Annotated in this window: 49 protein-coding genes (2 of these 49 cut by a window edge); 33 read left to right on the top strand and 16 right to left on the bottom strand. The window is 44.7% G+C overall.

Translation table 11 applies throughout. The features are described from left to right. The 3 genes from ACDQ55_RS13720 to ACDQ55_RS13710 all read left to right on the top strand — a co-directional run. Positions 1–907 carry the 3' portion of a GMC oxidoreductase gene (locus ACDQ55_RS13720; RefSeq protein ID WP_420981969.1) on the top strand. The gene continues 791 nt to the left of window position 1, outside the view, so 907 of the gene's 1,698 nt are visible here — the last part of the coding sequence; its start codon lies beyond the left edge, outside the window; its stop codon occupies positions 905–907. Positions 908–977: 70 nt separating this feature from the next. Then, the gene (locus tag ACDQ55_RS13715) at positions 978–2,675 is read left to right on the top strand and encodes a GMC oxidoreductase (protein WP_420981968.1); all 1,698 of its coding nucleotides are present in this window, start codon (positions 978–980) and stop codon (positions 2,673–2,675) included. Between the two features lie 103 nt (positions 2,676–2,778). Beyond that, positions 2,779–4,596: a glycoside hydrolase family 35 protein gene (locus tag ACDQ55_RS13710; RefSeq protein WP_420981967.1), complete on the top strand. Its 1,818-nt coding sequence runs from the start codon at positions 2,779–2,781 to the stop codon at positions 4,594–4,596. Positions 4,597–4,639: 43 nt separating this feature from the next. Here ACDQ55_RS13710 and ACDQ55_RS13705 read toward each other — a convergent pair whose 3' ends face one another. The 4 genes from ACDQ55_RS13705 to ACDQ55_RS13690 all read right to left on the bottom strand — a co-directional run bounded on the left by ACDQ55_RS13705 (position 4,640) and on the right by ACDQ55_RS13690 (position 10,007). Beyond that, positions 4,640–5,281: a hypothetical protein gene (locus ACDQ55_RS13705; protein WP_420981966.1), complete on the bottom strand. Its 642-nt coding sequence runs from the start codon at positions 5,279–5,281 to the stop codon at positions 4,640–4,642. A 25-nt stretch (positions 5,282–5,306) separates the two neighbouring features. Next, positions 5,307–7,817 carry an outer membrane beta-barrel protein gene (locus ACDQ55_RS13700; RefSeq protein WP_420981965.1) on the bottom strand — a complete coding sequence of 837 codons (2,511 nt, stop codon included), beginning with the start codon at positions 7,815–7,817 and terminating at the stop codon, positions 5,307–5,309. A gap of 95 nt (positions 7,818–7,912) precedes the next feature. Beyond that, a complete protein-coding gene (locus ACDQ55_RS13695; RefSeq protein WP_420981964.1) occupies positions 7,913–8,605 on the bottom strand; it encodes a response regulator transcription factor in 693 nt (230 codons plus the stop codon). Beyond that, entirely contained in the window at positions 8,592–10,007 is a 1,416-nt protein-coding gene (locus tag ACDQ55_RS13690; RefSeq protein WP_420981963.1) for a sensor histidine kinase, read from the bottom strand. The genes ACDQ55_RS13695 and ACDQ55_RS13690 overlap by 14 nt, the downstream gene beginning before the upstream one ends. 255 nt (positions 10,008–10,262) lie before the next feature. On the opposite strand from ACDQ55_RS13690, the gene ACDQ55_RS13685 reads away from it, so the two are divergent. Beyond that, on the top strand, positions 10,263–10,706 hold the full coding sequence (locus ACDQ55_RS13685) for a CBS domain-containing protein (RefSeq protein ID WP_420981962.1): 444 nt from the start codon (positions 10,263–10,265) through the stop codon (positions 10,704–10,706). A gap of 11 nt (positions 10,707–10,717) precedes the next feature. Here ACDQ55_RS13685 and ACDQ55_RS13680 read toward each other — a convergent pair whose 3' ends face one another. From ACDQ55_RS13680 to ACDQ55_RS13670, 3 genes are all read right to left on the bottom strand, one after another. After that, on the bottom strand, positions 10,718–13,159 hold the full coding sequence (locus ACDQ55_RS13680) for an outer membrane beta-barrel protein (protein WP_420981961.1): 2,442 nt from the start codon (positions 13,157–13,159) through the stop codon (positions 10,718–10,720). 35 nt (positions 13,160–13,194) lie between these two features. After that, positions 13,195–13,491: a hypothetical protein gene (locus tag ACDQ55_RS13675; RefSeq protein WP_420981960.1), complete on the bottom strand. Its 297-nt coding sequence runs from the start codon at positions 13,489–13,491 to the stop codon at positions 13,195–13,197. Positions 13,492–13,564: 73 nt separating this feature from the next. Further along, positions 13,565–14,833 (bottom strand): aspartate kinase, encoded by a 1,269-nt coding sequence (locus ACDQ55_RS13670; protein ID WP_420981959.1) that lies wholly within the window; start codon positions 14,831–14,833, stop codon positions 13,565–13,567. Positions 14,834–14,972: 139 nt separating this feature from the next. Here ACDQ55_RS13670 and fbp point away from each other — a divergent pair, with 139 nt between their 5' ends. The 5 genes from fbp (at position 14,973) to ACDQ55_RS13645 (ending at position 18,582) form a co-directional block, all read left to right on the top strand. Further along, positions 14,973–15,983, top strand: a complete 1,011-nt coding sequence (gene fbp, locus ACDQ55_RS13665; protein WP_420981958.1) for a class 1 fructose-bisphosphatase — start codon at positions 14,973–14,975, stop codon at positions 15,981–15,983. A gap of 106 nt (positions 15,984–16,089) precedes the next feature. Beyond that, positions 16,090–16,566 (top strand): CAP domain-containing protein, encoded by a 477-nt coding sequence (locus ACDQ55_RS13660; RefSeq protein ID WP_420981957.1) that lies wholly within the window; start codon positions 16,090–16,092, stop codon positions 16,564–16,566. Between the two features lie 138 nt (positions 16,567–16,704). Next, complete coding sequence (locus tag ACDQ55_RS13655; RefSeq protein ID WP_420981956.1) at positions 16,705–17,469, top strand: ABC transporter ATP-binding protein; 765 nt, start codon at positions 16,705–16,707, stop codon at positions 17,467–17,469. Positions 17,470–17,481: 12 nt separating this feature from the next. Beyond that, entirely contained in the window at positions 17,482–18,009 is a 528-nt protein-coding gene (locus ACDQ55_RS13650) for a YfiT family bacillithiol transferase (protein WP_420981955.1), read from the top strand. Between the two features lie 18 nt (positions 18,010–18,027). Next, a complete protein-coding gene (locus ACDQ55_RS13645) occupies positions 18,028–18,582 on the top strand; it encodes an NUDIX hydrolase (protein ID WP_420981954.1) in 555 nt (184 codons plus the stop codon). A gap of 5 nt (positions 18,583–18,587) precedes the next feature. Here the strand turns inward: ACDQ55_RS13645 and ACDQ55_RS13640 are convergent, their stop codons facing one another. The 3 genes from ACDQ55_RS13640 to ACDQ55_RS13630 all read right to left on the bottom strand — a co-directional run bounded on the left by ACDQ55_RS13640 (position 18,588) and on the right by ACDQ55_RS13630 (position 22,407). Then, positions 18,588–19,877: a bifunctional folylpolyglutamate synthase/dihydrofolate synthase gene (locus tag ACDQ55_RS13640; protein ID WP_420981953.1), complete on the bottom strand. Its 1,290-nt coding sequence runs from the start codon at positions 19,875–19,877 to the stop codon at positions 18,588–18,590. Position 19,878: 1 nt separating this feature from the next. After that, a complete protein-coding gene (locus ACDQ55_RS13635) occupies positions 19,879–21,285 on the bottom strand; it encodes a DUF5723 family protein (RefSeq protein WP_420981952.1) in 1,407 nt (468 codons plus the stop codon). 222 nt (positions 21,286–21,507) lie between these two features. Next, positions 21,508–22,407, bottom strand: a complete 900-nt coding sequence (locus ACDQ55_RS13630; RefSeq protein WP_420981951.1) for a hypothetical protein — start codon at positions 22,405–22,407, stop codon at positions 21,508–21,510. A gap of 477 nt (positions 22,408–22,884) precedes the next feature. On the opposite strand from ACDQ55_RS13630, the gene ACDQ55_RS13625 reads away from it, so the two are divergent. Beyond that, positions 22,885–23,775 carry an AraC family transcriptional regulator gene (locus tag ACDQ55_RS13625; protein WP_420981950.1) on the top strand — a complete coding sequence of 297 codons (891 nt, stop codon included), beginning with the start codon at positions 22,885–22,887 and terminating at the stop codon, positions 23,773–23,775. Between the two features lie 93 nt (positions 23,776–23,868). Here ACDQ55_RS13625 and ACDQ55_RS13620 read toward each other — a convergent pair whose 3' ends face one another. The 3 genes from ACDQ55_RS13620 to ACDQ55_RS13610 are packed head-to-tail and all read right to left on the bottom strand — an operon-like array spanning position 23,869 to position 26,862. Continuing rightward, positions 23,869–25,164, bottom strand: a complete 1,296-nt coding sequence (locus ACDQ55_RS13620) for a radical SAM protein (protein ID WP_420981949.1) — start codon at positions 25,162–25,164, stop codon at positions 23,869–23,871. Positions 25,165–25,214: 50 nt separating this feature from the next. Next, complete coding sequence (locus ACDQ55_RS13615; protein ID WP_420981948.1) at positions 25,215–25,802, bottom strand: hypothetical protein; 588 nt, start codon at positions 25,800–25,802, stop codon at positions 25,215–25,217. A 16-nt stretch (positions 25,803–25,818) separates the two neighbouring features. Beyond that, a complete protein-coding gene (locus tag ACDQ55_RS13610; RefSeq protein WP_420981947.1) occupies positions 25,819–26,862 on the bottom strand; it encodes an agmatinase family protein in 1,044 nt (347 codons plus the stop codon). Positions 26,863–27,098: 236 nt separating this feature from the next. Between ACDQ55_RS13610 and ACDQ55_RS13605 the strand changes: the two genes are divergently transcribed. From ACDQ55_RS13605 to ACDQ55_RS13525, 17 genes are all read left to right on the top strand, one after another. Further along, positions 27,099–27,494, top strand: a complete 396-nt coding sequence (locus ACDQ55_RS13605) for a cytochrome c maturation protein CcmE (protein WP_420981946.1) — start codon at positions 27,099–27,101, stop codon at positions 27,492–27,494. 75 nt (positions 27,495–27,569) lie between these two features. After that, the gene (gene ccsA, locus ACDQ55_RS13600) at positions 27,570–30,050 is read left to right on the top strand and encodes a cytochrome c biogenesis protein CcsA (protein WP_420981945.1); all 2,481 of its coding nucleotides are present in this window, start codon (positions 27,570–27,572) and stop codon (positions 30,048–30,050) included. Between the two features lie 145 nt (positions 30,051–30,195). After that, positions 30,196–31,197 (top strand): alpha/beta hydrolase, encoded by a 1,002-nt coding sequence (locus tag ACDQ55_RS13595; protein ID WP_420981944.1) that lies wholly within the window; start codon positions 30,196–30,198, stop codon positions 31,195–31,197. Between the two features lie 105 nt (positions 31,198–31,302). Further along, positions 31,303–31,899, top strand: a complete 597-nt coding sequence (locus tag ACDQ55_RS13590; RefSeq protein ID WP_420981943.1) for a DUF4294 domain-containing protein — start codon at positions 31,303–31,305, stop codon at positions 31,897–31,899. Positions 31,900–31,953: 54 nt separating this feature from the next. Then, positions 31,954–32,451: a hypothetical protein gene (locus tag ACDQ55_RS13585; protein WP_420981942.1), complete on the top strand. Its 498-nt coding sequence runs from the start codon at positions 31,954–31,956 to the stop codon at positions 32,449–32,451. Between the two features lie 37 nt (positions 32,452–32,488). Next, positions 32,489–33,217, top strand: coding sequence for a bacillithiol biosynthesis deacetylase BshB1 (bshB1, locus tag ACDQ55_RS13580; protein WP_420981941.1), 729 nt, complete (start codon positions 32,489–32,491; stop codon positions 33,215–33,217). Between the two features lie 583 nt (positions 33,218–33,800). Next, positions 33,801–34,343, top strand: coding sequence for a peroxiredoxin (locus ACDQ55_RS13575; RefSeq protein ID WP_420982098.1), 543 nt, complete (start codon positions 33,801–33,803; stop codon positions 34,341–34,343). 69 nt (positions 34,344–34,412) lie between these two features. Beyond that, positions 34,413–35,000, top strand: a complete 588-nt coding sequence (locus ACDQ55_RS13570) for a carboxymuconolactone decarboxylase family protein (protein ID WP_420981940.1) — start codon at positions 34,413–34,415, stop codon at positions 34,998–35,000. Positions 35,001–35,191: 191 nt separating this feature from the next. Continuing rightward, entirely contained in the window at positions 35,192–35,428 is a 237-nt protein-coding gene (gene rpmB, locus ACDQ55_RS13565; protein ID WP_089759466.1) for a 50S ribosomal protein L28, read from the top strand. 30 nt (positions 35,429–35,458) lie between these two features. After that, positions 35,459–35,641 carry a 50S ribosomal protein L33 gene (rpmG, locus tag ACDQ55_RS13560; RefSeq protein ID WP_420981939.1) on the top strand — a complete coding sequence of 61 codons (183 nt, stop codon included), beginning with the start codon at positions 35,459–35,461 and terminating at the stop codon, positions 35,639–35,641. 72 nt (positions 35,642–35,713) lie between these two features. Then, positions 35,714–35,884, top strand: coding sequence for a DUF4295 domain-containing protein (locus ACDQ55_RS13555; protein ID WP_420981938.1), 171 nt, complete (start codon positions 35,714–35,716; stop codon positions 35,882–35,884). A gap of 315 nt (positions 35,885–36,199) precedes the next feature. Continuing rightward, entirely contained in the window at positions 36,200–37,162 is a 963-nt protein-coding gene (ftsY, locus tag ACDQ55_RS13550) for a signal recognition particle-docking protein FtsY (RefSeq protein WP_420981937.1), read from the top strand. A gap of 354 nt (positions 37,163–37,516) precedes the next feature. Further along, positions 37,517–38,404: a cupin-like domain-containing protein gene (locus ACDQ55_RS13545; protein WP_420981936.1), complete on the top strand. Its 888-nt coding sequence runs from the start codon at positions 37,517–37,519 to the stop codon at positions 38,402–38,404. Positions 38,405–38,617: 213 nt separating this feature from the next. Continuing rightward, complete coding sequence (gene rimO / locus ACDQ55_RS13540; RefSeq protein WP_420981935.1) at positions 38,618–39,925, top strand: 30S ribosomal protein S12 methylthiotransferase RimO; 1,308 nt, start codon at positions 38,618–38,620, stop codon at positions 39,923–39,925. A gap of 236 nt (positions 39,926–40,161) precedes the next feature. Next, a complete protein-coding gene (locus ACDQ55_RS13535) occupies positions 40,162–41,946 on the top strand; it encodes a DEAD/DEAH box helicase (RefSeq protein ID WP_420981934.1) in 1,785 nt (594 codons plus the stop codon). Positions 41,947–42,093: 147 nt separating this feature from the next. Then, a complete protein-coding gene (glgB, locus tag ACDQ55_RS13530; protein ID WP_420981933.1) occupies positions 42,094–44,034 on the top strand; it encodes a 1,4-alpha-glucan branching protein GlgB in 1,941 nt (646 codons plus the stop codon). Between the two features lie 276 nt (positions 44,035–44,310). Continuing rightward, the gene (locus ACDQ55_RS13525) at positions 44,311–44,955 is read left to right on the top strand and encodes a toxin-antitoxin system YwqK family antitoxin (protein ID WP_420981932.1); all 645 of its coding nucleotides are present in this window, start codon (positions 44,311–44,313) and stop codon (positions 44,953–44,955) included. Positions 44,956–45,636: 681 nt separating this feature from the next. Here ACDQ55_RS13525 and ACDQ55_RS13520 read toward each other — a convergent pair. After that, positions 45,637–48,033: a glycoside hydrolase family 31 protein gene (locus tag ACDQ55_RS13520; RefSeq protein WP_420981931.1), complete on the bottom strand. Its 2,397-nt coding sequence runs from the start codon at positions 48,031–48,033 to the stop codon at positions 45,637–45,639. Positions 48,034–48,294: 261 nt separating this feature from the next. Beyond that, positions 48,295–49,266: an oxidoreductase gene (locus ACDQ55_RS13515; RefSeq protein ID WP_420981930.1), complete on the bottom strand. Its 972-nt coding sequence runs from the start codon at positions 49,264–49,266 to the stop codon at positions 48,295–48,297. A gap of 305 nt (positions 49,267–49,571) precedes the next feature. Here ACDQ55_RS13515 and ACDQ55_RS13510 point away from each other — a divergent pair, with 305 nt between their 5' ends. Continuing rightward, the gene (locus ACDQ55_RS13510) at positions 49,572–52,631 is read left to right on the top strand and encodes a triple tyrosine motif-containing protein (protein ID WP_420981929.1); all 3,060 of its coding nucleotides are present in this window, start codon (positions 49,572–49,574) and stop codon (positions 52,629–52,631) included. 48 nt (positions 52,632–52,679) lie between these two features. Continuing rightward, positions 52,680–53,348, top strand: a complete 669-nt coding sequence (locus ACDQ55_RS13505) for a response regulator transcription factor (RefSeq protein WP_420981928.1) — start codon at positions 52,680–52,682, stop codon at positions 53,346–53,348. A 261-nt stretch (positions 53,349–53,609) separates the two neighbouring features. On the opposite strand, the gene ACDQ55_RS13500 is transcribed toward ACDQ55_RS13505, so the two are convergent. After that, entirely contained in the window at positions 53,610–53,759 is a 150-nt protein-coding gene (locus tag ACDQ55_RS13500; RefSeq protein WP_420981927.1) for a hypothetical protein, read from the bottom strand. Between the two features lie 332 nt (positions 53,760–54,091). On the opposite strand from ACDQ55_RS13500, the gene ACDQ55_RS13495 reads away from it, so the two are divergent. The 4 genes in view from ACDQ55_RS13495 to ACDQ55_RS13480 are tightly spaced (at most 17 nt apart) and all read left to right on the top strand, a layout consistent with a single transcriptional unit that may run on beyond the window. After that, entirely contained in the window at positions 54,092–55,999 is a 1,908-nt protein-coding gene (locus tag ACDQ55_RS13495) for a DNA topoisomerase IV subunit B (protein ID WP_420981926.1), read from the top strand. Between the two features lie 12 nt (positions 56,000–56,011). Further along, positions 56,012–56,896 (top strand): DUF1835 domain-containing protein, encoded by an 885-nt coding sequence (locus ACDQ55_RS13490; protein WP_420981925.1) that lies wholly within the window; start codon positions 56,012–56,014, stop codon positions 56,894–56,896. Then, positions 56,893–57,297 (top strand): hypothetical protein, encoded by a 405-nt coding sequence (locus ACDQ55_RS13485; protein WP_420981924.1) that lies wholly within the window; start codon positions 56,893–56,895, stop codon positions 57,295–57,297. The genes ACDQ55_RS13490 and ACDQ55_RS13485 overlap by 4 nt, the downstream gene beginning before the upstream one ends. A 17-nt stretch (positions 57,298–57,314) precedes the next feature. Next, positions 57,315–57,671, top strand: the start of a protein-coding gene (locus ACDQ55_RS13480) for a DNA gyrase/topoisomerase IV subunit A (protein ID WP_420981923.1). It continues 2,175 nt past the right edge of the window; only the first 357 of its 2,532 coding nucleotides appear in the window; the start codon lies at positions 57,315–57,317; its stop codon lies off the right edge, out of view.

Below are 57,671 nucleotides of genomic sequence, written 5' to 3'. Positions count from 1 at the left end.
GATCGTTAATTCCGTAATCTATGATGAGAAGAAGGGCAGGGCTACCGGTGTAAAGGTGATCGATAAACACACCAAAGAAGAAATAGAATATTATGCAAAGATCATTTTTATCAATGGTTCTACGCTAGGCTCTACTTTTGTGATGATGAACTCTGTTTCTTCCCGTTTCCCGAATGGATTGGGGAATGATAGCGGCGTACTGGGTAAATACCTGATGGATCACCATTTCCGTACAGGCGCTTCCGGTATTGCAGAAGGGTATGACGATAAATACTATTTCGGCCGCCGTGCCAATGGTATTTATGTGCCACGCTATCGTAACATTGGCAACGACAAACGGGACTATCTCCGCGGATTCGGTTACCAGGGAGGCGCGAGCCGCTCCGGATGGAACCGCGGTATTGCTGAAATGGGCGTAGGTAAGGATTTTAAAGATATGCTCTCTGAACCTGGTCAATGGACTATGGGGCTGGGCGGATTCGGGGAATGCCTTCCTTATGAAGAGAACCGCGTTACCCTCGATAATTCTGTGAAAGATGCATGGGGACAGCCAGTACTGAAATTCGATGCAGAGTTCAAGGAAAACGAGAAAAAGATGCGCGTAGACATGATGAACGATGCGGCAGAAATGCTGGAAGCCGCCGGCATCAAAAACGTGAAAACATACGATAACGGTTCCTATCCCGGTATGGCCATACACGAAATGGGTACGGCACGTATGGGCCGCGATCCTAAAACATCGATGCTCAACGGCTTTAATCAGATGCATGCCGTGAAAAACGTGTTTGTTACGGATGGTTCCTGCATGACTTCTACTTCTTGCGTAAACCCATCGCTGACTTACATGGCACTTACCGCGCGTGCAGTAGATTATGCGGTGAAAGAAATGAAAAAAGGAAATATCTAAACCATTGTTAAATATATAGGGATGCCGGAACAGGGGCTCCTGTTCCGGCATCCCTGTTATAAAGAAAGTTATGAACCTCAATATAAAAGCCAACAAGGAAAATAGCTATGATGCCATTGTAGTAGGTTCCGGTATCAGCGGCGGCTGGGCTGCTAAAGAATTGTGTGAGAAAGGGTTGAAAACACTGGTACTGGAAAGGGGCCGTAATGTAGAGCATATCAAGGACTATACGACTGCGATGAAAGCCCCCTGGGAATTTGATCACCACCTGCAAACGACTAACGCTATGCGGGAGAATCATCCTATCCAAAGCCGCTGCTACGCATTCGACGAAGCTACCCAACAGTATTGGGTAAACGATAAGGAAAATCCCTATAACGAAATCAAACCTTTTAACTGGTTGCGCGGCTATCACGTAGGCGGCCGCTCTCTTATGTGGGGCCGGCAGGTATACCGCTGGAGCGACCTGGATTTTGAAGCCAATGCTAAAGACGGGCACGGCGTAGATTGGCCTGTTCGTTATAAAGACATTGCTCCCTGGTACGAATATGTAGAAAAATATATTGGCGTAAGCGGACAAGCTGAAGGGCTGCCCCAATTGCCGGATGGCGCCTTTCTGCCTCCCATGGAAATGAACTGCCTCGAAAAACATGTGGCCGCCCGGGTAAAGGAACAATACCAGGACCGTATCATTACCATTGGTCGTGTAGCACATTTAACCAAAGGTCTCAAAGACCGAGGTCCATGTCAGTATAGAAACCTTTGCGCACGCGGATGCCCGTTCACAGGGTATTTTAGCAGTAACGGCGTTACTTTGCCAGCCGCCGCGGCTACCGGCAACATGACCCTTCGCCCCGATTCTATTGTATTGGAAGTATTGTATGACAAAGATAAAAGCAAGGCCACCGGCGTAAGGGTAATGGATGCTCATACTTTGCAAACAGTAGAATATTATGCCAATATTATTTTCCTGAATGCTTCTACCCTGGGCACCAGCTGGATTATGCTCAACTCCGTGTCTGACCGGTTCCCCAATGGTTTGGGCAACGACAGCGGACAATTGGGCCATAACCTGATGGATCACCATTACGGTGTAGGTGCCGGCGGGGATTTTGATGGGTTTGAAGACCAGTATTATAACAGTGGCCGCCGCCCGAATGGCATTTATATTCCCCGCTTCCGTAACACCAATGAAAAAACCAGGCAGCAAGGATATGTACGCGGCTTTGGTTACCAGGGCGGCGCCGGCAGAGGCCGGGGCAATAGTTGGGAAGGTATTGGGATACAGCTGAAAGAAGCACAGGGGATACCCGGCAAATGGAGCATGGGTATTGGCTCCTGGGGAGAGCACCTGCCTTATTTCGACAACAAAGTATCGCTTAATAAAGATAAAAAAGATAAATACGGCCTGCCCACGCTGGATATTGATTGCGAGTTTAAGGAAAATGAAATGGCCATGCGCAAAGATATGCAGGCCAGCGCCATTGAAATGCTGGAAGCAGCAGGACTCAAAAATGTACACGGTTATGATGACGCCCCGCCTCCTGGTCATTGTATTCACGAAATGGGTACTGCGCGTATGGGTAAAGACCCCAAAACTTCCGTGCTGAACGGTTTTAACCAGGTACATGCTGCAAAAAACGTATTTGTAACTGATGGCGCCTGTATGACTTCTTCTTCTTGCGTAAACCCTTCTATTACCTATATGGCACTTACAGCAAGGGCCTGCAACCATGCGGTGAGTGAATTGAAGAAGGGAAATATCTGATGTAGGTAGCCTGGGCTACAAATGTTTATATTAGCTGCCAGCTGCTGGCAGCTAATTGTTTTTTTTGATGTATTTTGTACGCTTATTTGCAACTTTTTGAACAATGAAAAAAGTATTCCTGAGCGGCATGCTCGCATTGTCTTGTTGGATGGGGCCTGTAGCCATGGCGCAAAACAAGCATTCTTTTGCACTGAGTAAAACGGAGTTCCTGCTGGATGGTAAGCCTTTCCAGATGATCAGCGGTGAAATGCATCCTGCCCGTATCCCACATGAATATTGGCGTCATCGTATACAAATGGCCAAAGCAATGGGCTGCAATACTATTGCAGCGTATGTATTTTGGAACTACCAGGAGCCGGTGAAGGGCCAATTCAATTTTAAGACAGGCAATCATAATATTGCTGAATTTATACGGATAGCGCAAGAGGAAGGCATGTGGGTATTATTGCGCCCTGGTCCTTATGTATGTGCAGAGTGGGAATTTGGAGGCTTGCCTTCCTACCTGCTGCAAATGCCTGATATAAAAGTACGGTGTATGGATCCCCGTTATATGCAGGCAGTGAGCAGTTATATTACCCATCTTGCTGCAGAAGTAAAACCCTTGCTGGTTACCCATGGCGGCCCGGTGCTCATGATGCAGATAGAGAATGAGTATGGCAGCTATGGTAATGACAAGGAGTATTTGTATGCCCTGAAAGACTTATGGGTAAAGAGTGGTATTGATATTCCCTTTTACACCGCAGATGGCCCAACGGCGTTTATGCTGGAGGCCGGCAGCGTAGAAGGTGCTGCTATCGGGCTAGATTCCGGTAGTTCGGAAGCTGACTTTGCTGCCGCTGCCAAACAAAACCCCAATGTACCTGCTTTCAGTAGCGAGTCTTATCCGGGGTGGCTTACCCACTGGGGCGAGCAATGGCAACGCCCAGGCATTGATGGCATTTCCAGGGAAGTAAAATTCCTGATGGACACCAAACGTTCTTTTAACCTGTATGTGATTCACGGAGGTACTAACTTCGGCTTTACTGCCGGCGCCAATTCCGGTGGCAAAGGAGGCTATGAACCAGATATAACCAGCTATGATTATGATGCGCCCATCAACGAACAGGGAAATGCAACACCTAAATATATGGCGCTGCGGCAATTGATCGGAGCTTATTTACCTAAGGGAAAAAAACTCCCGGCAATTCCCGCACCTATACCTGCGATTGGTATACCTGCATTTAATATGACGCCTTTTACGGCGGTATGGGACCATCTTCCACAGCCGGTACATTCTCCCCAGCCTATGTCATTTGAAGCCTATGGCCAGGATTATGGCTTTATGCTATATAAAACCACGCTAATAGGACATAAGAATGGAAAGCTCACTATTAAAGACCTGCACGATTACGCTACGGTATTTCTCAATGGGAAATATATAGGGAAAATAGACCGGCGCCTGGGAGAGCATACGATAGAATTGCCTCATAGCGACGTTAAAAATCCGGTACTTGAAATACTCGTGGAAGGTATGGGCCGTATTAATTTCGCTGATGCACTTATCGACAGGAAGGGAATTACAGATCGTGTAGTGCTGGAAGGTATGACACTCATGAATTGGGAAGTGTATTCCCTGCCCATGAATGAAAAATTTGTGGAAGGGCTCACCGCTTCTTCAGCTAATGCCGATAAGCCCGGACAGTTCTTTAAAGGTACTTTTCAACTGGATAAACCCGGTGATACTTATATTGATATGTCTGCCTGGAAAAAAGGGATAGTATGGGTAAACGGGCATAACCTGGGCCGTTATTGGGAAATAGGGCCACAGCACCGGCTGTATTGCCCGGCCCCCTGGCTGAAACAAGGTATCAATGAAATTGTAGTATTCGACTTGCACCAGGCCGTTCCGGCACCAGTGAAAGGAGCTACCAGCCTTTTATAAGCTACCAGCCATTAGTCGCTGGCAGCTTATAAAAGGCTGGCGGCTAATGGCCGGCTGGCGTCACCTCTTCTTCCTTCACGGGCTCGTAGCTGATCTCTGTAGCTACGTAACTTATTTTTTTGTGCTCCACTTCCAGTACAACGCCTTTATCGGTTAATACATTAAAAATAGATCCTGCTTTTAGTGGCAACTCGTTAGTATACCAAACTATAGTAGTGTCTTTTTTGTCGGCAATAGAGAGCAATTTATGGCATTCAAATCCGAGGATTTGCTTTGTTCCGTCTGCCGGAACAATACGGTCTTTTTTGACATCTAAAGGCGATTCTTTGAATTTGCCGTTTTTCTTGGACCATTGCAGGCCTTTATCTACATCCGCGTATAGGAATTCTCCGTTGCCGGAATTAATGTGGATAGCGGTGGATGACCCGCTGTTATCGTCATTCTTGATGGTATCCGTAGTAAGCCAGGTTTTAAACCGCTGCCCTTTATATAAAAGTACGGCTTCCTGGGTAGCTGTTTCCGGGATCAGGTCTTTAAATTGCTGTTGTTCTGGTTTCAGGCTCAGGTGCAGGTTCATCGTTACCAGGTATTTTATTCTTCCTGCTGATTTGTCCTGGGCGCTGGCTGTTAGGCCGGCGATGAGCAAAATAGACGCTAAGGTGAGTGTTTTTTTCATGAATTGCATATGAGATATTTTTTAGTATGAAGTATTATTTTTTCTTGTTAGCACGAAGGTTATAGGTGAAACCTACCATAAAGTATTGTCCCAGTACATTGTTGCGTTGGTCTTCTGTATAACCTTCCCGTACCAGGCGGCGGATGCTTTTATTTTGGCCCAGTATATCCGTTGCCGTTGCTTTTAGTGAGAAGTTCCGTCCGACATTTTTGGTGAGGGATGCATTCCATAATATATTGGTAGTATTATAATCTTTACTCAGGCCGCTGCTGGTGTAGCAGGTTAATTCACTTTCGGCCTGCATATTCCAAGGTAGCGTAGCTACAGCGGAAACATCGTAGTTGAGCCACCAGTAAGATTGATGGGAAGCGCTGTTGGTATTATAGGCCGGATTGATGTGAGCGCTCAGGTTGAGGTTACTCAATGGGTAAAAGTTATAGGTAATGTCCGGCCCAATGCTGTTTTGTGTATTCTGCTGCCGGATGCCATTAAACCAGGAAGGATAATTATTGTGCGATAAGTCCATTCCCAGGGAGAGCCCTGCTCCGTCTTCGTTGGTGCGGATAAAATGCTCGAAAGATAAATTCGTATTGAGGTTACCGTTAGTATTTACCGGATGGGTCAATTGTTTGCCGGTACTGCTGTCGGTAACGGTGTAGGGTGTAAACTGATGATCGGTAATGTTGCTACCGAAAGAGATATGGGTGTAATTACCGGTGCTGGCGTTGCTGAAAACCCAATTGGCCTGCAAAGAATGGCGTATGGCCGGTTGCAGGTCTGGATTGCCCTGGCGGATATCCAGTGGGTTACTGAGGTCGGGCAGGGGCTGCAATTGTGCCACGGAAGGCAATAGCACGGTTGTTTTATAATCCAGCGTAAGCTTATTAGCTGCAGAAAACTGGTACCGCGCATTAAAGTGGGGCAGCAGGGCCTGGTAATGGTGGTCGATCTCGTAGCCTTTGAGGGCAGAAGAGCCTTGCTGCGAGGTGGTTTGCCAACCAAGGCCAACGTTGTAGGTAAGGTGTTTATATTTTGCAGCCACCGCAATGTCCGGGATGGATTTGAGGATGCTGGAGGTGAGGTTGTCGTTGTAGGCCGGATCATTAATCGTATAACCGTGAGCGTTGTAGTTGAAGTTAAGGGCGTTTTGCTCATTGTGCGCATTGGCATAGTAAAGCGTTTCGCTCAATAACAGGGTATGGGTAGTAGATAATGGTACGGTATAGGCGATATTGTTATTGATAGAGAAACTGCGGTTATCGCCTTTCAGCTGCTGGTTTACGCTATCGGCTTCTGGATTTTTGATATTGTAAATATTGTTGTGTGCAATGTTAAGGGTATTGTTATGTGTACTCATCCAGGATGGGCTGATGGTGGCAGAAAGGGTATGGCCTTTTTGCGGGAATTTATGCTGGAAGAGGATATCTGTACCACCCTGCCAGCTCTGCAGGCTCATTTGCCGGGACTGGTCCCCGTTATTTAACAGGTAGTCCTGGTTGTTGTTCATGGCAGTATAAGTACGCTGATTGGCATCATTAGATTGCAGTATGAACAGGGAGGGGGAAATTTTGAGCCGGTTATTGGCATTGAAAGGCACGTCCAGGCTGAAATTAAAACGGTGATTCACATTGGTGGCTTTGGTGTTCCCATTTTCCTGTTGTTGCCAGGAAGAATCCGGCAGTTGGTAATACCGGTGGTAATCGTATTGATTGGTAGTGGTGGAGCGGTTAAAGAAATAACTGCCATGCAGCTCGATTTGATGCCCCAGGTTGTTGTTGTAGTTGAGGCCACCGTATTGCATATTATTGAGGCCTATAGGATTGGTTAATTGCGCTATGGTAGCCGGGTCGGCGCCTATGCTCTGCACGCCTTTCATTTTCAGGAGTTCGGCAGTGGCGTAATCCGGTAGCTGGCTGAACATCTCTGGGTTGCTGGTGGCCAGGTGCATCAGCTCGGCTCCGCTGAATCCGGATTTATTAACGTTATTGGCTTTGTATAAAAAAGACAATTGCTGGTCGCCGGAAAAGCTGTTGATATTGGTACCCGCTTCATATTTGTTGCTTGCGCCAGCGCCGGCTGATACGTTACCGAAGTAACCTTTTTTCATATCTTTTTTAGTAATAATGTTGATAGTTTTTACCCGGTTGCCATCATCAACGCCGGTAAATGCGGTTTGATCACTGACCCTGTCCAGCACTTGTATTTTGTCTACCATATCAGCTGTCAGGTTGCGAGTAGCGATGGCGGGATCATTACCGAAGAACTCTTTTCCATCCACCAGTATTTTTTGTACGGTTTCACCTTGTGCAATGATGTTGCCGTTACGGTCTACCCGCACGCCGGGCAACTTTTGCAGCAGATCGCCCACTACGGCATTCTCTTTGGTTTTATACTTACTGGCATCATATTCCAGTGTGTCTCCTTTGGCACGGAGGCTGGCTTTTCCTTTTACAACTACTTCATTCAGCTGTTGGGTAGATTGCGCAGAGAGCTTGCAGAAACCAGTGAGTAGTAGTATTAAGCAGATTAGTAAGGTACGTATCATCTCGTGTAAATTGAATGATACGAAATTAATGGAGCAGGGTATGAAACTGGGTTAACGAACCTTAGTATAGTGTGAATGATTGTTAATGCGGAAGATCAGCTGAATATGAGCTTGTAGCCCAGTCCTCTTACATTGATCAGTTGTACGCTTTCGTCGTGTTGCAGGTATTTCCTGATCCGGCTGATATATACATCCATATTGCGGGCATTGAAAAAGCTGTCGTCTCCCCAGATCTCCAGCAACATACTTTTGCGGTGGGTGGTTACATTGGGATGTTCGGCCAGCATTTTTAATATATCCGCTTCCCGTTGGGAAAGGCGGATGGTTTCTTTTTCATGTTTCAATTCTTGCCGGTTATGGTCAAACAGGTATTGACCCAGCCGGAATACGCCTTTCTCTGCTGTAGGAGCGGCGGCGCCCTTCGTGCGTTTCAGCAATGCTCTGATGCGCAGGATCAGTTCTTCCATGCTGAACGGCTTTTTGATATAATCGTCGGCGCCGGTTTGCAATCCTTTGATCACATCACTGTTCTCACTTTTGGCAGTGAGGAATATGATCGGTGTTTGTTCGTCTATGTTACGGATGTCTTTTACCAGGGAAATACCATCTTTTTTAGGCATCATAACATCTACTACGCAGGCATGCGGACGGAAAGACAGGTAAGCTTCCCAGCCCAGTTGCCCGTTGAGGGCATGGTGTATCTGGAAGCCGTTCAGTTCCAGCGTTTCTTTTACGATTGCTGCCAGCGTGGGCTCATCTTCTACCAATAGTAATTTAATCTTTGACATATGCAGGAAATAAAAGGGTGAAGGTAGTACCGGCGCCTGGTATGCTGGTAACGCTAATGCTGGCCCCTAGCCGGTTTGTTAGGGCTTTTACATGGCTGAGCCCCAGTCCGTATCCATTGGTGTTTTGTGTATCCCCGTTGGTTACCCGGTAAAACTTATCGAATATAAAAGGCAGGTGGCTTTTAGCTATGCCGTCGCCATTGTCTGTTACGGTAAACAGCATCCCGGATTTACTGTCTTTTACTGTTACCTGGATCTCCTTTGTTGCTTTATCGTTGTATTTAATGGCATTGTCCAGCAGATTGCTGAAAATGATTTCAAAGGCCTGTTTATCCGTTTTAATGGTGGGTTGGAGGGATTGGTTGTCTAACGTAATATTAACGGCTTCTTGGTAGCTGAAACGCGCTATAATGTGTTGTAAGGACTGGGCTACTGGCAAAGGTTCAATATGGAGGTCTGCTACCTGTTGTTCGTAGCGGGTAATATTCATGATTTGCTCTATAAGCCCTTGTAGCTTATCAAGCTCTTGTTTGTTTAAACGAAGGTAACGTGCGGTCATGTCTGCGTTCTGCACGCCGCCAAAAGTAAGGAGGGCTTCGTTGGTGGCTTGTAAAATCGCGACCGGTGTTTTCAGTTCATGGGTAACATGACTGATAAAATCCTGTTTCATCTGCTCCAGTTTTTGCTGGCGGATGATGGTGCGCCATAGTATCCAGATGCAGCCTGTAATCAACAGGGCGATGAATAAGGAAACGATGATGGCCGGCAATATTTTCCGCAGGAGAAAGGGAACTTCATGTTGGAATATCACTCCAATGGTATTGGTATGCTCATTCATGGCGGGATGTATGAGCAGCAGGTGTGGATTATCCTGTACGGAGATCAGGGCGCTGTCGTGGTACAAGGTAAAGGGGAGGGCAATGTTTTGGAGCTGCAGCTGGTGCCGGTATATCTGGCGGAGGGTGTCCATATTCACCATCTGTACCCCGAAAGAAGACAGCATGGAGAGCATCAGTCTTTCTAGTTTTGGATATTCAATATTGGGGATGGTAAGCCTTGCCTGCTTGTTGCTATCCTTATCGCCAATTGCTGCGAGTTTACGGAGTAAACTGTCGCGGGCTTCCGATTTGACGGCCGTTTCATGCTTGTTTTCCTGCATATCAGCTAAGCGGATGGAAGGCATCATGTAGGTAACCTTGTCGGGCATTTGTACCTGCATCCCTATCCCCAGCGTCTTGGCCATAGTGGCATCATAAGCTTGTTGCAGGCTTTCGGTAACAGTAGTGTGAAACCTTTGTTGTTCTGTTACATATGTTTGCCGCAGCCAGTACAACTGGAACAGCAAGGCGGCTGCTGATGCAGGAATGGCCAATTGTCCTAATCTTTTCACAGATATCTTCATACTTAACAAATATAACCGCCCTGGCGCTTATTTTCCTGTTTCATTAACAATCATTAACAGGAGCAGGGTAATGGTAGTTGATGATAGTAACAATGAAAGGACCGGTTCGGTTATAGCAGCCGCTGGCATTGCGGCGCAAGATCTTTGTGTGCTTAATACACAAATATCTTACGCTGCGCTGTCTTGATTTTAACAATGAAAAATGTTAACTTAGGAATGGTGGTTTTTCATTATTTACTATCTAAACATCTCATCATGGGAAACGTACGTAACATCCTTCAAACGAAGGGACACGTGGTTTATTCCATTAATCCCGACAGTACCGTTTTTGAAGCGTTGGAAATGCTGGTAGACAAAAACGTGGGTGCCCTAACCGTGGTAGATACCAATGGTCAATTTCTGGGCATTTTATCGGAACGGGATTATGCCCGCCGGGTAATTCTAAAAGGAAGAGTTTCCAAAGAAACCCTGATCCGCGAGATCATGACCGAGCATCCTATTACTGTTACCGAAGACAATACGATAGAACAGTGTATGGAATTGATGACCGATAAAAGAATCCGGCACCTTCCGGTGGTTGATGCACAGCAAAGGTTAATTGGCCTGATTTCTATCGGTGATGTGGTAAAGTATATTATAGACGACCAACGTGATATCATTACTAATCTGGAACACTATATCACAGGAGGGCGCTCCTGATTAATGGCGGCTCAACCTGCCCGGTTTTGTTCGTCGCTGGTGCCTGTTTTCCTATCTCTCGCGGCTTTAATGCTGCTGCTTCCAAATTTGTAATTAAAGTAAAGGTTAACGGTCCTGAATTGCCACGTGTTATAAATATTCAGATGCAGGGCCCCATAATCTGCATAACCACGGTAGCTTTCATTGCGGAGAATATTGTTATAGCTTAATTTCACGGTCAGGCTTTTATTCCAGAACAGCTTCTGCATGCCCAGGTTCAGGTTGTACCGGTTATAACCTTTGAAGATCCCGAAAATGAACGGTGAATTATAGTATCCCATTATTTCAGCTTTCATGGCATAGGGAAGGGTGATAGTATTGGTACTGCTTAAATGATAGCTGAAATTATACCTCGAATAAGGTGCTCCCGTAGTAGGATCATCAAAACGGTACTGGTTATAAGAGAGATCGGCGCTGTTGTCGCTGCTCCACCACTTTGTGAACTGGAAGGGTAAAGTAAACAGCATGCTGTAAACAGCTGTTTTATCGTAGTTGTGTTGTGTGCTTATAGAGGCTTTGGTATTGTCGTCCTGGAAAATAAATTCTTCTATCAGACCCTTTATCTGGCTATAGTGCAGGGTGGCTACATATTTATCCTTAAAAGTATAGGCTAATTCTGCGATATTGCTGTATTGCGGCTTCAGGTAAGGATTTCCTTTGAAATAGGTGTATTTATCCAGGTAAAACATAAAAGGATTCAGTTGGTCATATTGTGGTCTTTCGATTCTGCGCGACACGGCCAGGCTGATTTTATTGCTGTTATCCAGCTTTTGTTCTGCGGTTATATTGGGGAAGAAATCTGTATACGATCTTTTCACAATGGTAGCGGTAGTAAAAGACTGGCCATTGGATGTTGTATTTTCTACCCTTAGTCCGAGTTGTAACACCGTTTTGTTGAAGAGTTGTTTATAGCTAGCATAAGCTGCGTAAATATTTTCCCGGTAATTGAACCGGTCGCTAAGTTGGGGCGACGGTACATACTGCCCATGGTAAAGGGAATCAAATTGCAATGTATTGGTAGTGCTTACAAAGCTGGCTTTGGCGCCGGCTTCCAGTTTAGCCTGGTTGTTCAGGGGCCAGGAAAGGTCTGCTTTCAGGCTTTTTATCAGCAGCTGTGTGTATCCGGTGGTCTGGATGCTGTTAGGGTCCCTGTTTTGCTGGGTCTGGATGTCATAAAGGCTGTCGTGTAACTGCACGAAACGGTGGCTGTTGAATTGCGCGTAATCTGCATCAAAGTTGATTTCACGTCCACCGGCAGTGTCGAGGATACCCTTGTAGTTCACATTCAGGGCGATGTTATCGAATTTAGTGTAGTTGGTAGTCAGGGAATTCACAATGGAGTCGGCCGGTTTATATTGCAGACCAAGTTGTGTAGTACTATAGATGGCATTGTTAAAGGCATTTTTAAAGCCATTTGCCAGTACGCCAATGGTATGTTTCTCATTGAGGAAATAGTCCATGCCCATTTTCAGGGAGTTATTTTGGAAGCGGTTCCGCTGGAAGATATCCTGTTGCAGGAAACCTGTGGAGTGATCATCTTCGCTGAATAGTTTATTGTAATGCCGGACTACCTGACGGGGATAGTTGCCCTGATCGAAATTGCCGAAGAGGTTGAATTTTTCTGTTCTCCAGTTAAGGTTACCGGAAATGCCGTACCGGCCATATTTTGCTTGGGTGAGGGTGGTGCTGATACTACCATTTATCCCTGTCATTTTCCCTTTTTTTGTTTTTATGTTGATGATCCCACCATTACCTGCAGCATCATATTTAGCAGAAGGACTGGTCAGTATTTCGATAGATGCAATGCTTTCTCCGGGCGTAGTTTTAAGGAGATTGGTCAGTTGCTCTCCGCTTAGGTAGGTGAGTTTGCCATCTATCATAACGGTTACGCTTTGTCCTCTCAGGGTTACGTTCTCGTTATTGTCTACCTGCACTCCCGGCGCCTGGCGCAGCAAGTCGAGGGCGGTATTACCGGCGGCGCTCATACTGTTTTCTATGTTCATCATGGTTTTGCCTGCAGCGCTTTCTATCAGAGGTTTTTGCGCCGTAATATTCACGGTTTGCAGGTGCTTACCCACCGCAGTTAGTTGCAGGGTGCCCAGGGCAACGGTTTTATGGGCAGCATCCAACAGGAAGGCAGCACTATTGGTAGTGGTATAGCCCATTTGTGATGCTTGCAGGTAATAATGGCCGGCCGCTATTTTATCGAAAGTACAGCTGCCATTTTCGGCACTCATTTCTCCTTTTACTAGGGACGAATCTTTTGCTTTCCGGAGCATTACACCCGTGAAAGGAAGTGGTTTTCCCGCTTTATCAGTGATTGTTACAGTTATTTTTCCGGTGAAGTTGGATTGTGCATGCGCAGACAGAACACAGCAAATAAGCATTCCCAGGGCTACCATATAATTTCTCATACTACTATTTCCGTTAAATATTCTTAAAGCATTGATTAGTGGGTCAAAATATATTTGCTGTTCGTGTTTGCTACAGTTATCCTGGTAAAGAAAAATACCAGATTCATAGCGTCTTTCATCTTTCTAAAAAGTATCTGTGCAGGTTGATGCACGTATGATTGGGCAGAAAGGGGCATAGGAGCTTCTTCCTGGAACTTTTCTAGTGTAATAAGATATACAGGCAATTCAGAAGGCTTCCTGGCCGGAGCGGATCTCCGGTCGGCTGTTTTCTCTATACATGCCAGTATCGCGGCTAGGGTACAAAGACATAAAACGAAAGCAACTTTTTTCATACCACGCTTTTTCTAAAGACGGATGGGTATAAAAAAAGTTGCACGAAGGTGGCGTGAATTTTTGCCGGGCAATTTATTTTTTCCAGAGCCGCTGTATAGTGGCGGGCGAGCGCTGTTCTAACAGTACTGTATGGCCATTACTGAGCTCCTCCAGCAGTCCGGTTTGATAATAACGTACGGTAAGCAGTTCCAATCCTTCGTTGTATACAATCTTAAACTGCTGGTGTAGGGTTTTTATCAGCAGTTCTATTTTTTCCGGGTTATTGTCTATGCAGCAGGAAAAATTAATGGCTCCATTTTGCATCAGGTTAATTTTTACTTTCAGGCCATGAAAAATTTCATAAATATCGCTGATCTTATCTTCTGTGATAAATGAATAATCTTTGGAAGTAATGTTCAGTAATACCTGGTTTTTTTTCAATACGATAATAGGTGGCAGGCGTTTTACATCTGCGGTTTCTTTGATAACGGTACCTGGCAGGTTCTTATCAAGGAAACATTTTACCAACAAAGGAATCTGTTTGTTCTGCAGTGGCTTGATGGTTTTAGGGTGTATCACCTGCGCACCGTAATAAGCCATTTCAATGACTTCCCCATAGCTGATTTCAGGTATGTTCACCGTATTGGGAAACAGCTTAGGATCGGCATTTTTCAGGCCTTCCACATCTTTCCAGATGGTTTGGTTTTCTGCATCAAGCATATTGGCGAAAACGGCGGCGGAGTAGTCGCTGCCTTCCCTGCCGAGTGTTACGCTTTCATTCTGGTCGGTACTGCCAATAAAGCCCTGTGTAATCACAATATTGAGGGTATCGAACAGCGGAGCTACTTTTTCGGTTACCTGCCGCTGGGTGTAAGCCCAGTCGATATTAGCATCCCGGAAGTTATCATCTGTACGGAAAACATCCCTTACATCCAGCCAGGTATTTGCCAGGCCTATGCTATTAAAATAAGCGCTTACAATAGCAGTGCTCAACAATTCACCGAGGCCTACCAGTTGATCATAATAATAATCATATTGGCGCATTGGCTTTTCTCCCAGGGTCCATTCTGCTTCTGTGAAAAATTGTTGCAGCTGGATGAATACCGGATGTTGCCGGTTGCCCAGCAGGACTTCGGCCACATTGAGGTGAGATTGCTCAACGTTATAAAGCAGTTGTGCAGCAATTTCCCTTTTGCGCAGAAAGAAGTTTTCGGCTACTTTCTCCAGTTCATTGGTAGTTTTAGCCATAGCGGAAATCACAATCAGCAGCTTTTCATCCGGAAATGCTTGTACAATCTGCGCCACTTGCCGGATGCGTTCAACGCTTTCTAAACTTGCGCCACCAAACTTGAAAACCTTCATATGATAGTTTGTCTTCTATTAAAAAATTATTCGGCAAAGTAAGGCAAGTTTAGAATTGTTTTAAAATCTGTTTATAGATAAATGACAGTTCCATTAAAATAGTCGCAATTCCTTAAATTCGTTCTAACAACCTAACGTTATGAATCTTAAGCAAAAAGTAATGACCCTGGATGAGTTCACCATACAGGAGTTGCGGAATTATCCCGGTGCAACCGGCCAGTTATCCGGTTTGCTGCGCGACATAGGGCTGGCAGCCAAAAGGGTAAATGTAGAAGTAAATAAGGCCGGAATTGCTGATATTCTGGGAGAAGTTGGGAGAACCAATGTACAGGGCGAATCTGTAAAGAAACTGGACGAATTTGCTAATGAACAATTTATCAGCTCCCTGGAAACCAGTATTTATTGTTGCGGTGTAGCCTCTGAAGAGAATGAAAACTTTATTGCTTTCAGCGACGATCATTCTAAAAAATCGAAATACATCGTGTTGCTCGACCCACTCGATGGCTCCAGTAATATTGATGTGAATGTTTCTATCGGTACTATCTTCTCCGTGTACCGCCGGCTTACACTGGAAGGAGAAGAATGTGGGTTGGAAGATTTCCTGCAGCCCGGTACCCGCCAGATCGCCGCTGGTTATATTATCTATGGCTCTTCTACCATGATGGTATATGCTACGCGCCGTAGCGTGCAAGGTTTCACCCTAGACCCTTCCATTGGAGAGTTTTGCCTGTCGCACCCCAACCTGAAATGCCCGCCAGACAGTGATATTTTCTCTGTAAACATGGGTTATTACCACCTTTACGACGCGAAAATCCGTAAGTCGATCGATCATTTTATGGCCCGCAATGAAAACGACCGGATCTACCGTCATCGTTTTGTAGGCTGCATGGTGGCCGAAATACACCGTACATTGATCCAGGGAGGTATTTTCATGTATCCTTCCTTCGGTAAATATGTGTCCGGCCGTCTCCGTCTTTGTTACGAATGTAATCCCATGTCCTTTATCATGGAAAAGGCAGGGGGCGTAGCCATGGCCAATGGTAAACAACGTTTGCTGGAGCTGAAACCGGCCCAACTCCATCAAAGGATGTCGATCTTTATTGGATCTAAGAATATGATGGATACCTGGCAGCATATTATGAACGGCTAAATTGTCGCATTTTACACCTTCAATGCTCTTTTAACTAAACCTGGCCCGATTTTAATAGTCTCTATAAAATATTACTTATTTCTATTTACTAACCATTTTTACGACTATGTTGATTTTGAAGAACCGAAGGATCTTAGCTTTACTGGTAGCGATGTTTACTGTTTTTAATGTACAGGCAGGTGTCTGGGTAGACAGCAGTAAGGCCGGTGGAAGCCTTGAAGAACAGATCCTTTATTACACTAACAGGTTCCGGGCATCTCAGGGATTGAAGCCTTTGCAATTAGACCCTTCCATCAGCCAACAAGCCCTCCGGCACAGCCAGGATATGGCCAATGGCAGCACTGGTTTTGGGCATGAAGGATTTGAAGAGCGGGTAGCTATCGTATCCAAAAAGATGGGCCGTGTGGCCGCCGCTGCTGAAAATGTAGCATATGGCACCCTTGATGCCGAAGCGGTAGTGAACGGATGGATTAAAAGCCCCGGCCACCGCAGGAATATGCTGGGCGATTATAATCTCATCGGCATCGGAACAGCAGACAAAGGGAGGATTACTTTCTTTACACAGGTGTTCATAAAACATTAAAATTCCGTTATTCTTCAGGTATTGGGTACCTCTTGCATCACTGCAGCAGGTACCTATTTTTTTAAGGGTGGTTAAAAGCGATGAATTTCCCACCCTCTTAAAATATAAAATCCAAAAATGATTCAGTAATTTGGCTCCATGGAAAAGAAAAAGATCATTGAGGTAAATAATCTGGTGAAAAAATACGGGGAGTTTACTGCGGTTAAAGGGATCAGCTTTGAGGTGTTTGAAGGGGAGATTTTTGGCCTCTTAGGGCCTAATGGTGCGGGTAAATCCACTACCCTGGAAATCATTGAAACCCTGCGCGACAAAACGGAAGGAAAAGTAATAGTAGGTGGGTATGATCTTGATAAAGCCCCTAACGATATTAAAAAGATTATTGGGGTACAGCTGCAAAGTTCAGGTTATTATCCTGGCCTCAATCTGGTAGAGCTGATCGAAATGTTTGGCGGTTTATACAACCAGCCGGTAGCGCCCCTCCAGCTCCTGGGAATGTTTAACCTGGAGGATAAGGCCAAAGCAAAATACAAAGAGCTTTCCGGTGGTCAGAAACAGCGCTTTTCTATTGCTACCACACTGATCAACAAACCACAGATCATCTTCCTGGATGAGCCCACCACTGGTCTTGATCCGCAAGCCCGCCGCAATCTCTGGGACCTCATCCTGCAGGTACGTAATCAAGGTACTACGGTTGTGATCACCACTCACTATATGGATGAAGCGGAATTTCTTTGCGACCGTTGCGCCATTGTAGACACCGGCCGCATCATCGCCATCGATTCTCCTGATGCGTTGATCGACAAACTGGTATCTTCTGGTTTTGAGAGAAGGAAAGAAGTAAAGAAGGCCAATCTGGAAGATGTATTCATTCACCTGACCGGTAAAGACTTAAGGGAAGACTAATAATAATTCCTGATGGAAACACTGCAATATCCAATTGGGCGGTTCAAACCGTTGCCGGATTATACTTACGGCATGGTGAAAGGATTTATTGATGATATCCGCTATCTGCCACAGCTGATCGAAATAGCTGTGCAGCCGTTAGACGAATATCAATTGCAAACGCCTTACCGGCCGGATGGCTGGACGCCTGTACAAGTAGTGCACCACCTGGCAGATAGCCATATGAATGGTTATATCCGTATGAAATTGGCCCTTACAGAAGAGGGGCCAGTGATCAAACCATATGAAGAAGCCATTTGGGCAGAATTGCCCGATGTAAAACAGGTGCCCATTAATGCTTCTATTACCTTGTTACATGCACTGCATGCACGTTGGGTAAGCCTCATGGAACAACTTACTGAAGCCGAATGGGAAAGAACCTTTATCCATCCTGCTAATGGTACACAACATAACCTGAAAACTCATGCCGCCAATTACTCCTGGCATGGCAAACACCACCTGGAACATATTCTCCGGCTTAAAGAAAGGATGAACTGGTAAAGCGATATAATGAAAAACATGGACTGGAAACTACTCTCTTCTGAATACCTGTTTAAGGATGCATGGTTAACTGCCCGTGCAGATACCTGTGAAACCCCTTCAGGTAAAATTGTAGCGCCTTATTATGTGCTGGAATATAATAACTGGGTAAATGGCATGGCGTTGCGGGAAGACGGTCAGGTGATCATGATCCGCCAATACCGGCAGGGAGTGGGCAGAACGCTGCTCGAAATTCCCGGCGGTACCATGGATGCTACAGACCCGTCTCCTTTATTTGCTATGAAAAGGGAAATGTTGGAAGAAACCGGCTACGAATTCAAGGAATGGGTATCGTTGGGCACTATTGCGCCTAATACCGCTTCCAGTAATAACTATACGCATATGTTCCTGGGGTTGGGGGGTGTAAAGGTACAGGAACAACAGCTGGACCATAATGAGGAAATAGAGGTAGTGGTGATACCGCTGGAAGAACTGCAACAGCTCTTGCTCGACAATAAAATTGTACACAGTCTTCACACTACCTGTATTTTTTATGCCCTGCTTTACCTGGGTAAAATGAAAATGATCCGGTAATCCATTTACATTACTTCTGCCACCACAAAAAAGCTTCCGCATACCAGGATCATATCATCCGGTTGCGCATGTTGGCGTGCCGCCTGCAAAGCTGCCTGCACAGAGGGCCAGGCATTGCCCTGTAAGCCCAATCCGTTGCCCAGTTCTGCCAGCGTTACTTCATCCATTGCACGGGGTAGTTGTGCCTTACAGTAATAATAATGTGCAGTAGGCGGGAACAAAGGCAGCACTTGTTCTATTTCCTTGTCTTTTACGAACCCCACTACAATGTGTAGCTGTTGATAATTAACATGCCTGAGTTGTTCCATCACTTCCCGGATACCAGCTTCGTTGTGGCCTACGTCGAGTACGGTAAGCGGATGCGTTGCCACTATTTCCCAACGGCCTCTCAGTCCTGTTAATTTCTTTACATGCGACAGGGCTTGGGTAACATGATCCCAGCTGATATCCCAACCTTGTTGTTGTAATATTTTCACAGCCGATAATACGCCCATTACATTTTTTTCCTGGTATTGGCCGCTCAGATCAAGCTGAAAGCTACGCATTACCTGTGGCTGGGTGTCTAGCAGGGAGATGTGAAGCTGGTTGCCTTTAATCTCGCTGGAAGATTCCATCCATTCCTGGTCGGCAAAGTGGAGGGGGGCTGCCATTTCTTTCGCCTTATTAATAAATACTGCCTGTACTTCAGATTGGGTTTCGCTGATGACCACCGGTACACCTTGTTTGATGATGCCTGCTTTTTCACTGGCAATTTCCGTTAAGGTATCTCCCAAAAGATTTTTATGATCGTAGCTGATATTGGTGATCAACGACAATTCGGGCGTAATCACATTAGTACTGTCTAGCCGGCCGCCCAGGCCTGTTTCAATGATGGCGATATCTACGGCTTCCTGTTGAAAATAGCGGAAAGCCATGGCTACGGTTAGCTCAAAAAAAGAAGGCTCAATAGCAGTAATATGTGGGCGCATTTCTTCAATAAACCCCGTCACAAAGTCTTCTGTGATCATTTGCCCGTTTACACGGATACGTTCCCTGAAATCGAGCAGGTGGGGGGAAGTATACAGTCCCGTTTTGTAGCCGGCTTGTTGAAAAATAGCTGCCAGCATGTGGCTGGAAGAGCCTTTCCCATTAGTGCCGGCGACATGTATGGTTTTAAAGGTATGTTGTGGTTGTTGCAGCAATTCCATTAGTGCCAGTGTATTGTCCAGGTTTTTTTTAAAAGCGCTGGCGCCCACTTTAGAGAACATGGGTAATTGTGCATATAGATATTCCAGTGTATCTTGATAAGAGGTCATATCAATAATTATTAACCGGGCAGCCTACCTGGCGTTTACGCATCTTAAAGATACCGCCGCCATTGGCATCGCCGCGTTCAAACATGCTTGCATTTAAACGCAAAGCTACGAAAGCGGCTGCATGATCCACATGTCTTTCAAAAAGGTAGGTAAAAAATGTGTATGAGCCCAGCAGTACAGGACCGAAACGGATGGCGGCGCCTATATCTGCTTGCCCATTATGGTTGATGGTCATGGGCAGGTAGGCACCGAAAAGATAGGTTTCATACCGTGGTGTAATATTAAACTGGGTGAGCGCATAGGTTTTGGTAATGTTCTTTTTACCGGCTGTTAATGCTATAACAGCATTGGCACTGATAAAAAAGCGGCTGTCTATATTCAGGTCGCCCATCATGTTTAAAGCAGTAGGCAAGGTCATTTTAAAGGTAGAGTCGGTGGCCAGCGGGGTGAAGTACTTATTGAGGCGCTGGGCATATTGTTGCAGGCTTTCTTTTTTGTGGTACTTCAGATCTTGTGGCCTTATATTGTTTTTTACCAGGCTCAGGTCTGTGTTAACAGCGCCCTTGGTATATTTAATGCTGCCGATGTCTGTAACGGAAACGCCTATACGTAATTTGTATTCATCTGCATCAGAGCCTTCATATACACCAAAGCCGCCGTTATCTGGCCGGTATTCATAGATTACGCCCAGGTCTGCACCCAGGCCATTGTTACGAAAGAGTTGCAGGTTACGTTGCGCTGGCCATTCCCATTTGTCTAGTTCTTTGTTGTAGCCATATTGTAGGGTGCCATTGGTGATTGTGCCGCTTTGCCGGTTATTTAACCGGAAATCAACATCATTTACACTGGCGTAGCCGGCAGCTACGCCGCTCAACAGTTTGAGTGTAAGGCCGCCTTTCCAGCGGCTGGTGTATCCTTCTTTGATCACGCGGGCATAGCTGAAGCCCAATTCGTGCCAGATGTGGGAAGACAAGCCTGCCTGCGGAATGCTTAAATTGCTGCCAATGTAATTAGGATTGGGATAGCTTATACCAAAGAAGTTTGCTATAGGAGTTGTAAGATTACCGCCATTACTGCTGCTGCGCATGCGCCATACAAAGGAAACAGATTGATTGTCGTCTATAGCATAGAGCACAGAGGGCAAAGCTATTTCCGCCATCTCCCAACTATTCTGTTTGCGGTTGGCGCCCTGGTCTACGAAGTAATCGCGGTTCAGGCGCAAGGTATCAGGTGTATGGAACAAAACAGATTTAGGGACACTGATATAGGTATTGCCAGCATTTGCATCTGCTCCAATAATATTGAGGTCCCATTTGTACCGGTAACCCGCTGCACTGGCAGGATTGGAAAATACCCCGTAGATACCTGCGTAGGTACTGTTTTGATAGCCAAGAAAAGTTTGTGCCATAGTGGCGCTGGTAAGCAACAGACATATGGCTGTGCCTAAAAGAATACGATTTAGTTTTACATTCATCGTTGCGATAAAAAATAGGTGTCCCGAAAAGACGTGATACGTTTATGTGCTCTTGCTTTCATAGGTAAAGATGTAGGCTTATCACTGTTGCTTTCTTTGTCGGAATGTTACAGGATCAGGATTCATCCGGATAGAGAGAAAAGGAACCAGCGAATTTTATTCTGCTTTGAAATAAAAACGAATGGGCCCGAATTGTTCTTCTGGGGCATCCGGATTAGCGCTGTATTTAAGCTGGCCGCTTAAAGCCGCTTTTCTTGCAATTTCAATTAATTTAGGGTTGCTGATGGTAGACCCTTTCATACTGAAGGTAGCGGAAGTCACGTTTCCCTGCCGGTCTACTTTTATATTGATCGCTACATAACCGGTTTCTGTGCCGTCGTAGGTAACCTGTGGTTTACCAATCAGGCTTCTGCCATTCAGATGAAAGTCGGAACGGCCCCCGCCAAGTCCACCTCCAGTATATTCCCCCCCGTTAGGGTTGCCTCCCAATTGTCCACGGTCTCCAGGTTTGCCGGTATTACCTTCTCCGGCAGCATTGTTGGAGCCTTCAGCATTATTGCCACTATGTGCGTTGTTGCTGGAGCCGCCGGCAAATATAGCCTTAGGTTTGGGCGCTGGGGGTGTTGGCGGCGCTGGTTTGGTTGGCGCCATGGTCGGCTTTTTTGTGGGCTTTTCCGGTTTAGGTTCCAGTTTTTTAGGCGACTCTTTCGGTTTGTCTGCCGGCTTCTCCGGTTTTTTTATTTCCGGCGCATCTTCTTCATCTTGCGTGGCAATGTTTTCTGGAGGTTCACTGGCATCTTTTTCCGCGGTAGTAGCGGGTGTTTCCGCCGGCGTGGGTACAGATGTTGCTGTACCGGGAGCATCTGGATTTAGCGGTTGTTCCATACCCATACCCTCCTCAGAGGTACCCAGGTTTACTTCCATGCCCAGATCCTGATCCGGCAATGGCGGAGGAGCGGAAAAACCGTTGAATACAAGCGCTAATAACACTAACGCATGTACGCCGATGGTGACACCTAATGCCTGAATATTTTTTTTACCATTTTTTTCCTCCATGATAACCTTATTGAGCGCCTGTTTGGCGCCAAAGTTAGTATTTTGATCCAGAAAAAATAATCACATCAAATAGTGATGCTCCCCATCTTCGCAAAAACTATGCTGTTAATGTGTTTTTAAAGAATTATTTTTTTGTAATCGGATATATACCCCTTTGAACAAAACCATATCCCTTTAGTAAAATGCTGTTTGATGATGATTAGCGTTACCAGATACCGTTTTGATGCTCTTCTTTAACGGTTTATTATTTATTTTATTGGGATAAATGTGCACATTTAAGTAAATAGGTGTTTGCCTATTTGTACTGAGCTTCGGGCAAAACCTATTTCCGGTTTACCAACATGGCTTCATTGCAGCCAAAAAAGGTGATGGGAACTTATATTTACTATTGAGCCTGTTATTGCAATAATTGTTAAAGACTTTACAATTATTGTCGCCAAATTGATTAATTTGATAGAAAAGTAGTAAAATTGGTAAATGAAAGTGGTTCACTTTACAGTTCCGGTCGCCGAAGAGGGAGCTGTGGTTATACAGGAAGATATACTCCCTTACTTTTATAATTATCTGCACCGGCATAAAGAAGCACAGGTTACACTCATTATTAAGGGAGAAGGTACTTTAATTGCCGGCAATTACACCCAGCCATTTAAGGCGGGCGATGTTTATGTGATTGGCGCCAACCAGCCACATATGTTTAAAGGAGACGCCCGGTATTTTGAGAATCTCCAGGAAAAGAATATTCATGCCATACACATTTTCTTTGATCATGAACATGTTTTGCAAGGATTGTTTTCGTTAAAGGAAATGGAGCCTGTAAGGAAATGGCTGCCGCTTACTGCTAACAGTTTGCAACTGCCTGCAGCACATGCAGAGAAAATAGGGGAGGAAATCAGGAAGATTTCACAATTAGCGGGAGCAGAGCGTTTATTGGCGTTTGTAAGTATGCTGGTTTATTTCTCCAAACAGGTAAAGGAATGGAAATCCCTGTCTACAGGCTTTTCCCGCTATGCCTACAGTGATTCGGAAGGATTGCGGATGAACGATATTTACCAATATACCCTGGAACACTATGCTGAAAACATCTCCCTGGGACAGATAGCGGCAGTAGCTCACCTTACTACTTATGCTTTTTGTAAATATTTCAAGAAACATACCCGTAAAACATACCTCGAATTCCTGAACGAAATCCGTATTAATGTGGCCTGTAAGAAGATTATTAACGGGGATTTCGATAGTATAGCTGCTGTGGCTTATGCTACCGGTTATAACAACCCCATTACTTTTAACCGGGTGTTCAGGAAGGTAACCGGGATGTCGCCTACCAGCTATGCCCGGAAGTACCGTTTCGAGGAAGCTTTGATCGGATAAGGAGAGGGGGAACAAAAATAAATCAACTTCATAAAACAGCGGGTGTATCAAAAGTCTGATACACCCGCTGTTTTATAATATATGATCGCTGGATTAGTGTGCGAAATCGCTCATATAATCTCCCGAGATACGCTCTATCGGTGGGTTAAAGTAGCCGAATTTCAGGTCAGGGAATTCCTCCTGTATCAGTTCCTGTAATTGTTTAATGCCCAAACACTCACCGGTATCGGTGATGCCTAGTTTGCCCAGGTACCAGTCGGGATCAATGTTGAAATTACGCCATTGTATCATGTTCAAACCTGTTTCCCGTATCAGTTTGCGCAATGCTTCATATTCGTCTGCGCTGTCTGTCATACCTGGAAAAACAAAGTAGTTGATGGAAGTCCATCCGCCAAATTCACGCACCACTTTCAGGCTTTCGATGATATCTTCAAAAGCGTAGTTGTTGGGGCGGTAGTAAGGAGTATAATATTTTTCCTGGGCAGAGTTCAGGCTTACGCGGATACTGTTTAATCCTGCTTCGCAGAGGGCTCTTACCGCATCTGGTTTGCTACCGTTGGTGTTGATATTGATACTGCCTTTAGGCGTATGTTTACGTATTTCGATGATAGATTCACGGATGGTTTCCCACATCAGTAATGGTTCGCCTTCGCATCCCTGGCCGAAGCTAACGATAGGGAAGGGGGCTGTTTCCAGGTGTGGCACAGTGTATTCTACGATCTCTTCTGCAGTAGGTTTAAAGCGTAAGCGGTCTTGTGTAGATACGATACTCTCTTCTTCTGGCTGGAAGGAAATGCATCCTACACAATTGGCGTTACAGGCCGGGGAGGAAGGAATTGGGCATTCCCATCTTCCCATAAAATAATTACGGGCAGCCGGGCACTCATAGGTGAGGGCGCAATTTTCTGCCAGGTGTTGTACCAGTCTGTTATGTGGATAAGCGTCTGTTAGTGTTTTAACGCCTTCTTTCACCTTTTGGGCATCAAAGCCTGCGCATTCCTGGCGGATGTCTGCCTCAATGCGGGTGGCAGGAACATAAAATTTGCCATCCAGCCAACCTACGGCAGTATAACAAAACAGCGGCAGGGTAGGCGCATCTGGCAGGGTTTCGTAGGCAGACAGGTAAAAACCGGTATGGGCTGGCGGAATAAAAGCGGCCACTGCCCAGCCTTTATCACAAAGCGCCATTTCGCCGGTGGCTGCATTAATGCCGATACCGCGGCGTCCGGGCAACTCGTACAAATTACCACCATCCGGTAATTCAATCCACTCATCGGCCTCTACCGGCCATGCATCCCAGCCACTGCGGCCGGTTACATATAGACTGGTATCTTCAAAAATATTTCCTTTACCGTCTGAATATAATATGTAAGGTGTTTGCTTTAACATGCTGTGATTTTAGGCCGCAGCTTATTGGCGGCAATAAATGATAATGGCGCTTAGCTGACCCGGCTCTGGAAGAAAGTATTTAATTCTTCCCGCTTCATTTTTCCAGGTTCATCCAATATTTCCAGTTGTAATATCTTATTGTTCTTAAAGTCGATCGTCAACAGGTCGTTTCGCAAAATTACGTTATTCAATTCGTTCCAGCCAACCAGCTTCCTGGAAAAGAGGGTAGGGAGGGAAATACCGGTGGTGTCCATCTTTATAAAAGAAGGTTGGAAGATCCGGTGCTCCATCCATCCTACATAGGCCATACCGATGCCTACCAACAGCAACATCAGCGCGGTAAACGGCTGGCGGTGGGATAAAAAATACAAAGTGCCGGTGAGGCAGATGAATGCTTCCAGCATACGGGCCACCGTATTGGCTTCTGTGAATTTTTTAAATTTCCGCATCACGAAAGGAAAGGCGATACAGGCAAAACCCGTCAGCAGGAAAAATACGACGAGGAACCAGTTTGGCGTTGGACGTTGGTAAATACCAATCGCATTAAACAGGAATAGTATGCCCGTAAGGCCGTGCATGACCGGTAGTAACCGGACTCTGCTGTTGGTATTGGGATGCAGGATACGCAGATTGTGCATGAATGGAGATGTAAAATTAGGAATTAGCGCTTACCAGCAAGTTACAGAGTTTAAACAGCACACGAGCGCCCACGTTGGCATCCCATTCGTCCAGGGAGGTACTCACCTCATTGAGGTCGAACCCGATGAGCTTGCGGCCGCTATCCAGGATGCGTTTAAAGAGATAGTATACTTGTTCTGTTTCGAAACCGCCAGCTACTGGTGTGCCGGTATGCGGACACAGCTTAGGATCTAGGCCATCGATATCAAAACTGATATACACTTGCTGGGGCAAGGCGGCTACAATGCTGTCGCAGATGGCTTTCCAGGTTTGGCCCTCGTATTGTCTTTCCTTGATCTGTTTATCAAAAAAGGTAACTACACGGCCATTGCTGTTATTAATATAATCTACTTCTTCTTCGCAATAATCACGGATGCCTACCTGCACCAGTTTGGTGAGCTGAGGTACTTCTGCCAGTGCATTGTACATAATGGAAGCATGAGAGTATTTGAATCCTTCGTATGCATCCCTCAAATCGCAATGGGCATCTATTTGCAGGATGCCGAATTCGCCTTTATGTTCTCCGATCGCTTTGAAAAATCCGAGTGGGGTGCTGTGATCACCGCCTACCAGTCCTACCAGCTTACCTCTTTCGAGTAAAGACTTGGTTTGGGTGTACACCCATTCATTCATGGCTTTGGTGCCATTGCTAACGTCTACCAACGTCTTTTTCAGGAACTCATTTTCAGAAATATCTCCCCCTTCGGTCAGGAATTTCAGGTATAACTCTGCTTCTTTCCGTAAGTAATCGCTGCGCAACAGCAGGTGCTTGTCGGGTTCACGCATGTAGAAGCCTTGTTTCCAACCATCTTTTACGTCAGCATCGTAAAGGTCTACCTGGAAAGATGCCTTGAAAATATGCTCAGGGCCGCGGGCAGTACCATTGTTGTAAGATACGGTTACTTCCCAGGGAACAGGTAACAATACCAGTCTGGCCTCTTCTTCTGAAAAAGGCAATCCAAAAACGTTGTTGGACAGCAGGCCAACCGAGTTAGGGTCAAATTGAGATAAATCTGCCATGATAAAGTCGTACTTTTCTAAATTCGCCGCAAAGATAGGATTATGTTTACTTACCGCCCCCCTTCGGAGAAAAAGAATTGCCTTTTATATAAAATTTGTCGGAACAAAGTCATTTTCACTTAATTTTGCCGATCAATCGGAAACAATTAGAGGTCAGCAAACAAAAGAAATTGTAGATAACGCGCTGGTAGAGGGTTTGCAGCCGGTGTTAAATCAATAGGGAAGATAATTTTCATATGAAGAAAACAAATATTATTCTGCTGGTGGTGATTGCCGTTGCAATTGGGGTAATCGTAACAATGGTAGGAGATTTTAGCACCTACGAAACGTTTGCCACTGCCCGTCAGAAAGAAGGGAAGGAGTTCCATGTGATCGGCAAACTGGATACTTTAAAGGCGATGAATTATGATCCGAACGTTGATGCCAACCTGTTTAGTTTTTATGTACACGATAAAAGCGGCGAATCGCATAAAGTAGTATTCTATGGCGCCAAGCCTACCGACTTTGAAAAAGCTGAGTCTATTGTACTTACCGGTAAAATGGAAGGAAATGAATTTCATTGCAGCAAGATCCTAATGAAATGTCCTTCTAAATACAAAGATGACCAGGTTGTTACCGGCAACAAGTTATAATTTAATCTATTATCCGGCCTTTGATGGTCTGATCATCCGAATGCCACAGTATTCACATCTAGCTAGAGGAATTTTATGAAGTTTGTAGGGGAACATTTATTGCCAGGCCAACTAGGCCATTTCTTCGCCATATTGGCATTTGTAGCATCCATGGTTGCCACCGTGGCTTATTATAATGTAGTTAAATTAAAAGAACCTACCCTGCAGGAGTCCTGGAGAAAGCTGGCCCGCTGGGCGTTCTTTATACAATCCGTGGCAGTGATCGCTGTTTTTGGCTCGTTGTATTATATATTGTATAATCACTATTTCGAATATAAATATGCCTGGCGTAATACTTCCCGCGACCTGCCGATACAATATTTGCTGTCTAGCTTGTGGTCTGATCAGGAAGGTAGTTTCCTGCTCTGGAGTATCTGGAACAGTGTGTTGGGAGTTATCCTGATCCGCACCTCCAAGAAATGGGAGGCGCCTGTAATGACCACCTTTTCCCTGGCACAGTTGATTATGGCCAGCATGCTGTTGGGTATCTTCGTTCTGGGCTATAAAGTAGGCAGCAACCCGTTCATGTTGCTGCGCCAGGCCCCCGAAAACCAGCTGGCGCCAATTTTCCAGGAGGCCAACTACATGGAACATATACACGACGGTAATGGCCTGAATGTAACCTTGCAGAACTACTGGATGGTGATCCACCCGCCGGTATTGTTCTTGGGCTTCGCCTCCATGATTATTCCGTTTGCCTTTGCTTTCGCAGGCCTGTGGGTACGCGATTATACCGGTTGGATAAAGCCTGTGCAGCCCTGGGGCTTGTTTGCCATTATGTTATTGGGCACCGGTATTATGATGGGCGCCGCCTGGGCCTACGAATCACTGAATTTTGGTGGTTACTGGGCATGGGACCCTGTAGAAAACGCTTCCCTGGTGCCATGGCTTACCATGGTGGCTGGCGTACATACATTGCTGGCTTATAAAGCGACGGGGCATTCGCTTAAATCTACCATGTTCTTTTTCTTTATCTCTTATGTCCTGATCCTGTACTCTTCCTTCCTGACGAAGAGCGGTATCCTGGGAGATACTTCCGTACACTCCTTTACAGATATGGGTATGACTGCCCAGCTCCTGATATGCATCTTGGTATTTACGGTGCCTTCTATCGCACTGCTGGTAGTACGCAGGAAGGAAATCCCATCTGTAAAAAAAGAAGAAAGCAGCTATTCCCGCGAATTCTGGTTGTTTGTTGGTGCTCTGATACTCCTCATTGCAGCCATTCAGATCACTTTTACGACCTCTATCCCGGTTTGGAATAAATTACTGGATATAAGCGGCCTGAAGTCTTTGTTCAAGATGAATGATATTGCGCCGCCTTCCGATAGTATCTTCCACTATAATAAGATCCAGATCTGGATTGCCATTGTGCTGGGGGTGTTAACGGCGATCGTACAGTTCATGAGATATAAAGATACCCCCAGGGGCGAAGTCACCAGGAAACTGGCTGTTCCTACACTTGTAGCGGTATTGATCACGGGATTAATTGCTTGGAAAGGCACTATTACTTACGATACTTATGGCGCCGGCTTCCTAACCGCTATATACATGATGCTGTTTGCCAGCATTTATGCAATTGTGGCTAATCTCACCTATATTTTCTCCGGTCTGAAAGGGAAACTGAAAGCCGCCGGCGCTTCTGTGGCGCATATCGGTTTTGGCATGGTGTTGCTGGGCGTATTGATCTCCTCCTCCAAAATGGAAGTGATCTCTCTTGATAAGATGAAGATGCTGAACGACGGCTTCTTTAGAAAGGAAAGCAAGCAGAACCCACGCGAAAATATTATGCTGCCCAGGGACGTTCCTGTACAGATGGGCGACTATCATGTTACCTATGCCGGCGATTCTATTGCGCAGGGCGATCCTAAAACCTATTATATCGTACACTACGAGAAAAAGGACAAGGAAACCGGTAACATGCTAGAGAAATTCACCCTTTATCCGGATGCCTTTGTAAACAGGAAAGAGAATGCGATCTCTTCCAATCCTGCTTCCAGGCACTATCTAACAAAAGATATCTTTACGTATGTGTCTGCCGCACCCAATAAGGAAGAGGAAGCAAAAGCCGATACAACCCAGTATATTACCTACGAAATTAAACAAGGAGATTCCGTATTTTTCTCTAAAGGGTTTATTGTGCTGAAAGGCCTGAATGCCAAGCCACAGAACCGTAATTACGTACCGGAAAATGGCGATCTGGCGGTAGGAGCTGATCTCGAAGTATTTACGCAAACAGATGATCAGTTTAAATTGCAGCCCATCTACTTTATCCGCGACAGTAGCTACCAGTACAGTGTGGAAGACACCCTGGCCCCATTGGGACTAAATGTAAGGTTTTCCAAAATCCTCCCGGCAGAAAACCGCATTGAGCTGAAGGTGAAAGAAGCTGCCGGTTTCACAGACTATATTGTGATGAAAGCCATGATATTCCCTTATATCAATGTATTATGGTTGGGCGTTATTATAATGATTATAGGTACTGCGATGAGTATCTACCAGCGTGTAAGAAGATAATCGCTAACGAAACGATATTAAGTAATGGGAAGAATCCTTCAATAGCCAGCCGGCTGTTGAAGGATTTTTTCTTTATTAAATCTATTTCGTCCACACCATATGTCAGCATTCTTCTCTACATTTAATATTGTTAAATAAGCAATTTATGCCCAGGTGGTTGCGTATCTTTCTCATTGTTATTGCCATATTGACAGTGGTATATTTCTTAGGACCCAAACCAGCTCAGCCAGTTTACAATCACCGGTTGCCGATTGTTCCGGCTGCAGGGCAGGAGCTGGAAGCTTATATCCAACATAAGGAATCCCAGCACCGGCTAAAGCCAGACAATGAAGCCCGTATAGTATGGCAAGACACCAATTTTCATAAAACACCCTATGCAGTGGTATATCTGCATGGCTTTTCCGCCAGCCAGGAAGAGGGTAATCCGGTACACCGCAATTTTGCCCGTCGTTTTGGCTGTAATCTTTATTTATCGCGTCTCGACGGGCATGGTATAGATACCAGTGATCCTTTGCTGCATATGACAGCTGCCGGATTATGGCAGGATGCAGAAGAAGCCCTGAGCATCGGGAAGGCATTGGGAGATAAGGTGATCCTGATGAGCACCTCTACCGGTGGCACACTGGCTTTACAATTGGCCGCCGCCTATCCTAAAGACGTATATGCCCTGATTAATATGTCGCCTAACATTGCGATCAATGATCCATTGGCTTTTCTGGCCAATGACTCCTGGGGCCTGCAGTTGGCGAGGTTGGTGAGTGGTGGGGATTTCAGACGTACCCATGATACAGATTCGCGGAGGGCAAAGTATTGGTACAATAATTATCGCCTGGAAGCAGTAGTGCAATTGGAAAACTTGCTGGAATCTACCATGACCGAATCCACCTTTGAAAAGGTGCGTCAGCCGGTGCTCAATTTATACTATTATAAAGATGAAGCGCATCAGGATAAAACAGTAAAAGTATCCGCTATTTTGAGCATGGAAGAACAGCTAGGGACGCCGGTGCCATTGAAAGAAGCTTTGCCGGTGCCGGGGGCAGGGAACCATGTAATGGGCTGTGAGCTTACCGCTCATGACCTGCCTACTGTAGAAAGGATGATCAGTGATTTTGCAGTTAGCCGCCTGCAAATGCAGCCCATTCATTAATGCGATTTAGTCTGTCATAAATCTGAAATCTTTATTAACTTGTGCTAACATTCCGTATTTAAGTAACGTTAAGATACTATGCACTTCCATTTTAAACCGCTTCTTTTGGCTTTATTCCTGGCTATAGGCATGTCCCTCTGTCATACAGGGGCGATGGCGCAGGAAGCGCATGGTGCAGATGTAATCCCCCTGCATGCTATTGTAGTGGGCAGCGATACTATTCCGGTGATCACCCTTGCCATAGTAGAGGTAGTGGAGCAAATGCCCAAAGCTTTGCGTAAAGAACGTGAGCGTTGGAGCCGCTTGCGGAATGCGGTATATGTTACTTATCCCTACGCCCGGTCTGCCGCCCGTGTGCTAAAGGATGTGAACAGCCGTTTGGCTACCATGAGCAAACGGGAGCAGAAAGCTTACCTTGCCTCCAAAGAAAAAGAATTAAAGGCCCAATTTGGGGATAAACTGGAAAACCTCTCTGTGTACCAGGGGCGGGTGCTGATGAAACTCATTAACCGGGAAACAGGTCAAAACTGCTATGAAATTATCAAAGAACTAAAAGGGGGCTTTAATGCCCGTGTTTGGCAAACCGTGGCCTTCTTTTTTGGCGGTAACCTCAAAAGTGAATACGATAAGCAGGAAGATAAAGACATTGAGGTGATTGTACAGGAGCTGGAAACCTACCAACAATTCCGTGCCTACAATTAAATTCTGCTATCTTCGTAATATTCGCCTGACAGACACTTTACTAAAAGGGATATTATGAAAGCAAGGATTATATTTATCAGCATATTACTTATTTCAATGCGAGCGATGGCCCAGTCGGTGCAGGAAGATGATCCTGTATACGTGCTAGACAGCGTAGTGGTAACCCAGGCTGCAATTGGTCAGGTAACGCCCGATCGTATTGGTTTGATCACTATTGCCAAAGGTTCCAAAGCCGTGTTGAAATATGGCAGTCAGGCCGCCAACGGGGTGGTGTACATAGAAACCAAGCCTTTTGCCCGTAAGCGGGTTAATGCCTTACTGAGCAGGGAATCGCCTGCCTATGATAGTTTGTTGCGCAAATATGGCAACGACAGCAGCTTCTTTTATATTGTAAACGGACAACCCATTACTCCCACCAACGAAACTGGTTTGATGACCGTGGACCAGAAAACCTTCCGGTCTGTGCGGATTATTTCAGAAAATGAAGTACAGGATAAATACCAGGTGATGGATAAGAAAGCTGGCGTAATCATTACCAGTACAGAAGATTAAATATTTTTTTCATCTTTGCACCTCAAATTTACAGCATATGAAACTCGATATACTGGCAATAGCGGTGCATCCCGATGATGTGGAATTAGGATGTGCCGGCACACTGATGGCGCATGCCCGGCAAGGGATGAAAGTAGGGGTAGTAGATCTTACCCGCGGCGAACTGGGCACCCGGGGCACTCCGGAACTGCGTGAGCAGGAGGCATTGGCAGCGGCAAAGGTTCTTGGATTGGCAGTACGTGACAATCTTGGATTGGCCGATGGCTTTTTCCGTAACGATACCAAGGAACAGCTGGCTATTATTACAGCCATACGCAAATATAAACCGGAAATAGTACTGGCTAATGCGATGGATGACCGTCATCCAGACCATGGCCGGGCAGGGAAGTTAATTGAAGACAGTTGTTTTCTGGCCGGGTTAAGGAAGGTTGAAACTTCAGTAGATGGACAGGTACAGGAAGCCTGGCGCCCTAAACAGGTATATCATTTCCTGCAAGACCGTTATCATGAGCCGGATTTTGTGGTAGATATTTCTGAAGTGATGGAGAAGAAGTTGGAGGCGATCCGTTGTTTCAGTTCCCAGTTCCTGGCGCCGAAAGACAATGAGCCACAAACATATATTTCCGGGTCTAATTTTTTTGAAAGCGTGATCTACCGGGCTAAGATGTTGGGTAAAATGATAGGGGTGGAGTATGCGGAAGGTTATACATCTGCCAAAATGATAGGAGTGAAAAATTTGGCAGATCTTATTAATCACACTACCTAAGGATATTGATGTTCCGCGATTTTTTTCCTCAGAAGGAAAAAAATCGCGGTTATAGACATCATTATAATAATAAAAGAACGATTGTAGTAGTATCGCATTGGCACCAATTGGCATGTAAAATCAGGGCTCCTTGTGGAGTGCTTCCGAAATGCCTTTGGAACCCGCTAAACACTAAATGAACAGATCTCTTGTTGCATCAAATTCATCGTGTTTAATGATACTGTTTTTGATAAACGGAATCAAAGCAAGTCCAATCGTAATAACCACCAGTAAAAAGTATTTTTTCTTCATATCCATGCTAAAAATGTTAAAAATTGATCTCTCGTTATATTCAAATAGCGCGCCAAAATTTTTCAGAAATAGCATTAAAATGTTAAGTGCGGAATATTTTTTTTGATTATAGCGTTTACCCCTGTCTCATATGCAGTGGGATCAGGGCAAAGTTCCCCATATAGAGAAACTCAATGTCACATCTCTAAAATCTATTTGATTACTAATGAATGTAATGTGATCTTTGCGCCGTCAAAATATACAATCACTAGTCTGTAAATCAAAAAAGGTAATAGCAATGATGAAAAATGTTATTTTATCCGTAGGGTCAGAGTTTCCCGAATTCAAAAAAACGGCAGTAGTATCTATCGAAAAAGGTAAAGAGTTCTATGAACTGTCTTCCGAAGAGCTGAAAAACTCTGGCAAATGGCTGGTAATGTTCTGGTGGCCTAAGGATTTCACTTTTGTATGTCCTACTGAAATCGCTGAGTTCAACAAACATGCACAAGATTTCACAGACCGTGATGCTGTATTGATCGGTGCTTCTACCGACAGTGAGTTTGTACATGCTGCTTGGAGAAGAGATCATGAAGATCTGCGTAACCTGCAGTTTCCTATGTTGGCAGATACTTCCAAATCCCTCGCTACTGAACTGGGTATCCTGGAAGCCAACGAAAAAGTAGCTTACCGTGCTACTTACATTGTAGACCCTCAAGGTATTGTACGTTGGGTATCTCTGTACGACCTGTCTGTAGGCCGTAGTGTAAAAGAAGTGCTGCGTGTACTGGATGCGCTGCAAACAGATGAGCTGTGCCCTTGCAACTGGAGCAAAGGTGAAGCTACATTGAGCGTTTAATCATATTGGCCAGCTACCGGCAGCTGCCGGTAGCTGTTTTTTAATTTTATAATAAAATAATTTATATATATGTTTGCAACTACAAATCAGGATACAGCTGTTCAGTTATTGGAAGCAGTAGGTTTGGGCAGTGAGCAACTTTCCGGCAAGCTGCAGTCGCTGGTAGCGGTGGATGCGCGTTACCTGAAAGATTTGAAGATCAATGTCTCAAATTCTTTATCGGCCGCCACTTTATCTAAGAAAGAGGCTTATCTGATCGGTCTGGCGGTAGCGGTGAATGAAAAGCATGCGGCGTTGCAGGCAGCTTTTGAGAAGTTGGCCTTACAGGAGGGTGTAACAGATAAGGAGATTGCAGAAGTGATTAGTTGTACTTCCCTGATGAATGCCAACAACGTATATTACCGTTTCAGGCATTTTGTGAACAAGGAGTTTTACACGAGTACACCTGCGGGTATCCGGATGAGTATTATGGCGAACCCGGTATTAGGTAAAGAGTTTTTTGAATTGTTGAGTTTGGTAGTGTCGGCACTGAATGGTTGTGAGATGTGTGTTACTTCTCATGAAGAAGCGTTATTGAAACATGGTACAGATCAGCAGCGGGTATTAGATGGGGTAAGATTAGGGGCTGTTTTGCGTAGTTTGATCGTATTGATATAAAAAATATTTTGGCAAAAGACAGATGAAAATTTGCCTGATAATTAATTGATTATCAATCTTTTGCATTGTGTTCACAAATTAAGAAAGCACTTTTTTGTGTAGGCTTAAGTGGACTTGTGGATAATTTCATTTAATAATATTTGCAAATTCCATAAAAAAAATGGACTTTTGCATTCCAAAATTTTTAGATCATGGCAAGAGTATGTCAGGTGACAGGAAAGAAGCCGATTACGGGTCACCATGTTTCCTTCTCCAACATTAAGACAAACAGAAGGTTTCTTCCTAACCTGCAAAAGAAACGTTTTTTCCTGGCAGAAGAGGACAAATGGATTTCATTGAAAGTATCTGCTGACGGTTTAAGAACCATCAACAAGAGAGGATTGTATGCAGTTGTGAAGGAATTGCGTGCAGCTGGTCAGGAAATTTAATTCTAAGACTCACTTAATTTGTAATACACAATGGCAAAAAAAGGTAATAGGGTGCAGGTAATTCTGGAATGTACAGAGCATAAAGCTACTGGCTTGGCTGGAACTTCCCGTTATATCACTAACAAGAATAAGAAGAATACTCCTGAGCGTATGGAGTTGAAGAAGTACAATCCTATTTTAAGGAAAGTAACTGTTCATAAAGAAATTAAATAAGTAAATTGTTGATGGTGAATGGCTGATGCATAACAGCCAATAGCCATTGGACCATAAAAACAATCGTATAAAATGGCAAAAGCAGCAAAAACCGCGATCAAGAAAGACGCAAAAGCAGCCGCTGAATCAAAGGTTTGGACCAAAGTAATCAGAGCAGTACGCTCTCCTAAAACTGGTGCTTATACCTTTAAAGAAGCTATCGTGCACAAGGATAAGATCCAGGAGCACATGAACCAAAAGTAATTCGGCTTTACTAATAATACTGAGGAGCTGTCCCGCAAAGGACAGCTTTTCTTGTATGTGATGGAGTGTTACCTGACGCGTGAAAGGAAAATACCATATCATTTATTCCCTGGTGCTTTTGTGGCTATCTGGTAGCCCCGGTTCCCATATTCTCCATAGCACTTATTCATTTCCCGGCATTAAGGCTATCATAAAAATCATTTAGTCACATCCGTAAAAGTGCGTATTTTAGCACCCTATTGTAAATGGCTGCACTCGTAGCAACCGGATAACTCAAAAAGACCCGGAAAAGAACCGGACCCAATTGAACAAACTATGAGCTTTTTCAATAAACTATTTTCCAGAGAAAAGAAAGAGAACCTGGATCAGGGTTTGCAAAAAACCAAAGAGAGCTTCCTGAGTAAAATAGGACGCGCCATTGCTGGTAAATCGACCGTTGATACTGAAGTGTTGGATAATCTGGAAGATGCCCTTATTTCTGCAGATGTTGGGGTAGACACTACCGTGAAAATCATTGACCGGATCGAGAAAAGAGTTTCAAAAGATAAATACCTGGGAACCAGTGAATTGAACAGGATGTTGCAAGAAGAAATTGCAACGCTGTTAGTGGATGCGCCCGATAGCGGTTTCCGCGATTTTGATGTACCAGCCGGCAAAAAGCCTTATGTTATTATGGTAGTGGGAGTAAATGGGGTGGGTAAAACAACTACTATAGGCAAGTTGGCTTACAACTTTAAGAAAGCAGGCAAATCGGTGATGTTGGGAGCAGCAGATACTTTCCGTGCGGCTGCCGTAGATCAGCTGACCATTTGGAGCGAAAGGGCAGGCGTGCCGATCGTAAAACAGCAAATGGGCTCAGATCCGGGCGCAGTGGCTTTTGATACAGTGCAAAGCGGTGTTGCAAAAGAGGTGGATGTAATTATTATAGATACCGCCGGACGTTTACACAATAAACTCCATTTAATGGATGAGTTGGGTAAGATCAAGCGGGTAATGAAAAAAGTGATTCCCGATGCACCGCATGAAGTATTGTTGGTGTTGGATGGCTCTACTGGCCAGAACGCTTTGGAGCAAGCCAAGCAATTCACCGCCACTACTGAGGTAACCGCTCTGGCCATTACCAAGCTGGATGGTACCGCTAAAGGTGGAGTAGTATTGGCTATTGCCAATCAGTTTAAAATACCCGTAAAATACATTGGTATTGGAGAAAAAATGGAAGATTTACAGGTATTTAATAAAGAAGCTTTTGTAGATTCTCTATTTAGTATAAATGACTGATCTTTATATATTTGTATAATATATTTGCTTTTTGAAATGATGCCTGCCTGATATTTTACTTAAAGTAAAATAAACCCAATGACCCTCTTGTTGTTTAATATTTTACTTTAAGCAACGTATCAGGTATGTAGATCTTTATTTAATATTTTACTTTAAGTGAGAAGATGTTACCGGATGCTGGGAAAAGCAGCTCCGGTTTTTAGGCATGTGGATGTGAACCCTACTTTCTTTGATACCCGGCGGGAAGCCGCTCATTTAGCAACTTTAAGCCTGTTTCTTTGTTTTATAAAATTACTGCATTTATTACATTTGAATAATCGTTCCCTTTTTGTACCCTTTTAACAATTCGTAAGTATGATAGTACAATACATAGATCGAGTTGAAGATATTACACCAGCGGAATTCAGAAAGAACTATTACCTCCCTCGTAAACCTGTTATTATATCGGCTGCAGGACTCAGTAAGCACTGGCCGGCTTTTTCCAAGTGGACATGGGATTATTTCAAATCAATTGTAGGAGACAAAATTGTAGGGGTATACAATAATCAGCGCGCAGGGGCTAACACCCTGGTAAATGGCGCAGATGATTATATTACATTCGGCGAGTACCTGGACATGATACAGAAGGGTCCGGTAGCACTGCGTATTTTTCTCTTTAATATTTTCCAGCATGCCCCGCAACTAACAGCAGATTTTACCTGGCCGGATGAACTGGCAAAGGGGTTTCTGAAAAAATACCCGATGCTATTTGTGGGGGGCGCCGGCTCTGTGGCGCACATGCACTACGATATAGACCTTTCTCATATTTTTCATACACAATTTGTTGGGCGTAAACGTGTATTGCTGTTAGAGAATGATCAATCGCCCCTGATATACCGCATGCCTTTTACCGTAGAAAGCGCGGCTAATTTTGTGCACTGGAACGAGCAGCTGGACGAAGAGCATTTTCCCGCGTTGAAATATGCCCGCGCATTTACTGCAGTGCTTAATCATGGCGATACCATGTTTATGCCGGGCGGATATTGGCACCATATGGAGTATCTGGATGGAGGCTTCGCGATGAGTCTTCGTGCATTGGACCCCTCTCTCGCTGGCAAATTAAACGGGCTTTACCATATAGTGGGTCTCCGGGGAGTGAATAACCTGATGATTAAAGTGGCTCCTGTATGGTGGTATCATCAAAAGAGAAAAATGGCCTGTCAACGTGCAGACAAGGCTTTACACCAATTAGGGGAGATATGACCGATTTTTGTGCTAAGTCGCTTAGCAACAGTTACTTAGTATAAATTTCTAATTATCAATTCTTTTTGCTACCTTTGCACCTTCCTTACTTAACCCCCACTAAGACTCAGGTCACGTACAGTAAGTCTGCTGTTAAATTCAATTAGTGTCTGTGTGTCTTCGTGGCGGTAGCGGCTCAATGAATGCTTGACCGCTTGTTTAAAACATTCGCGCTTGAAGACAAAAACTTTAAAGAAAGACAAGGTTAATATTATTACGCTTGGTTGCTCCAAGAATATGGTGGATTCAGAAGTGTTGAGCGGTCAGCTGATGGCTAACGACATTGATGTGGTACATGAAAGTGCCAAACGGGACCATAATATTGTGGTAGTAAACACTTGCGGTTTTATTGACAAGGCCAAAGAAGAATCGATCAATACCATTCTGGAGCAGGTAGAACTGAAACAGCGTGGCAAACTGGACAAAGTATACGTTACCGGATGTTTGAGCGAGCGTTACCGTGGCGATCTGGAATCAGAAATTGAGGGAGTGGATGCCTGGTTTGGTACCATGGAGCTTCCCCTTATCCTGAAAAAATTTGATGCCGATTATAAAGCGGAGTTGGTTGGTGAAAGATTACTCAGTACCCCCTCCCATTATGCTTACCTGAAGATCGCAGAAGGTTGCAACCGCACCTGTTCTTTTTGTGCTATTCCCCTGATGAGGGGTGGCCACGTTTCGAGGCCTATCGAAGAACTGGTGAAAGAAGCAGAAAAGCTTGTAAAATCGGGTGTTAAAGAAATTATGCTCATTGCACAGGAACTTACCTATTATGGTTTGGACCTTTACAAACAACGCCGCCTGGCCGATCTGATGCGTGCCCTGGCGAGTGTGGAAGGACTGGAATGGATTCGTCTCCATTACGCCTATCCGACCAAGTTTCCTATGGAAATTCTGGATGTAATGAACGAATTCCCCAACATCTGCAATTATATTGATATGCCGCTGCAGCATGCTTCCAATGCCATGCTGAAGGCAATGAAACGTCAGATCACCCGTGAAGAGATAGAAGAGCTGGTACACGCCATCCGGGCGAAGGTACCAGGTATCTGTTTGCGTACTACCCTGATTGCCGGTTTTCCCGGTGAAACAGCCGACGACGTGGAAGAACTGAAAGGTTTCCTTGAAAGAATGCGATTTGATCGCGTGGGCGTATTTACCTACAGTCATGAAGAAGGCACCAGCGCCTATGAACTGGAAGATAATATACCTGCTGAAGAAAAAGAGAGAAGAGCGCAGGAAATCATGGAAGTACAACAGGAAATCTCCCTGGAAAAAAATCAGGAGAAAGTAGGGCAGGTCTTTAAGGTGGTCGTAGACAAAAAAGAAGCAGGAAGATATCTGGCCCGTACCGAATTTGATTCGGTGGAAGTAGACAATGAAGTGATCATTGATACCAACAAGCGTCTGAAACCAGGCGACTTTGTGCAGGTACGCATCACCAAAGCATTTGACTACGACCTGGAAGGGGAACTGGTATAGCCCATTAGCTTTCGGCCCTGGCTTTTTAGCCGCCGGTCGATACTAAAGTGCCATATCCTGCAGCTTATTTAACAACCGGCAGCACATCACCGCTGGTTCCAATTTATGCAAATACCAGTGGCCAGCTGTAAAGAACTGGCGCCGGTTTAATTTATTCCAAACAGCTAATAGCTAATAGCTAACACCTAAAGGCTATAGCCCACACTGCTCCCGACGGAGCTGATTAATGAAAATCAATGACTACATTTGAATCTCTGGGCTTACAAGAGCCTATCTTAAAGGGAATTACGGACCTGGGTTTCGTTTCCCCCACACCTATCCAGGAACAGGCAATACCAGTATTGTTAGGAGGTGACCGCGATTTCGTTGGTCTGGCCCAGACGGGCACCGGTAAGACTGCTGCCTTTGGCCTGCCATTACTGCAGCAACTGGATCTTAAATTAAATAAACCACAGGGACTGATTTTATGTCCTACCCGTGAGCTGTGTTTACAGATCACTAACGATCTCAAAAACTTCAGTAAATACCTCGGCGATGTAAGCATCGTTGCTGTATACGGCGGCTCCAGCATTGTGCAACAGCTCCGTGAACTGAAAAGAGGAGTACATATCGTGGTAGCTACCCCTGGTCGCTTGCTCGATATCATCGACAGAGGCGCTATCAATTTTGAAAACGTACGTTATGTTGTACTGGATGAGGCTGATGAAATGTTGAACATGGGCTTCCAGGAAGACATCAACAATATTTTGTCTAACACCCCGGAAGGTAAAACTACCTGGTTGTTTTCCGCTACTATGCCACAGGAAGTTCGCCGGATCGCCAAAAAATACATGGAAGATCCATTTGAACTGACCGTAGGCAGCAAAAACAGCGGTAACGTTAATATTGAACATGAATATTACGTGGTACGCCCACGCGATAAATATGCGGCGTTGAAACGTATCGTTGATTTCAACCCTGAAATCTTCGGTATCATCTTTACCCGTACTAAAATAGAGTCTCAGGAAATTGCAGAATCCCTGATTAAGGACGGCTATAACGCCGATGCCCTGCATGGCGACCTTACCCAGCAGCAACGTGATAAGGTAATGAAACGTTTCCGCGAAAGAGCGCTGCAGGTACTGGTAGCTACCGATGTGGCTGCCCGTGGTATTGACGTAGACAATGTAACTCACGTTATCAACTACGACTTACCAGATGACGTAGAGAACTACACCCACAGAAGTGGTCGTACGGGTAGGGCTGGTAAATCCGGTATTTCTATTGCTATCATCAGCAGCAGGGATGTTGGAAAGATCCGCCAGATCGAGCGCGTTATCCAGAAGAAATTTGTGAAGGCAGAAGTACCGGATGGTTTTGCTGTTTGTGAAAAGCAATTGTTTGGTCTGGTACACAAAATCCATAACGTAGTTGTAAACGACGAGCAAATAGATCCATATATGGAACGCATCAACGAAGAGTTTGCGGCCATGAGTAAGGAAGATTTGATCAAACGTTTTGCTTCCCTGGAATTTAACCAGTTCCTGGAATACTATCAGGATGCGGTAGATCTGAATGCGAAAGATGAGAAACGTGCTTTCGGTGAAGATAAAGGCCCGCGCAGAAGTGATGGCAAATTTACCCGTTTGTTTATCAACCTGGGCTCTGTGGACGATTTCAACCGCGGTGATATGCTCCGTTACCTGTGCGATAACACCGGTATCCGTGGTAATAAAATCGGCCGTATTGATCTGAAAGGCGTATACTCTTTCTTTGAAGTGGAAAACGACGAAGTACCTAAAGTAACAGAAGCTTTCAAGAAAGTGGAATACAATGGCCGTAGCGTAAGGATTGAAATGTCGCAGGATAGCGACAGACGTCCACGTTCAGGTGGTGGTCCACGTGGTGAAGGCGGCGGCGGTTTACGTAAAAGAAGCTGGAATGGTGAAGGTGGCCGTCCGGGTGGTGGTAACCGTAACGGCGGCGAACGTCGTGAAGCTTTCGGCAGCGGCACTAAACCTCCGTATAAGAAAAAGTACTAAGCGCATAAAGCATATAGTTTATTTAAAAGAAAGGCCCGGACATATTTTGTCCGGGCCTTTCTTCTTTTTCCAAAAAATTAAACTATCTTGGTTAGATGAGTAACTAACAACTACTTACTAAAGACTATACCCAATTTACACGTTACTATGACCGGAGAAAACTATCGCACATTGCAGTATGTAGAACCATTTTCCCTCTTTTCTTCCAGCGACATTACCCTGTTCCAGGCCGGCTCACACTACCGGCTACACGAAAAGTTTGGTGCACACCCTTTAGAGCTGGAGGGTGCCAGCGGTACCTATTTTGCCGTTTGGGCGCCCGATGCTGCTTTTGTGGCAGTAATGGGCGATTTTAATGAATGGGACCATTATTCCCATACCTTGTTTCCCCGCTGGGATAGTTCCGGCATTTGGGAAGGTTTTGTACCGGGGGTGAAAGCAGGTTCCCTGTACAAATATTTTATACGCTCCAATAGTGGAGAAGAATTAGTGAAAGGAGATCCATATGCCAGTTACTGGGAAGTACGTCCGAAAACTGCTTCTATAGTGCATACCCTGGATTATGAGTGGGATGACAGCCGTTGGATGAAGCAACGCCGCCATCATAATACACTTGATAAACCTTTTGCCGTATATGAAGTGCACCTGGGGTCCTGGCGGCGCCCAGACCCATCCGATCCGGAAAGCGTGTATTCTTACCAGGAAATAGCTGACATGCTGGTGCCTTATGTAAAGGAAATGGGATTTACCCATGTAGAGTTGATGCCGGTGATGGAACATCCTTTTGATGGCTCCTGGGGATACCAGATAACGGGTTATTTTGCCCCTACCTCCAGGTATGGTACACCGCAGGATTTTATGGAAATGATAGAGGCGTTTCACCTGGCAGATATTGGCGTTATACTGGATTGGGTGCCTTCACATTTTCCTTACGATGCGCATGGCCTGTATCGTTTTGATGGCTCCCATGCATATGAATATGCGGATATGCGTAAGGGTTATCATCCGGATTGGAACAGTTATATATTTAATTACGCCCGGAATGAAGTCCGGTCTTTCCTGCTGAGTAACGCCATTTTCTGGCTTGATAAATTTCATGCGGATGGTTTGCGGGTAGATGCCATTGCTTCTATGATTCATCTCGACTACTCCCGGGCAAGAGGCGCCTGGGTGCCTAATGAAGTGGGAGGGCATGAAAACCTGGAAGCGATCAGTTTTCTGAAAAAGCTGAATGAAACCATCTATGCCTTATTTCCAGATGTACAGACTATTGCAGAAGATTCTACAGCGCATTATGGTGTGTCGAGACCCACTTTTATAGGAGGGTTGGGGTTTGGGATGAAATGGATGATGGGATGGATGAATGATACGCTTGATTATTTTGAGAAGGAGCCTATTCACCGTAAATGGTATCAGAACGATTTTACTTTTAGCCTGGTATACGCTTTTGGTGAGAATTATATGTTGCCACTGAGTCATGATGAAGTAGTGCATGGTAAGTCTCCGATGTTGTATAAAATGCCGGGAGACGACTGGCAAAAATTTGCTAATCTGCGGCTGTTGTATAGTTATATGTATACCCATCCCGGTACCAAGTTATTGTTTATGGGTGATGAGTTTGGGCAAACTTCGGAATGGAATTTCCGGGGGCAATTGGATTGGCACCTGATGCAGTATAAACCCCACCAGGGATTGAAAGCATTTGTAACTGCGGTGAATCAGCTGTATACTACTTCTACTGCTTTATATGAGCAGCAGTTCGACAGCGCGGGATTTGAATGGATCACTGTAAATGATTACGATAATTGCGTATTGGCTTATTTAAGAAAGGGCAAAGCTGCCGGGGATGTTTTACTGGTAGTATTAAATATGACGCCTGTAGTGAGAGAAAACTATCTGATAGGGTTGCCCGCAGGAGGAGAGTGGAAAGAAATATTGAATAGTGATGCACCCGAGTATTATGGCAGTGGAGTGGTAAATACGGGTATACTAAAAACCCATAAGCAAATATATAACGGAAGGGACTATACACTTTCCCTGCGCTTGCCTCCTTTGGGTGCTACTATTTTGCAGTGGCAACATCATTGATAAATGGTGTTGCCTGCCATATCCTCATCCTATCAAAAGAAATCATTACCTATAATCATCTTAATTATATCCTATTTTAAACCTTTGTGTTTTTTTGCTATCTATAGTCGGGCCACCATCAAAGCAATAAGAAAATGTTTATATAGCCGGGCTCGTGCTTTTTGAACCAAATTCGTGTAAATCATTTAGTTATAAAAACACCCTCCATAAGTAGAGATATTAAAGCGGAAAAATATCAAATTACATAATAATAGGGATGTACTTTCAGAAAATTATATGAGTAAAATATTTAACTTGTGTGAAAGTAAAGAAATGATGCAGAAACTATTTTTATATGTTTTGTTGTTGTCTGTGATAGCTGGTAGTAGCATGGCACAGAGTAAAATCAACCAACGTGATGCGCAGGGCCGTAAACAGGGACATTGGATAGAAGAAGTGGGAGAACTGCGGGGAGAGCCGGGATATTCCTGGGAAGGGGATTACCGGAACGACCGTAAAGAGGGGCATTGGAAGAAAACGTCTGCCATTGGCAACCTATTGGCAGAAGAAACCTTCAAGAACAATGTGCTGGAGGGGTATTGCAAGTACTACTTTCCGGATGGAAAGCTCAGCGAGGAGGGTGCTTATATGGCTACCGAAATAGATGGGCAGCGGGATACTATTATGATCATTGATCCAGTAACCAACGTAGAAACGCCTACGGTGATTATCCGCAAGGGCAATTCGGTGCGTAATGGTGTTTGGAAATTATATGATGAAGAAACCGGAAAGATGTTGAAAACGTATTACAAGCGGGGAGAAACCGTTACTGCTGAAGAGTTGGGGGATACGGATACCACTACAACCGCTCCATCTCCTGCCGCCAAAGCGTCATTTCAATTGCCACACGCGGGTAGTGGCAAGCAAAAGAAGAAGGGCTAGAAAATGAACAGGGAAAAGGTAAAAATGAACAGAAAAATTTGTCCGTTTTAGCTTTTTTTTCCGTAATTTCATTAAGGAAGTTGTGATTAATAAACCCCTGTTTAAAACCAATAACTATTTATTGTTTAATCCTTTTAACTTGTTTGTATGAAAAGCCTTAGTATTAATCACGGGGAAAATCCACATGAGTTGGAGGGTCTCGATTATTCCACGACTACTGATAAAATGGAAATACTTTTTCGGGCAATATTTATATTTCTGATCTTTTGTGCGTTGATATCCATATTTTATTTGTCCATTTTCTACTAAGCGCAAATAATCGCTCTATAATACCTTTCGAAAGAGGGGTGAAATAAAAAATAGCAACGTTTATGAGGTTGAACATAAACGTTGCTGTTTTTATTACGTTTGTATATCTATTGATACGCCTGTTCCGCTAAGCTGATTTCCCTTTTAATACCAATTGTTGCGGGTGTTTTATGAGCCATTATATCCACCTATTCCTACCAGTAATATGTTAAGGACTCATTCATTTTGTTCATTCTGCTTTTCAAGGCTTTAGACATTTTGTATAGTCAAACGAAGCATCTAATTTTGATATCTCTAAAGTTGGCATAGGTTATGAAACCGGCGCGAGATATCTATCTGAGGTGCCTTTTCTTTTTCTTCTTCACTTTAGTCTCAGATCAATATTATTTCTTCAAAATTGCGAGGTACCAGGAACGAAAAAGTATGCGCTGTCAATTTATTTTCTGGTAATACTTTCGTGGTTTGGCCATCTACTATCAGAGAAACAGGTTGGAAAGGCAATGCATGTATCGTAATACGATATTGCTTATAAGAGGTATCGTAGTTGATGAAGAATTGTTTTTTCAAGTAAAACCGTTGCTGCGTAGAGCGTTGTTTAAAATGAATGATATTGTATTGTCCATTTTTATAACCATAATGATCACCTGCATCTTCATAGAGCACGCTTTTCACTTCTGCTTCTTCATAATATACCTGTAACAGCATTTCCGTAACCGGTGTTTCTTGTGTATACTGCATCACAGGATATTGTGGCAGCACGGCGCCAGCTTTCACAAACAGGGGGATTTCTTCCAGCGGTGTATCTACTGTGATGGTTTGGGCGCCGGTATATCTACGGTCGTTCCAGTAATAATACCAGGTGCCAGCTGGCAGATATACTTGTTTCTCCTTCATGCCTTTTTCGCTAACGTGGCTGATGAGTAAGGAGTCTCCAAACATAAACTCATGGGTGAGGTTGTGTGTGGCGGTGTCTTGTTGGTCTACAAAAGCCAGCGGGCGTAACATAGGCGTGCCGGCATTTGCATATTGCCAGAAAGTAGTGTAAGCGTAAGGAAGCAGTTGGTACCTAAGGTTAATAAACTTAGTGACTACTTTTTCATATTCAGCTCCGAAGCTCCAGGGTTCCTGGTTAAAGCCGGTTTCATTGCTGGCAGAGTGGGTACGCATCAGCGGATGAAACACGGCCAATTGTATCCATCGGGTGTATAATTCGCCATCTGGTTCTCCGATGAAGCCGCCAATATCACTGCCGGTAAATGAAATACCGGAAATAGAGAGGCGTTGGCATTGCATGCTGGCCAGCCAGAGATGTTCCCAGCTGGATACATTATCGCCTGTCCAAACGGAAGACCAGCGCTGGGCGCCGGAATAGCAGGAGCGTGTAATCACAAAGGAACGGTGGGGCATGAGGTATTTTTTCATGCCCGCCGCTGTGGCTTTACTCATTAGGTGTCCATATATATTATGGGCTTTGCGGTGGCTCACTTCTTCTCCATCGTAATCGTGGCGAACATCTTCAGGGAAGCTGCCCATTTCAAAAACGGCGGGCTCGTTCATGTCGTTCCATACGCCGCGTACGCCGGTTTCTGCCAAACTTTTGAACAGGCTGCTCCACCAGTCCCGTACTTCCGGATTGGTATAATCCGGGAACACACATTTGCCGGGCCATACATCGCCTTCCATTAGCGCACCATCGGCGCGTTTACAGAAGTAGTTATTTTTCATACCTTCCTGATAAACGGCATATTCTGGGTCTACCTTGATGCCTGGGTCAATGATCACCACCACTTTAAATCCTTCTGCAGCAAGCTCTTTGATAAGTCCTGCCGGATCAGGGAACCATTCTTTGTTCCAGGTAAAGCAGCGGAAGCCATCCATATAGTCGATATCGAGGTAGATCACATCGCAGGGGATCTGGCGTTTGCGGAATTCTCGGGCAATTTCCTTTACGCGGGTATCGGGGTAGTAACTCCAGCGGCATTGGTGATAGCCCAGCGCCCATAATGGCGGTAGTTCTGGTGTACCGGTGATCCTGGTGTAAGATGCCGCTACTTCCATTAAGTCTGGGCCATAGATGAAATAGTAATTCATTTCCCCGCCGCGGGCCCAGAAACTGCAGGCATCTTCCCTTTCCTTTCCAAAATCAAAAATGGTCCGGAAAGTATTATCAAAGAAAATTCCATAGCCAATGCCATGGTGCAGCCCGTAATAAAAGGGGATATTGCGGTAAAGGGGATCTGTATCTTTTTGGTAGCCATAAGCATCTGTGCCATAGTTTTCGAGGCGTTTGCCCCGCAGGTTAAGCTCTGTAGGCTTGTCGCCCAGTCCGTAAAAGCATTCCCCTTCTTGCACCAGTTTGCTGCAATACTGGATCTTACCCCCTTTAAGTAGATAGTGTTGCCAGTGATAGCCCATCTCGTCCTGGTTGATCACTTTGCCTTCCTTGTCGGAGATAGTGATGCGGAGGTTATCGCGGGCTATAAATATTCGGAGTGCATCGGTGAATATTTCAAAGGTTTCTTCCCATTCTTTGATACCAAAAGTGATTGGAGATTCTTCTAATGTATCGCTGGTAGCATAGGAGAAGTCTCGCTGGAAAGTGCCGTCTGCGGCATATCTGAAGCGGACAATCTTATCTGCAATTACCCTTACTTCTAGAATTGTCTCTGAGGTATAAAAATTAAAATAGTTACCTTCTTTTTTCCATTCCCTGATACTATCGGGATAATGTTTTGCGCCGTATTTACTGGACGAGGTTTCAACTTGCATAATCTCTTTTTCTGGATCTCTGGTAATGCTCTACCATGGTCTTAAATTACATAAAAAATCATAGTAGCAATAGTAAATTCGCGTTAGATGTTGATATTTCTGCGTTTACCTTATAAATTTATTGCTTTGCAAAAAATACTGCAAAGTGAATAAATTACTTATTAACTTCATATCAATAAATTTACTTTTTGCTTTAACCTATTTTAATGGGTGCGCCTTTCTAGGGGCACCTTTTTAGCTATTAGCACCAGCTAATAGCCACTAGTGGCTGTTAGTTTCCACAATGCCAATATCACTACCTGCCAGGTACACTTTTGTTCCTTTCCTCGCCTTTACGGTAACGTTAAACCCTGGGCCAATGTTTGACCACGTTTTACCGCCGTCTGTTGACACGTCGGTGCCGGTAGTACCTGTGGCCACCAGGGAGGAGGAGCTGAGCCAGGTAACCCCTGAACGGTATCCGTAGGGGGGTATAACAGGGGCATACCAGGTTTGGCCGCCGTTATCGGTTAGCACGCAGTTGCCCTGCCTGGCCGTGTCGTTTTTATAATCGCCACCAACGGCAATCCCTTGCTGTTCATTCCGGAAGGCAATAGAGAACACGCCGACGCTGGGATAGCCCTGGACTACAGGAATCGTATAGGACTGCCAGTTAGATATTGACATAAAAAGGCGTGCCACTTTTCCACCGGTAGCGAAATATACTTTTTTGCCAGGCAGCGTCACCAGGCTACTATTGCTGGCTGCGAAGAGGGCTTCTCCCGGTTGGGCAGCAGGCTGGGAGGTGATAGGATCTTCCTGCCAGGTAAGGCCCCCATCATAGGTACGTATAATAGGAAAACGCTGCTGTAGCGGATCTCCGATCGCGATACCTTCTTTGTCATCAAAAAATTGCAGGGCGTCGAAGAAAATGCCTGGGCGTAGATCGCTAAAAACAGACCGCCAGGAGGCGCCGCCATCGGTGGTCAGGAAGATTTGGGCAGGGGAACCAGCGTTTAATACCACGGCTTTATCGGCGTTAAAAGCATAAAGGGAACGCCAGTCGCAACTATCACAACCAGCTATCTGGTGCCATTGCCAATGAACGCCGCCATCGGTACTCCTGCCTACCTGTCCACCCGTACCAGAAGCCCAAAGCACTTGGTCGGTTACCACGCTAAGGCCCCGGATACTTTTAACCGGCGTATGAGAAATGATCTTTACCTGATAATGACCAGTTGTTTTTTGTGCCATAACCGTTGTGAAAACGGCCAGCAAGCTGCTGCATAACAGTAATCCGATTTGGCTTATATTGCGCCACAGTAAAGCATTTTGCATAAATTTACCAGAGTAAGTTTTTTTCATCGTTTAAAAGCAGATCATTTATTCTCAATCTCTTAACAGGAAGAAAATTACAAAATAGCTACAAAGTGTGACACAGATTTATATATTTGCAAGATTCCTAACCTGCTTACTTCAATAACAATATTATAGTGCATCAACCACTTCGACTAAAATTGCTCGTCCTGTGCTGCTTGTGGGGGATCTTCTCCGGGAGGTTGTGTGCACAGGACAAGCCATATATTTTCGACAGCTATAGCGTTAATGAAGGACTTTCCCAAAGTACTGTATTCGACATTACCCGCGACGATCAAGGATTTATGTGGATCGCCACAAGGGACGGCATTAACCGTTTCGATGGTTATACCTTTAATGAGTACCGCTACAAACCCAGCTCCCTGTATAAAGCCGGAGAAGGCAGGGGGGAATTAGTGCCCCGGGGGGCTTCGGGGAACCTGGCTGTGATTAACCGGTTCGACCTCAAAGGATATAAAGGTTTTTCGTTTTATAAAGACAGCCACCAGCAATTACTGCTGGTACATAACAATGGCATCAGTATTTACGATAAATACCGTAATAATTTCCGTACCGTGTTGGAAGACACCTCCAATGTAAATGCCAGGGAAAGAGATGGGGACGCAAAATTCAGGATATTGGGGGAAGATGCGGCTACTAATACCCTGTGGGTATGGCGTCCTGTGAAAGGATTGTATGTGTTGGACAACACCACGTATGCTATTCGTCGTATCATCCTTTATCCGTCTCAATTTACACAAAAAGATATTTTGCCGACTACGGTAATAAAAGATGGCAATACCATTTGGATGAATGGGGAACAGGGAGAGCTATTGTCGTTGAACATTAAAAACCTGCATTTATCCACTTATTGTTTGCCTGGTATAGGCGACAAACCGTTGCTCCGGAACCTCAACGCAGACTCTATAATCATTGTTAGCGCCGGGCATATTACGATCTTCAATAAAAAGCGCAACAAGTTCAGCGACCTGATCTTCGACATGAAGAATGAGAAGAATGAACCTTTTATCCCGGCTGTTACGGAACTGGATCAATATGGGAACGTATGGATTGGCGGCAGCGACGGCATACTGATCTATAGCATTGCCAGGAATGAAATACTGAGGCACATTGTTAGCTTTAATACCTTTGAAACCCGCTCCTTCAACAATGTTTCTTACCTGTATCGGGATATCTCTGATAATATGTGGGTAGGTACCGATGGAGACGGAGTTAAGAAATATTCTCCCCATAAAAAAGTATTTAACCTTTACCGTTCTCCTTATATTACCCATAATATGGTACAGTCGGTGTACAAACACGACGATGGTAAGTTGTATGTAGGGCTTATGCGGGACGGTTTAAATGTGTATGAGGATGGTGGCCGTTTTCTGGAGCGTATATCCAACGAATTGTATCCGGGGAAGTTTCCGGGCAATGATTTGGGGGCTATTTGCCGGGAGAATGTGGATCATTTGTGGTTGCATTTTGCAGGTATGCATATAGGATTGTTTAATGTACAAACAAAGGGTTTCCAGGACCTCACCAGTAAGGTAATGGCTTTAGGGTTACCGTACCAGCATGATCCATTTCCTTTTCTCTTCAAGCGTACCAATGGAGAGCTGTATTTCAACTATGGCAGTTATCTCCTGCAATTTACGGATACGAACAAGGGGTATCGTGTGGCAGTAGTGCATTATTTTACGGAGGAGCAGCTGACCTGCTATTTTGAAGATTTCATGGGTAACCAGTATGTGGGTACTAAATCGGGGCTGTATGTAAAGGGCACCGCGGATGCCCATTGGAAGTATGTAACATTGCCTGCCGGCACGATGGTAAAGTCTATTAATAAAAATGCACATAAAGAGTTGTTGGTAGCTACCAATAAAGGGTTATTCGTAATGGACGAAACCAACAATATTAAGCGGCATTATAACAGTTATGATAATCCCACGTTGATCAATGATTACATGTATGGAGTATTATTGGATGATAAAGATAAAATTTGGGTCAGCCATAATAAGGGGTTATCGCAGATTAATCCGTTAACAGGAGAGATCACTACTTTTAATTATGAAGATGGGTTACAGTCGAACGAATTTAATACAGGTGCTTTTTACAAATCGATCGACGGGGAGTTGTTTTTTGGTGGGATACGTGGGGTGAATGGTTTTTATCCAAAGAATTTCCGGGATAATTTATCTAATACTAAGGTGATTATCCGCCGGATGGAAGTATTGGACAGGCCTTATGAGTCGGATACGGCGGTTTCTTTGCTGAAGAAAGTGGAGCTGGCTTATAACCAGAATACTATTGCGATTGAATTTGTGCCATTGGAATATACCAATCCGTTAAAGAATAAGGTGCAATATAAGCTGGAGGGGGCAGATGAAGACTGGCTACAAGCGGGTACATTCAGGATGGCGCGTTATACCAATTTGCATCCGGGCAGTTATATTTTTAAGGTAAGAGGCTCTAATAACGATGATATCTGGAGCACTGTGCCTACCACGCTGGAGATTGTAGTTCGGATACCTTTCTGGCAGTCGTTGTGGTTCCGGTTTTTATTGTTGTTATTATTATTGGGTATCGCCTATTATTTTTCTACCCTGTACCTCGATTATAAGATCCGGCATGAGAAATTAAAGTTAGAAAAAGAACAGGCAGTAGATCAGGAGCGGGCGCGTATTTCCAGTGATATGCACGACGATCTGGGATCGGGGTTATCTACCATCAGGTTATTGAGTGAGGTGGCAAAGCGGAAGATACAAGATACTTCCCAAACGCGGGAAATAGAGCGTATATCTGAAACCGCGGGAGAGATGGTAGACAAAATGAGTGAAATCATTTGGGCCATGAGTTCATCCAACGACTCGCTGGCTAACCTGATCGCCTATATGAGAAGTTTTGCGGCAGAGTTTCTGGAGCATGCGCATATCAGTCACCAGTTTTATATACCTGAAACTATTCCTAATATCAAATTGAGCGGTGGTACCCGCAGGAACATTTATCTGGCGGTAAAAGAATCGTTGCACAACGTAGTAAAGCATGCAAAGGCTACAGAAGTGATTGTGGAAGTAAAGGTGCATAAGAATATGACCATTATGATCAAAGATAATGGAGAGGGCTTTGACCAGGAGAAAGTAAGGTTATTTGGTAATGGATTGAAAAATATCCAGAAAAGAATGATGTCTGTAGGCGGAAATGCAGATATTACTTCTAACAATGGAACAATAGTTTTTCTCGATATCCCACTAAATTAACATACATTTGTTTTTCGTAACATCTAAGTGTTATAATTGCTTTTAAAGATGACGGTATACTCAAAGAAGAAGTCCCAGGATAACATGGATACTATTACTATTGCGATAGTGGAAGACAATCATGATATCAGGACGGCAATGGAAATGTTGGTCAATGGTTCTGATGGTTATGCCTGTGTGGGGACCTTCAATAATGCTGAAACCGCGTTGGAGCAAATCCCTCAGCTAATGCCCAATGTTGTGCTGATGGATTTTAATTTGCCGGGCGGTATGAATGGTATCGAATGTATTGCGCAGTTGAAGAGAGATCATCCTGATATGCAGTTTATGATGCTAACTGTGTATGAAGATGATGATAAAATCTTTATGGCATTGGAAGCGGGTGCGAGTGGGTATATTCTCAAGAAAACCCCTCCAGGTGAGTTGTTGGAAGCAATCCGTGATTTGTATGATGGTGGTTCTCCGATGAGCTCACAGATAGCCAGAAGGGTAGTCGCCTTTTTCCAGAAACAGGCCAAGCCCAATCCCGCCCTGGAAGCTTTAACTACCCGCGAAAAAGAGATTCTTGACCAGTTGTCTAAAGGATTCCTGTATAAAGAGATCGCCAGCAATTTGTTTATCAGTATTGAAACAGTAAGAAGGCACGTACATAATATCTATGAAAAGCTGCATGTGCGCAGCCGAACAGATGCTGTCAATAAATATTATAACCGGTAAAAATAAGGTTACCTGATTTACGGATATCCATAAATCGGGTAACCAGTAATTTAATAGTGCCCCGCCCCTTGGTTGCCTTTTAATAATCTGCAATAGCCGTCAGCAGGCAGGTAAGCCGGAAAACAAACCAGTTTTCACAGCATAAGGATATAATCGGTTAATAGGATACAATTAAGTATAAGCATATACGCTCCCCAACGACTTGGCCAGGCTGAAGTAACTTGCTGGATGATCGTAATAAAGCCGTTGCGGATAGGATAATTAGCGCATCATCTGCCAGGAGTCGAACTTCCTGATCAGTTGCAGGAGTTTATTCCCGATACGGCTTTCCTGTTCTTTTTTAAGGAGGTAAGTAGCGATGAGCGCGGCTAAAATTACTGCCGAAAGCAGTAAGAGGAATAGTATTTTCATAAGGACATAGGTTAGGTTTTCTCTAAAAGTTGACGTATGTAAATATAGATATTTTTTTGATATAAGTAAATCGTTACATTAAATTTTTTCATTTTCTGCTTAAAAACCCTGGAATAAGCCTTGTTTTTATTAACTTTCCAAAGACATGTGCTTTTAATTAAACCCTTAATACCTGATTATCAAAATTATAGGCATATTGTATAACTTATACTTGGGATGATTCCCCGAATCCTTTATTTTTGCCAGTAATCTGATTTTGCTAAAAGATTTAGTATCCTTGCAAAATGATGATGCCTGGTTGGAACATTAGTATTTAGGAAATTTTAATATATATGGCAAACACGGACAAAACGGATAACAAAGATCTATTTGCTGCCTATACGGAAGACTCTATACGGTCGCTTGACTGGCGTGAACATATCCGTCTACGCCCGGGGATGTACATTGGTAAGTTGGGCGACGGCGCCAGCATGGATGATGGTATTTACATTCTGCTGAAAGAGGTGATCGACAATGGTATTGATGAACACACCATGGGTTTTGGCAAACAGATAGATATCAAGGTAACCGAACACAATGTAACCGTCCGCGATTTTGGGCGGGGTATTCCTTTGGGGAAGGTAGTAGATGTGGTGAGCAAGATCAATACCGGCGCCAAATATGATAGTAAAGCATTCCAGAAATCAGTAGGGTTAAATGGGGTAGGTACCAAGGCGGTAAACGCCTTGTCTAGCTACTTCCGGGTACAATCCGTCCGTGATGGCCGCATGAAAGTGGCAGAATTTGAGCGGGGTTTATTAGCGAAAGAGCATAAGGAAGCTGCTACTGCCGAGCCTAATGGTACGGTAGTCACCTTTACTCCTGATGATACCGTATTTAAGAATTACCGTTTCATCCCGGAATTCCTGGAAAATCAGATATGGAATTATTGCTTTTTGAATGCTGGTCTTACGATCAGCTTTAATGGCAAGAAATATATTTCAAAGAATGGGTTGCTCGACCTCCTGCAACGAAAAACCAATGAGGAAGATCTCCGGTATCCTATTATTCACCTGAAAGGGGAAGACATAGAAGTGGCCATTACTCATGAAAGCCAGTATGGGGAAGAATATTACTCTTTCGTAAACGGTCAGCATACCACCCAGGGGGGAACGCACCTGGCAGCTTTCCGTGAGGCCTTTGTGAAAACAGTACGTGAGTTTTATAAGAAAGATTATGAAGCCACCGATATCCGTGCTTCCATCTGCGCTGCTGTTTCCATAAGGGTGCAGGAGCCGGTATTTGAGTCGCAAACCAAAACCAAACTGGGTTCCCAGGTGGTATATGAAAACGGTCCCTCTGTAAAAGCATTTGTGCTCGAATTCTTAGCTAAACATTTGGATGATTACCTGCACCGTAACCCGGCGATTGCGGACGCCATGAAAAAGCGGATCGAACAAAGTGAGCGCGAACGTAAAGAGCTGGCGGGCATTAAAAAATTAGCCAACGAGAGGGCCAAGAAAGCGAACCTGCATAACCGTAAATTGCGCGATTGCCGCTTGCATTTAAACGATGAATTGACCGGAAAAGATAAAGTAGAACAGGAGGCACGTCGCCTCGATTCTACTATCTTCATTACGGAAGGTGATTCTGCAAGCGGTTCTATCACCAAGTCCCGCAACGTGGAAACCCAGGCGGTGTTTAGCTTACGGGGTAAACCGCTGAACAGCTTCGGGCTTACTAAAAAGATCGTGTACGAGAATGAGGAGTTTAATCTCCTGCAACATGCCCTGAATATAGAAGAAGGACTGGAAGGGTTGCGCTACAATAACATTGTAGTAGCTACCGATGCCGATGTGGACGGTATGCACATCCGTTTGTTGGTGCTCACTTTCTTCCTGCAGTTCTTCCCCGACCTGGTGAAGAACGGGCACGTATATATCCTGGAAACACCGCTGTTCCGCGTGCGGAACAAACAGCAAACCATTTATTGCTATAATGAAGAAGAGAAAGGAAAGGCAGTAAAGAAGCTGGGTAATAAGCCTGAGATCACCCGCTTTAAAGGGTTGGGTGAGATATCTCCGGATGAATTTGGCCGTTTTATAGGGGAAGATATGCGTCTGGAACCGATCATCCTATCAAAGGATATACATATCCAGAAGTTGCTGGAATATTATATGGGCAAGAATACCCAAACCCGTCAGGAATTTATTATTAATAACCTGCGGTACGAAAAAGATTTAGTGGAAGAAATTGTGTAAACGGGTAATTTAATGGGCTTAACACATATTGTTTTTGGTGAAGCGTCTGTACCAGTATTAACAGCAGCAATAGCAATGGATGAGCAGATGAGTGGCGATATCCTTTGTTTTGCAGATGATCTGTCAGTAGGACCTTTATTTATCCTTGATACCAAAGAAGGACAGGCAGGCCGCAAGCAGTTCTGGTTGCAGTTGTCGGGAGCAGCAGTTCCCCAGCCTGTTGTAGAAAATGAATTGCCATTAGAGCCTGCTATTGTGCCTGAACCAGAAATGGAAATACCAGGAGATGCAGATCGTTTTAAGGCGCTGAAAACCTTGTTAAAGGAAGTGCCTGAACAGGAAGTGTGGATATGGGCAGGGCAGAACGCGAGGGATGTTTGTGGATATTATTGGCTAGTTAGCCAGTTATATGATTTTGCCGGCCGCATTCATATTATTTATCTTAATAACCTGCCTTTCCTGAATGAGAAAGGAGCCGTATTTTATCCTACTCACTTGCATCAGATTTTACCTAAAGAATTTCTGAAAGCAAAGAAACTGGCACGCGCTATTTCCCTGGCTGAATATGAACTGGATGGAGAAGAATGGCACCGGCTTATGAATGAAAATGCCGGTATCCGCTTGCTGGAAGGAGGAAAGAAGCTGAAAGGCGAGCCCGCCGGGTTTTATGATAAGGAATTGGTAGCGCAAGGCGGAAAGGAATTTATAAAAGCCTGGCGTATAGTGCAGCAAGTAACAGGTAAGCTTAAGTATCCTGTAATGGACCAGTTCCTGGGCTGGCGGTTGAAAGAGTTGATCAGGGAAGGGAAACTGGAAAGCAGGGGAGAGCTGAAAACGATCCGTGATTTTGAAGTGAAGCAACCTGGTGAAAACACGGAAAATCCTGCAACCCTATGATAAAAGTTACCCCGTTGGAGCAGATGGGAGCTGATGACCGTGGCAGCGGCTATTTTTGGGATTGCTCCCGTACCGGCAATTTCCTGTTATGTTACCGGAATGCCGGCAGCAGTAGTGGTGAGCATTACCATGAAGGTAAGCGCAACAACAAGCATCCGGAAGTCCTCTATTTGTTTACAGGTAAAGTAGCCTTGCATTGGTGCCCGTTGGGTGGAAAGGAGATCGTGATAACGGAAATCGATGCACCAGCCCGTTTGGAAGTGCCAGTCAATGTTTGGCACCAGTTGATTGCCATCACAGACTGTTGCTTTATTGAACTAAACACCCTGGAAGATGTGCAGCAAGACAGTGTGCGTATCTGGCGGGAGGATTTTGAAAAAATGATTAATGTAAAACCGTAAGTGTATTATACATGGACATGGAAAATAAAACACCAGACGAATCTCTGCACAATGTCACCCATGTAGGCGGCATGTATGAGAGCTGGTTCCTGGATTACGCCTCTTATGTGATCCTGGAGCGGGCGGTACCCAGCATAGAGGATGGATTGAAGCCCGTACAGCGTCGTATCCTGCACGCCATGAAAGAAATGGATGATGGCCGTTTTAACAAAGTGGCTAACATCATCGGGCAAACGATGCAGTATCACCCACATGGAGATGCTTCTATCAGTGATGCTATCGTAAACCTCGGACAGAAAGAACTGTTGATCGATACCCAGGGTAACTGGGGAGATGTAAGAACCGGCGATGATGCGGCTGCCGCCAGGTATATT

This window comes from Chitinophaga sp. 30R24 (assembly GCF_049056765.1).
Classification (GTDB): Bacteria; Bacteroidota; Bacteroidia; order Chitinophagales; family Chitinophagaceae; genus Chitinophaga.
Note: the sequence above shows the minus strand (reverse complement) of the source record. Positions and strands in the feature narration are given on the sequence as shown.

Excerpts from the sequence above, each read along its gene's own strand:
- ACDQ55_RS13715 (WP_420981968.1), top strand. The coding sequence starts at position 978 with ATGAACCTCAATATAAAAGCCAACAAGGAAAATAGCTATGATGCCATT.
- ACDQ55_RS13710 (WP_420981967.1), top strand. The coding sequence starts at position 2,779 with ATGAAAAAAGTATTCCTGAGCGGCATGCTCGCATTGTCTTGTTGGATG.
- ACDQ55_RS13705 (WP_420981966.1), bottom strand. The coding sequence starts at position 5,281 with ATGCAATTCATGAAAAAAACACTCACCTTAGCGTCTATTTTGCTCATC.
- ACDQ55_RS13700 (WP_420981965.1), bottom strand. The coding sequence starts at position 7,817 with ATGATACGTACCTTACTAATCTGCTTAATACTACTACTCACTGGTTTC.
- ACDQ55_RS13695 (WP_420981964.1), bottom strand. The coding sequence starts at position 8,605 with ATGTCAAAGATTAAATTACTATTGGTAGAAGATGAGCCCACGCTGGCA.
- ACDQ55_RS13690 (WP_420981963.1), bottom strand. The coding sequence starts at position 10,007 with ATGAAGATATCTGTGAAAAGATTAGGACAATTGGCCATTCCTGCATCA.
- ACDQ55_RS13685 (WP_420981962.1), top strand. The coding sequence starts at position 10,263 with ATGGGAAACGTACGTAACATCCTTCAAACGAAGGGACACGTGGTTTAT.
- ACDQ55_RS13680 (WP_420981961.1), bottom strand. The coding sequence starts at position 13,159 with ATGAGAAATTATATGGTAGCCCTGGGAATGCTTATTTGCTGTGTTCTG.
- ACDQ55_RS13675 (WP_420981960.1), bottom strand. The coding sequence starts at position 13,491 with ATGAAAAAAGTTGCTTTCGTTTTATGTCTTTGTACCCTAGCCGCGATA.
- ACDQ55_RS13670 (WP_420981959.1), bottom strand. The coding sequence starts at position 14,833 with ATGAAGGTTTTCAAGTTTGGTGGCGCAAGTTTAGAAAGCGTTGAACGC.
- fbp (WP_420981958.1), top strand. The coding sequence starts at position 14,973 with ATGAATCTTAAGCAAAAAGTAATGACCCTGGATGAGTTCACCATACAG.
- ACDQ55_RS13660 (WP_420981957.1), top strand. The coding sequence starts at position 16,090 with ATGTTGATTTTGAAGAACCGAAGGATCTTAGCTTTACTGGTAGCGATG.
- ACDQ55_RS13655 (WP_420981956.1), top strand. The coding sequence starts at position 16,705 with ATGGAAAAGAAAAAGATCATTGAGGTAAATAATCTGGTGAAAAAATAC.
- ACDQ55_RS13650 (WP_420981955.1), top strand. The coding sequence starts at position 17,482 with ATGGAAACACTGCAATATCCAATTGGGCGGTTCAAACCGTTGCCGGAT.
- ACDQ55_RS13645 (WP_420981954.1), top strand. The coding sequence starts at position 18,028 with ATGGACTGGAAACTACTCTCTTCTGAATACCTGTTTAAGGATGCATGG.
- ACDQ55_RS13640 (WP_420981953.1), bottom strand. The coding sequence starts at position 19,877 with ATGACCTCTTATCAAGATACACTGGAATATCTATATGCACAATTACCC.
- ACDQ55_RS13635 (WP_420981952.1), bottom strand. The coding sequence starts at position 21,285 with ATGGCACAAACTTTTCTTGGCTATCAAAACAGTACCTACGCAGGTATC.
- ACDQ55_RS13630 (WP_420981951.1), bottom strand. The coding sequence starts at position 22,407 with ATGGAGGAAAAAAATGGTAAAAAAAATATTCAGGCATTAGGTGTCACC.
- ACDQ55_RS13625 (WP_420981950.1), top strand. The coding sequence starts at position 22,885 with ATGAAAGTGGTTCACTTTACAGTTCCGGTCGCCGAAGAGGGAGCTGTG.
- ACDQ55_RS13620 (WP_420981949.1), bottom strand. The coding sequence starts at position 25,164 with ATGTTAAAGCAAACACCTTACATATTATATTCAGACGGTAAAGGAAAT.
- ACDQ55_RS13615 (WP_420981948.1), bottom strand. The coding sequence starts at position 25,802 with ATGCACAATCTGCGTATCCTGCATCCCAATACCAACAGCAGAGTCCGG.
- ACDQ55_RS13610 (WP_420981947.1), bottom strand. The coding sequence starts at position 26,862 with ATGGCAGATTTATCTCAATTTGACCCTAACTCGGTTGGCCTGCTGTCC.
- ACDQ55_RS13605 (WP_420981946.1), top strand. The coding sequence starts at position 27,099 with ATGAAGAAAACAAATATTATTCTGCTGGTGGTGATTGCCGTTGCAATT.
- ccsA (WP_420981945.1), top strand. The coding sequence starts at position 27,570 with ATGAAGTTTGTAGGGGAACATTTATTGCCAGGCCAACTAGGCCATTTC.
- ACDQ55_RS13595 (WP_420981944.1), top strand. The coding sequence starts at position 30,196 with ATGCCCAGGTGGTTGCGTATCTTTCTCATTGTTATTGCCATATTGACA.
- ACDQ55_RS13585 (WP_420981942.1), top strand. The coding sequence starts at position 31,954 with ATGAAAGCAAGGATTATATTTATCAGCATATTACTTATTTCAATGCGA.
- bshB1 (WP_420981941.1), top strand. The coding sequence starts at position 32,489 with ATGAAACTCGATATACTGGCAATAGCGGTGCATCCCGATGATGTGGAA.
- ACDQ55_RS13570 (WP_420981940.1), top strand. The coding sequence starts at position 34,413 with ATGTTTGCAACTACAAATCAGGATACAGCTGTTCAGTTATTGGAAGCA.
- rpmB (WP_089759466.1), top strand. The coding sequence starts at position 35,192 with ATGGCAAGAGTATGTCAGGTGACAGGAAAGAAGCCGATTACGGGTCAC.
- rpmG (WP_420981939.1), top strand. The coding sequence starts at position 35,459 with ATGGCAAAAAAAGGTAATAGGGTGCAGGTAATTCTGGAATGTACAGAG.
- ACDQ55_RS13555 (WP_420981938.1), top strand. The coding sequence starts at position 35,714 with ATGGCAAAAGCAGCAAAAACCGCGATCAAGAAAGACGCAAAAGCAGCC.
- ftsY (WP_420981937.1), top strand. The coding sequence starts at position 36,200 with ATGAGCTTTTTCAATAAACTATTTTCCAGAGAAAAGAAAGAGAACCTG.
- ACDQ55_RS13545 (WP_420981936.1), top strand. The coding sequence starts at position 37,517 with ATGATAGTACAATACATAGATCGAGTTGAAGATATTACACCAGCGGAA.
- ACDQ55_RS13535 (WP_420981934.1), top strand. The coding sequence starts at position 40,162 with ATGACTACATTTGAATCTCTGGGCTTACAAGAGCCTATCTTAAAGGGA.
- glgB (WP_420981933.1), top strand. The coding sequence starts at position 42,094 with ATGACCGGAGAAAACTATCGCACATTGCAGTATGTAGAACCATTTTCC.
- ACDQ55_RS13525 (WP_420981932.1), top strand. The coding sequence starts at position 44,311 with ATGAGTAAAATATTTAACTTGTGTGAAAGTAAAGAAATGATGCAGAAA.
- ACDQ55_RS13520 (WP_420981931.1), bottom strand. The coding sequence starts at position 48,033 with ATGCAAGTTGAAACCTCGTCCAGTAAATACGGCGCAAAACATTATCCC.
- ACDQ55_RS13515 (WP_420981930.1), bottom strand. The coding sequence starts at position 49,266 with ATGGCACAAAAAACAACTGGTCATTATCAGGTAAAGATCATTTCTCAT.
- ACDQ55_RS13505 (WP_420981928.1), top strand. The coding sequence starts at position 52,680 with ATGACGGTATACTCAAAGAAGAAGTCCCAGGATAACATGGATACTATT.
- ACDQ55_RS13500 (WP_420981927.1), bottom strand. The coding sequence starts at position 53,759 with ATGAAAATACTATTCCTCTTACTGCTTTCGGCAGTAATTTTAGCCGCG.
- ACDQ55_RS13495 (WP_420981926.1), top strand. The coding sequence starts at position 54,092 with ATGGCAAACACGGACAAAACGGATAACAAAGATCTATTTGCTGCCTAT.
- ACDQ55_RS13490 (WP_420981925.1), top strand. The coding sequence starts at position 56,012 with ATGGGCTTAACACATATTGTTTTTGGTGAAGCGTCTGTACCAGTATTA.
- ACDQ55_RS13485 (WP_420981924.1), top strand. The coding sequence starts at position 56,893 with ATGATAAAAGTTACCCCGTTGGAGCAGATGGGAGCTGATGACCGTGGC.